We start from the raw sequence: 56,423 nt of genomic DNA on the forward strand, positions 1-56,423 counted from the left end.
TCGTTTGCACATGGCATCTGACATCAAGTTAGGGTATGCCTCAGTCTGACAGTGATGAGTCGCAGGCGTTCGGATCGGCATCGGTTTCGCTCCCGGTCTTGGCGCGCGCCTGGAAGCGCTGATAGCACTCCAGCCCGCAGAAGTGCTCGACGTATTCCGCGCCTTCCGGGGTGAAGGCGGCATCGAGCGGGATTTCCTTGCAGCACACGCAGCAACTGGTGGCAGTCGGATCATTTGCATTCATGGTGGCACCCCTCCATTGACTGACGAAGACGGCGAATGCCGCCGCCGGCATCGGCTTGGCGAACAGGAAGCCTTGTCCTGTGTCGCAGTCCGCTTGTCGCAACAAATCAAGACTCGCCGATGTTTCCACGCCTTCGGCCACTACTTCCATGCCAAGCCCATGCGCAAGCTGAATCACGGTGCGCACGATGGTCTGGTCGCGGTGGTCGTTGGCGAGTCCGGCGACAAACGATTGGTCGATCTTGAGCGTGCTGATGGGGCAGCATTTCAGGTGTTGCAGGCAGGAATAGCCGGTGCCGAAGTCGTCGGCGGCGAAGCGCACACCGATCTGTCGCAAAGCTTCCAGGGCGGGGAAGATCGCCGGATCACCGAACGCAACCGATTCGGTCAGCTCAATTTCAAGATACGCGGCGGGCAACCCGGCATCGGCCAGCACGCCCTTTACCCACTTGTCGAAATCTGGCCCCACTTGGCTCGCCGAAACATTGACGGCCAGCCGGAACGGTTGCCATGCCAGCACCCGCCAGTCGCGCATTTGACGGCAGGCTGCGCCCAGCACCCATGCGCCGATTTCCGGCATCAGGCCGGACGATTCGATCACGGGCAGGAACTGGCCCGGCGGCAACAGTCCGAGCGTCGGATGACGCCAGCGCAACAGGGCTTCCGCGCCGACAATCTGCTCACTGCGCAAATCGACAATCGGCTGGTAGTGCAGCTCAAGCTGCCCGCGCTCGACCGCCTGCGCCAGTTGCGCCACTGTCCATTCAATTGGCTGGGAAGCGCTCATGATCGACCTCTGAAGGCCCGCAGCAGCCGCGTCACAGACAGGACAAACAAGCCGGTCAGCGTGAGGGCTGCAATACCCCAGTGCTCGCCGATGAACGCGCCGGCCGTCGTGCCGGCCAGCACAATGGCGAGAATCGGCAAATGACAGGGACAGGTGAGCACCGCCAGCGCACCCCACAGGTAGCCGGTGAACGGCTTGTGTGTCTCGGCCGGCATGCGCTCGGGGCTGTTCATGGCAAACTCTCCGCATGCTGTGCCGGCGCGGTCGGCATGGCGGCCAACTGCACTTCCAGATTGGCCAACGCTTCGCGCCGGCGTTCGACGAACTGACGCAGCACAGCAAGCTGCGCGGCAGTTTCATCGCAGTTCGCCGCATCCAGCGCCCGGCACAGCCGCGCCAATGCGCCGAGGCCGATGCCCGCCTCGAAGGCGGCCCGCACGAAGCACAGTCGCTGCAAGGCGGCGTCATCGAACAGGCCGTAGCCACCCGTGGTGCAGGCGACTGGCCGCAGCAATCCGCGCAGCAGGTAGTCGCGCACGATATGCACGCTCACCCCGGCATCAAGGGCCAGCCGGGACACCGTGTAGGCGTTCATCGAACACCTCCTTTTGGTCGGTTCACGGCAATGCATATACCGTTTCGCCGAGTTCAATCCGCGCGCTGCGAATCCGATGCCGGTGCCGTAGAACATTGGGTCGATATCCGATCACGGTGTCCTAGATGACATGGTCTGCAACAGATGTCGATTAAACTCCTGGCCCAAGCCGAAAGCCTCGTGGACACTGACGATCGCCAATCCTTCCAATCCTTGATGCTTGGAGGCCCAGTCTTCCGCCGTCGGGACAGATGCAAAGAAATGTACATGGCAACAGAAGGACTGACGAACGTCGGCTGCTTCCTGCGGCAATACCAAGGACACCGCCATGCCGGCAGGTTCGACAGCCTGTATCTCGCTGGGTGAAACCGTGAGTGAAACGGGTGCTCCGGTTGCAGCGCAATGCGATGAGACGCGAGCTGTACGGCCGATCAGCGCCGGAAATATCAAGGTGTCCAGCGCGCACCAGGCATACAGACGGCGGTCGTCAATTTCAAAGACATACGAAGTCTCGCGCAAGGTGAGGCCGTAGCCGATGATGTTCCCATCTTTGTCATATTCGGTACTGGTGGCCTGTTCGAGTACGGCGGCCACTCGCTCAGCGGGCCAGTCGAGAATCCCGGCAAGTGTCGTTCGTGAAACCGGACGCCCCTTGGCGAGTTCCCGCAGTAGCGGGACCAAGAGATCCGCAGTACCATTGGTACGATTGACCGAAGTGAGACGTTCTAAAATATATGGGGCGAGCTTCATGGTTCCATCTCCTTTCATCCTGCGCAGCAGGACAATTGTTTGACATCCTTGGTGAAGGTCTGCGCCGCGAGCTTCAGCCCCTCGACCATCGTCAGGTAGGGGAACAACTGGTCGGCCAGTTCCTGCACCGTCATGCGGTTGCGAATGGCGAGAACAGCCGTCTGGATCAATTCGCCGGCTTCCGGGGCGACGACCTGCACGCCGATGAGCCGTCCGCTACCTTCCTCGATGACCAGCTTGATAAAGCCGCGTGTGTCGAAGTTGGCAAGCGCACGCGGCACGTTGTCGAGCGTGAGCGTGCGACTGTCGGTTTCGATCCCGTCGTGATGCGCTTCCGCTTCGCTGTAGCCCACGGTTGCTACTTGCGGATCGGTGAACACCACGGCCGGCATCGCGGTTAGATTGATGGCAGCATCCCCTCCGGTCATGTTGATCGCGGCACGGGTGCCGGCCGCTGCCGCCACATAGACGAATTGTGGCTGGTCCGTGCAGTCGCCGGCCGCGTAAATGTGTGGCGTGCTGGTGCGCATGCCCTTGTCGATGACGATGGCACCCTGCGCATTGACGGTGACTCCCGCCGCGTCGAGTGCCAGGCTGCGCGTGTTCGGTGTCCGTCCGGTAGCGACCAGCAGCTTGTCGGCACGTACTTCACCGTGTCCCGTGGTCAGCACGAATTCGCCGTTCACATGCGCGACCTGGCTGGCTTGCGTGTGTTCCAGTACCTTGATCCCTTCGGCACGGAAGGCCGCTGTGACGGCCTCGCCGATGGACGGGTCGTCGCGGAAGAACAGCGTGTTGCGAGCTAGGATCGTGACCTGGCTGCCCAGCCGGGCGAAGGCTTGCGCCAGTTCCAGCGCGACCACCGACGAGCCGATCACGGCTAGGCGTTCGGGAATGGTGTCGCTGACCAAGGCCTCGGTCGAAGTCCAGTAGGGTGACTCTTTCAGGCCCGGAATCGGCGGCATGGCCGGACTGGCACCCGTGGCGACCAGGCAGCGGTCGAACATCACGACGCGCTCACCACCCTCGTTCAAACTAACGATAAGGCTCTGGTCGTCCTTGAAACGCGCTTCACCGTGCAGAACGGTGATGGCTGAATTGCCGTCCAGGATGCCTTCGTACTTGGCATGACGGAGTTCTTCGACACGGGCCTGCTGCTGGGCCAGCAGCCGCTCGCGCAAGATCGTCGGCGGTGTGGGTGGCATGCCGCCGTCGAATGGGCTTTCCCGGCGCAGATGGGCGATGTGGGCGGCGCGGATCATGATCTTGGACGGCACACAACCGACGTTGACGCAGGTGCCGCCGATGGTGCCGCGCTCAATCAGCGTGACCTGCGCGCCTTGCTCGACGGCCTTCAGTGCTGCCGCCATCGCGGCTCCACCGCTGCCGATCACGGCGACTTGCAACGGGCGCTCGCCGCCGCTGCCCTTGTCGGCGGCACCCATCCAGCCGCGCACCTTGTCGAACAGCCCAGTGCGGTTGTCGGTCGGCGGGGCATCGGCGAGCATCGCTTTGTAGCCCAGGCCAGCCACGGCGGCGGTCAGTGCGTCCGGCGCTGTGCCTGGATCAAGGGCGAGCTGGGCCGCGCCCTTGGCATAGGACACTATGGCAGATTGGACGCCGGGTACTTTTTCCAGCGCTTCCTTGACGTGCGCCGCGCACGAGTCGCAGGTCATGCCGGTGATTTTTAGATGGGTCATGCGACAGATCCTTTTTCGTTTGTGGTAGCAGACAAGGGCGTCAGATGTGCTGCGCTGCCGTTTTCAGTGCCTCACTTCTTGACGCTGGACGGATAGCCCGCGTCTTCGGTGGCCTTGGTCAGCTTCTGCACGCTGGTCTTGGCATCATCGAAGGTGACAACCGCTTCGCGTGTCTCGAAGGTCACGTTAACTTTGCTGACGCCTTCGACCTTGGAAATCGCCTTCTTAACGGTGATCGGACAAGCGGAGCAGGTCATGCCCGGTACGGACAGCGTGACGGTCTGGGTGGCGGCCCACACGGGGGCAACAACGGCAGCGATGGCGAGAGAGGCAAACAGTTTTTTCATGATGAACTCCTGTGATTAATAGAAAAATGGCATGACGTAGGGAAATCCGAGCGCGACCAGAACCAGCGCGGCCACGACCCAGAAAATGAGCTTGTAAGTAGCGCGCACTTGGGGAATCGCACACACATCCCCTGGTTTGCAGGCTTGCGCCGGTCGGTAGATGCGCCGCCAGGCGAAAAACAGCGCCACCAACGCCGCGCCGATGAAGATCGGGCGATAAGGTTCCAACACCGTCAAGTTGCCGATCCAAGCGCCGCTGAACCCCAGGGCGATCAGAACCAGCGGCCCCAGGCAGCAAGCCGAGGCGAGGATGGCGGCTAGCCCGCCAGTGAAGAGCGCCCCGCGCCCGTTTTGAGGTTCAGACATACGCTTGTCCTTTCAAATCTGGATTGGATAGCTTAAGCTTACTTCCGTACCAATGTACGGAGTCAAGCGATATGGAAAAAAATTTGGAGAATCTGACTATTGGCGTTTTCGCCAAGGCGGCCGGGGTCAACGTGGAAACAATCCGGTTCTATCAGCGCAAGGGCTTGTTGCCGGAGCCGGACAAGCCCTATGGCAGCATCCGCCGCTATGGCGAGGCGGATGTGACGCGGGTGCGCTTCGTGAAATCAGCCCAGCGGCTCGGATTCAGCCTCGACGAGATCGCAGAGCTGCTGAGGCTGGATGACGGCACCCACTGCGAGGAAGCCAGCAGCCTGGCCGAGCACAAGCTTCAGGACGTGCGCGAAAAAATGACCGACCTGGCGCGCATGGAAACCGTGCTATCCGAACTTGTGTTCGCCTGCCATGCGCGGCAAGGGAACGTTTCTTGCCCGCTGATTGCTTCGCTGCAAGGGGAGAAAGAGCCGCGTGGTGCCGACGCGGTGTAGCCGAGGGTAGTTACGCCTTAGCGTGCTTTATTTTCCGTTTTCTGAGACGACCCCATGATCACAGTTTAAACTTAGGGGGGTAACATGTTAAAATCTTTGGATATTACAATTTTGTACTACGATGAAGAATTTTCACTCGTTTTGAAATCTGAGTGCCTCTCTGGTTGTAAAATTTCTGATAGTGGCAGAGTAATCATTCCGGCCAATGCTAAGGAAGGTAAGCTCATCGTGGCCGTATTAGAAGGAAGCGTTCGTGTACTCAATGCTCTTGGAGACAGAGCGTTGCCGGCTCAACAAGTAGCATAAGTGAATCGATATATGCTGCGTTCTTCATTTATATCCAGCGTTTTAAAGCAGTTTAAATCCGCATATAGAATTAAACTGGATCTAAAGCCTACGAACCTTATACCTAATAAGCATAAAAAAACATGCAAGCATGGTTATGAGGCTAAATGCCCGTTTTTAACTTCTGATTGCCTCTTCGATTTAGTGGCCACGCAAGCCGTATCTCTTCAAAAATCAGATTCAGAGTTAGTCCAAAACCCCGTAGGAAACAACATGCCAATCGTATATTGCGTAGTTAATAGTGAAGATCAAAGTCTAATGGACATCTTGGATATTGTCGAAAAGCTAGCCCGTGAATTGGCCTTTAATCTTGAAGTTGTGAAATTTTCGGAAGCGCTTATTCACCTTAATATTTGTGCCAATGATGTACTTCATTATTATGAAATCTTATCATTTTATTTTGACCGGGCTTTCAATCTGAATTTGTCTTCTGAATTGATTATTAGAATTAATGGTGCACATAAGTTCTTGAGTGATTTTTATTCTGCGAGCAGTAGAAACTTACTCATTGATAATTGTGATGTTTGGTTGGATTAGCAGCCTTAAAAATTGTATACGTAATTTTCTAAATGTTTATGGGACGTAGAAATTTATTTGAGGCACTTATATTACTAATGCAATATCTTGATCCTAAGTACTTTTAATCTAATAAAATCGGTTTCACTAATATCATAACAATGTAGTATTCACAGCGTACTTGATTCTTAGTTGCTGATATTCACTTTTCGCCAAGCAGTTGCAAAACATGCTCACCCAAAGCCTCAAATCCCTCCTGACACCACCAAAATGTTCAGAATCTCTATTATGGTGGTACCATAAATAACTCGACCCCTCCCCCGTCTACTTCCGCTCTAACTTGACATAAGTGTAATTATGTCAAGTTAGGATTGACTAAAGATGAATTCAGTATTATGGTGGAGCCATAATACTTGTTTTTCGTATTTGATCTGCCTGATTGCAGTAAGCATTAAAAAATTGACGTTTTATGGTGGAGCCATTTTACTGGGAGGGATTATGAGCGGAAAAAAATATATGGCCCCGGAGTGGCGTTATCAGTATGGCGATAAACCCAAAGGAAAGCGAATGCGATTACTTTCTGTTGAAGAGGCCCAACTTGCCAATCATTTTCTTCGCCGGCATATTCGACATACCATGAGCAATATCTCACCGACACGATATCAGCATAACTTTATTCACTTCCATGATACAGCTGAAAAATTCTGGATGTCTGCTTCAAGATTACTTCGCGCCATCAAGCGAACGCCTGTCCCTAGCATTGAGCATGAGAGTATGGATGAATTGAATGAGCTGTTGAATTCAATATTTTCGGATGAGGGGTGGCGCTGGGTCCGTAAAGAAATTAGTCAGTTGAAAAAAAGAGAGAATAAAACCCGAATTGAATTGTCTTCAGAGCTCGTTTCTAGACTAAAAGGACTTATGGAAAGAGAGGGGTTGCGTACGATTGATGAAGCTATCTTTCACTTGTTGTCGCTAGATGTAACCCTTCGCATGGAGGAACAATTGATTGTGGAAGAATAACCCTCACCTTATCGACTTGTTAGCAAGGGTAGGTTTTGATGAATGACATTATGAAAACCGAAAGTTTTTCTGTAATTTCGAACATAGATGGTGAGCTAAAGCCGCATAAAGTCAAAGACTTATTGCTCGATAGACGAACCCTTCTTCAGAATGAATTACGTTCATTGTTGGAGTGTGACATTGAATATGCTCAACCGCAGCGTATTTCTGAGCTGATTTCATTGTTGCTCAGTGATTTTGAATATAACGGCCATAATTTACGTGAAAATAGCCTAAAGTCACTCTGTCAGCATTGGGATGTTTTTCGACGGTGGTGCGGTGAACATAACATTGTGCACATCCCATGTTCTGTAGACAATTTTGAGCGATTTATCATCGAACTGGCGCCCACTGTTAAACATAATACTTTGAAGGTTTATTCCTGGGCGGTGCAAACTTATCACTTAGCTGCCGGTTTACCTTCACCTACTGAGCCATTAAAAATTAAGCATTTAATGGGCAAAATGGAAGAAGTTAAGCTTAATAATGGTGAGTTTATTGGTCAGGCCGCGGCATTCAATTTGAAACATTTGGAAGTGCTTAAACAAGCCTACTCAAAGAGCGAACGCTTAATTGAGCGGCGTGATCTCGCTTTGCTTATGACGGCTTATGAGTCCATGTTGCGTGAATCCGAGTTAGCCAGAGTTTCATTTGAGCATTTGAATGTGGCTTATGATGGACGTGGTATTTTGCTTATTCCGATCACCAAGACCCGTCATTCCGGCGAACCTGATAAAGTGATTTTGAGCCATGAATGCATGGCCGCGATCAACGATTACGTGGCCTTGGCCAATCTGGAACGCAAGGGACTCATTTTTAAGCGTGTGCATAAATCAAATAAAATTGGCGAGCAAATTAAGCCTTTGAGTGGTTATGCAATTGATAGCATTTTTTCAAATGCCTTTAAGTTTGTTAAAACTCATTCACCTCACTTATTACGTAGCGAGCAAGTGTGGAGTGGTCACTCAGCGCGTGTCGGTGCGTGTCAAGATCTCTTGGCAGCAGGCTTTTCGCCTATGCAGGTTCAAGTATCTGGGCGTTGGAGTTCACTCGTCATGGTTTATCGATATGGAAGAGATATATTGGCTGAAGATGGTGCCATGGCTAAGTTTAGACAAAAAAGTAACCCGTTGTAGAAAGGAACACAAAATTGACCGAATATTATCAGTCTCTTAAATGCGTTTGTGAAAATGCACTAATCCATCTTTACCTTGAAATTGGCTTAGTAGAAAAATATGTGACAATTGCCACCAGAACAAACATATTGCGAAAATATATAAAAGAAAGAATTAAATTACCTTATTTGAAATCTTGCAAAAAGGAGCTCAAAAAGCTCTCTCTGGTGCCTGACTCGATTAATCTCGAGCACGAGATTTGTAAGCTATTAGACAATCTTGAAGTCTATCGTGGAAAAGGTGAGGCTGAATCCTACTTATTTGACTTCCTTGGGGACCTGCATTTGGCCACTCAATTAATGGTTCAATTGAGTACTCCATCCACTGTTGCTCATCCTGGTAATATTTATCTTTGTAACGACGAAATATTTAACAAGCTAGACGGTCAAGGGAGGTATTTGGAACCAGTAACGCTTTTTGTCTATGTTCAAGTATCGAGTGAAATTGAACAGTTAATGACGTGGATAGATTTGGATGGGCGGTTCAATGTTCAGATGTTGTCACAGCATGCAAATCACGCGAAAATAGCTATAAACCCAAAATAAGGGCGAAAAAAAACCAACTAAAAAGTTGGTTTTTTTCCCGTAGGAACCCATTCCCACGTTGGAGGACACACCTTTGATAAATCAACTGTGTGAGACTTCATGATACTTAATTTGGAAACAAATGGAAGAGGAATGTGAGAAAATCAATCTGGAGAGTTCAAAATTGAGCAAAATTCACGCATAGATTAATAGCATTCCTACAATAAAAGGGTCAGTATGCGGTAATTGGTAGGGGAGATTTTATTATTCTGTCTAAAATCGACGCTGAAACGATGCCATTAGATCATATTTGCCATTAAAATCATTGAAGTGTCAGGAAGGAATTAGAATGATGAACGCAAACCCAATGAATGCATCAATCAAGCTGGTATATTCAAATGATATCTATGATATCTATATTTCAACCAATACGAGCAAACAAATACAAGCTAATCACACTAAACAAGCTTTTCTCTACTTTAAAGGAGAGTTTTATAACATGCGCCCAAATGCAGGAGTAGAAATTTGTTCTCGAACTCAGACAGAATTTTTACTTTCCATCATGACTCGGTTTGGCTCATTTTGATAATTTTCCACTAGTGCGTAACCTATCTTTGGCTTAAGTTGTTTGTTAACCTCATAGCGGATAAAGATCTGGCAATGGGGTTCTGATTTTTTACAAAATGTAATTTAAGCTGCTGACTAATATAAATAAACCATCAACTCATCCATGGCCGAAGGAAACCCGCTTCGGGCAGCAATAACCAAACTGCTTGAATTAAAATGGTTAAACGATAGTGCCCCCCAATGACCGCATGCCATATTCCCTCTCTCCAAATAGCTCCCAAGTCAGAAAATCTGCCATATTATTCAATCACAGCTATTGGAGTCCCATGCACCTCTAGGCAACTCACAACGGCCCAAACAGTTTATGTTGGAGAGGAATTCGGGCTGAACGACCAAGCCCCCCCAGCTCATACCGTTCTAGATTAACTATGACCAAAAATAAAGATTCATACTAATTGCCACAACTTAGTCCGAACCGTACCACAACCGAGTATTAAAGTATCATACTCCTTGTGGCTTACTTCGGGAAAAAAGTTACATAGCGAGGCGCGAGCGGTGCAGCTCTTGACTATCCGTGTGTATTTGCCTTATTAGACTCGGCTGATGGTGTTGCTCGACGCCAATCACTTTCACACGCTACGCCTCCGCACATATTCGTGGAGCCGCAGGTAACGGGCATCTTGCGCAAGGTTTGGCGCGACCAGCACGATTTGATCTAAGCATTGCCCCAACTCCCGAGGTATCCACTGTTGGTCGACAATCACGGCATTCAGCAAGCTCAGTGCATCAGTTGGATATTGGCTGCACAAACCCGATTCGTGAAGCCTATGTACGACAAAGTGCGGGTGTTCAATCGGTTGCAGCCAGTCCTGCACAGCGGCCAAGGCAGCCGGGAATTCACCTCGGGCGGCAATCACCAGACGAGTTAGAGACTCGGAGATTCGTCGAGTGGCCAAGTCGCGGGATTTTGGCCAGATCTGTTTCCAGAACAATTGGGTGCGGTTTTTCCAGTAGTCCTCACGCTGATCAGCGGCACCCTCAAGTGCCTGAGAGAGCGCCTGCGCGGATTCCTCCAAGCCTTCTTGTGGAAGCACACCAATCGCAGCACGGAACTCTTCTACGGTGTATCCATCGGTCGGACCCAATGCGGCGTAAGTGAGGAAGGTTGCGAATTGCTGGCGGTGCTCGCCAAGATCGACATAGTGGTTTGCACTATCCAGAAACTGTGACTTGAAGGCTGTCAGCAATGGCTGGTACAAGCGTGGTGACCAGAGGAAACCTTCCCAAGCTGCCTTGGCTTCAACGGGATTGTTCCAGCTGAACAGTGGCAGCAGGTGCTGTTCGGTCCAAGGGCGATCCACACGTAAAAATGCAATCAGCCGCGAACCCATCAGCACCCGACCATGGCGGAAGCGATCTATCTGCACGTCGCATAGTGTGGTGAAGATGGGCTTTAAATCAATAGGCAGCAGATCGTTGTCATTCGGGTTCTGCTTGAACCAAAGATTGATCAAGGCTTGAGTAACATGCCCAATAGGGTGGTTGATTGCAGAACTGACGGGATCGTATGTTTCGACACCATTACGGATGATGCGAGAACCTGAGCCAGATTCTAATGGCAGCGAAAGCACACGACGGCACAACTCCAGCAGAATGCCCTCGTGGCGATTGCTCGATTTGGATGCAGCTTCCATCCACCACGTTAAACCGTGAGCAATCTCATGAAGCACGGCATCGGGCATGATCTGAACCAGCGGTGCTGCGTATCGCCATGAGCGCAACACCTTTCCTTCTTCGGCCCAGGCCTGCAGAGCTTCGCGCCATCTGCCAGCGGGCCACACGTCATCCTGCGCCAAATCACATAATGCGGTCAGACTATGAAAAAATCGTGAGCGGCAAACGTCACGCCACGTATCTTCGTAGAAAGGTCGCCGTCCGGGCGTCGGCTTTGTGAGCCATTTTACCAGTTCCTGCCGTTTTCGAGGTGCAATGTCGACGTCCCGACTGTCCTCGTAATCCGGATCGCCAGTACCGCTCATCCAGTGTGAGAACTCGTCACGCTCATTGGTCGCCAACTGCCATTGCGGATTGGCCGTGGATATTTCCGCTAAGCGTGCCGCTGCAGGCGCACCCAAAACGAGACCCGACGTGTTCAGTTTGGCCAAGTACTGCCAGACGGAGAGAGCCACCAAGTCTTGCCACCGATCGTCCTCCAAATCGTCTGGGTACATCTCGCGCGGTGGGCCTGCCAATATGGCTGTTTCCAGACGTTCCTGTGCAGCCCCTGCCAAATGCAGCCCCTGCAGAACGAACAGTCTGAACACCTCCCGCCCTGTATCTGTGGACCACAGCCACCATGCGCTTTCCGCCAGCAACCAATCCACCCACTGTTCTGTCGCAATGCAGCCATCGTGGCTCGCGGCAAACAGCGCTAAACGTTTAAAGGTTGGATACGGCATTTCAAACCAAGCCTGAGCCATACGAATGGCACGCGCGTTGTCACTGGCGTTAATTTCCAACCACGCATCGCGCAGCAATTCGATCAGGCTTACCCAGTCGCGGAACCCCCGGTTCTGCCAGTGTGGCGTGATGGATGGCAGATCCCAATGCGAACGGTCGCTACGGTTGTCGGCCTCGCCCAACTCGCAGAACAGATCCAGTGCGTCACGAAGCAGTTGCTGGAAGTCCTCAAACAGCTGCGGCAGAGCTGATTTCCATGGCTCGTCAGCAAGGTCGCGCATAGCGGAATGCACGTGATAAGTAGTCAGCACCAGTTCCCAGTCCACCAACTGCTTGATATTTTGGGGATCATCAGTACTGCTCGAGTCGTCGCTCAAGCGAAACGGCTTCTTCAAAACCACCTTAGGTGCAAGCAGATCGCGTAACTCCAGACGCAATGTGGTGGTTAAGCCTTCACGTTTCAGACGACCTTGCCAACGATACAGATCCGAGGAATGCCATGGGGATTTCACCCGACCGCTGAGCAGTAGCCGCCACAGGGTACTCATCAAGGGGCCAGGGATCGCCTTGGGGGCATGCAAGCGAATTTCATCCAGCTCTGAGGTTTTGCCTTCACGCGCCAGTGAAGCAAAGCGATCCAGTTCGTGCTCAATCAACCACTGCCACCGGTCGTGCATTTGTCCACCGCGCTCAGCAATCCAGATGATCAATCTCGGGTCATCCAGGTGGCGTACCAGCCAGCGGGCAAGATGAAACATCACATCATCCCACTGGCTGCTGGTTAGGCCGCCAGTGGCCAGCAGCATGGATGGGGCACAGTCATAGGGTGCGGGTCGGCGAATCAGGCTGAAGCGCAGATTGGCGTCCACATCATCGTGTGGCGACACGCCAAAACGGGCCAGATCGTCGTGCCCAAAACGTTCATCCGAGAAGAGCTCCAGCAGCCAGTCCAGCGAAGGGGTAGGATTGAGGTCCGCAAAGCGCTTTGCCGGTAAACCTGATTTATCTGACAAGGCCCACAGCATACGGCCAACGAAATTGTCCTGCCGAGTGCAGTCCTGTGGACGGGCCATAGCATGTTTGACGACGATGGCTTCTTTGCCTTGCACGCCGTCACGGTAGATCTCTGACCATGCGTGCAAGGTCTGGTGCAGCGCAGAATGGTCATGGCTGCCAGCCGGTACGTTATAGAGAATAGGTGTGACACCCTTCGCTTCCCATTCGATGGTTTTCCGATACTCCTGCCCCGGCTCACAATCACCCAGTGCCCAAGCTTGCGGCGTTATTTCACCCAGCATCCGATCTGCTGCTAGCGCATCCATCATGTAGCGCAGTACCGGATCGTTGATGCTGTAGCCCACAAAGCAGACCACATAGTTGCGGAACAACTCGCTCACGAAGCGCGCTGCCCAGCGCTCCGTCAGGTAGGCGAGGCCGAAATCTCCGCTGGTGACCACCAGACGGTTAAGGGCTGTGTCATCAGCCTTTTCCGGCAGCAAGCCGTGCAGATAAACCAGTCCATCCCAACGGCTGTTCTTCGGGAGCGGAAGCATTGGGGCGCCGTAGGCTTGAAATACTTGACCCGTCCGTTTGGCGGCAACGTGAAAGATACGGTCGAAGTTGGTGGTGACCAGCCGAAGTGCACCCTCGCGGCTGCGAGCCAATCGCAACAGTGCCGCCTGCGTATCAATAGCACCCTTGCGCCGGAGTTTCGGCTTCAGGACCTGTGCCAGCGCGCGGCGGACGGCCATACGCTGCCCCGGCAAGCGCCGTTCCAGCAGGTCCAGTGTGGCGTCGAACTGCCAGCGCTCGAAGGGCTCACGCTCAATGACTGAAAGAGTTGTTCCGTTCAGCTGGTAAATCTGCTCTACCAAACCCTTGAAACCCGGTAAACCAGCAGGGTAGGAAATTCCTGCTCCGCAGAAGAACACCACGCGGCCTTCCTCGTGCGCCTGCAAAAGTGCATCCGGAATGTCAGGGCCGTGGGTGACGAATTGCATTTCTTTTCTTCCTATCCAATGTGTATGTTCATTCGAGCAAATGAGGGCTTAATGGGGATAACAGTTTATTACTGCGCATGCACGTTTAACTATCTATATGCAAAGAACTTATCAGTTTTCTACCAAATACACCATCTGGAAAAACGCGCAAAACATTTTCACAGTATTCCTGTAGGATAGGAATAAAGGGGTGAGCAAGTCACCCCAAGGATTGAGACTTTATAACTCTCCCACTGAAATTAAACTGGACTGCTTTGTTGTTTGAGAGCATTGTGGCTGCTTTCGCAGCCAAAAACACACAACACCAGTGATTGACTTAAATTATTGTTTTGAAATTTAACATTTCATGAAACGCTCTGCCAAATTAAGAGCAAGAAATATAGAAGATTGAAGTTAGCAACTTTATAGACCCAGCTCCTTAGTTTAGCTTCGGCGCTTCTTCAGAGCCTTGAAGTATTCGTCCAAAGCATTCACATCTTTCTCAAATTCACTCGCGCGAGGACAATCAACTGCCAAACCAGTTGCGTTGTCATGACCGCACATGTAAGTACTGCATTTAGACATCGCAGCATTGATAATATCATTGTCTTCAGAGGTCACGTCGTCGACGATCTCTTTCAAGCTTTGAGTTTTAACTGCGCGACCAAATCGCTCAACAACTTTTCCCAGTAGCCACTCTTCAACAAGACGCTCATAAGTTTCACGCATCAAACCGTAGGCATGCTTTACTCTCCATTCATACTCAAAATTACCTGATGCTTCCATCTTTTTGAGTTGAGGCGCCAAATTCTTCAGTTCAGCAACTCGAGCTTTAGTATTCTTGACATCCCAGGGTGGCTCTCGGAAAGGGTAACCGGCTACATTCCCTAATTTACGAATAGAAACCACTTCCAAAGGAGCCTGAGCTACCCCTGTTGATTCCTCTAACATCTTTAAGAAAGACATATCGTGAGTGAACACAATCACCTGACGCGTTAAAGCTTCTTGAGCGATGCGATCAGCGAACAAGCGACGCCATCTGTGATCGAGTGAGTTAATTGGGTCATCAAAGATAATGGCTGATTTTCTGTTATCTACAGTAAGCTCAGCCAAGAAACCAGCGAGGGCAATACACTTTTGCTCCCCTTCACTTGCAACATCAGTGATCCCGTTGGTCTTATCTGTAAGACGAATCTTGAGCATTTGCTTGCCACGATGTCCACGAGTAACGGTACCTACATCAAAGTTGTCAAAGCCCAGCTTCTCTAGTTCCGCTCTGAATGCATCCTGCAGAACACCTACGGCACCACTATTCGCGATAGCGTTGGCTTGAGTGGTGATCGACGTAGACTGACAAGAGTTACCAAGACTATTGTATAGAGTGAGAGTTTGCAGACGAGCAATTTCACTCATTACGTTTTGTTTAGCTGTAGTGAAGGCCTTTCTGTCCTCAAGCTCTTGGATCTGAGCTTCCATGTCTGCAATCTTCTTAGCTAAACCTTCATTCGTTGCAACTTCAGATTCTTTCTTCTTCCAAGAGGCGATCTGAGCAGCAATCCAGTCAACAGCCTTGAAGTCAACCTTTATAGCAGTAAAGTCCGGTTCAATCTTAACTAGGTTGTCGCGAAGAATTTCGAGGCTTGCATTCAGTGCGATGATGCTTTCCGCACACTCTGCACTGTGGTCTCGGATCTTGCTTAGTGCCAGTTCATATGGCTTTAGTTCGAAGTTGAGTGTCTTCAGGTTCGCAATGTATGTGTCAAACGTTCTTTTCGCTTGTTTGGCTTCTACCTGAGTTTGATCTTTCAAATAGTCGTCAAATGATTTCAGCTTAGTTGCAGTTTTGCCTGAAATAGGTTGGAGGCATGTTGGACATGGTGACCCTTCAGGTGGTGGAAATGCTAACTTGCTGTTATGAGTTTGAACAAATGTCTTAACGTGGGACCACATCTGCGCCCATTCTTGTGAACAGATGCCGGCAAGGTCATGACCATCAACAGCCTGACTGCGAGCTAACTCCGCAGCGCCTTGCTTTGTTTTGTAATCATCATAGGAAGCCTTGATTAAGTTGAAGTGCTCTTGATCTAACTTCTCTTTCAGTTTCTCCAAATGAGTAAGCAATGGCTGTAGACCCTTGCACTTGTCACTGTAACCTTTGCGAAGCTGCTCAGGAGTACTGGTTCTGAGTTTCGCTAGTTCTTCAATGAGAACAGGGATCGATGCTTCTGCTTCTTTATCGATGCAAAGTGCGTCAACATCTTCAGGCTTTGTGTTAGCTGACAATGCTGAAACAAAAGCAAGAACCTCACCACCAGGTTTAAAGGTCGGCAGTGGGGTAGATTGAACAAACGGTTTCTTCTCGTTATCGTTTTCAGCGCGCACAAACTCACAGGCGCGCATAAGCTGGGCCAAGAGCTTCATTCCAACAGGCTTGTACTCAATAGCATCTTCACCCGAAATATAGTGAGCAGCAGATGTGTTGTCGAAGACACGAATAGACTTTAGGTCTTCACGTGGGGCGGCAGATAGAGCCCACTCGACATCATGTTGTTCTTCGACTACGGCAATCGAGAGTTCAGCTGAAGGGTCTCCAGATCTCTCATTATAAATATTAGATAGGATTTGAGGTGTATCACCGCGAGTTAAGCAGGCGTTCTTGAGGATTTTTGCATAACTCGACTTACCAGAGCCGTTGTCACCATACACCGCAGTCAGACCTTCGGTTTTGAATTCCAACAAGGCATCAGAAACCAATGCGGATACATGGTTCACTTTGCCAATACTCTTCAGATTTACAGCCTGTCCTTCCTCACCAAAGCCAGTAAGGTCTAGTGGCGCAATGCAGTCTGAGTATGATTCGTCCTGAGCCTCTAGACCATGTTCCATTTTGGCGATAGTGAAAAGGAGTTTTAAATCATCCCACCCTAGTTCGCCTTTCTCAGCAGCTAATCTGATCGCATGACGCCACCAAAGGTTCTTTTTTAATTTGTTAGCCCAGCTAACAACGCTTTCAATCGACATATTACTCTCTACATTGCCCAAAGTTTCTTACGCTACCGCTCGGTGCCTAACGGCACATAAAGAGCTATCGCTGTCTAAATTATTAAACGTAACTGTACCATAAAGCACATAATTTAAGACTTGACTGTAGTCACATAGAAATGGCATTGGTTATCGATAAAACTCTCGGCAATTGACTGAATTTACAGGGGGAAAAGATTAGTTTTAATATTGAAAGACCCGTGTTCTGTAAGGTAGGCAAAGAATAGGAATAAATCGAAATGGGGCATAAACGTCTTAGAAATGGCAGCTTACCGATGTGATCAGTGCCATTTTAGTATGAGGCTTCATTACTCTCCCACAAACGGGCCGAAAAGCGCAGCTTTTGGACGTCTAGCTAACGAAGTGAGTGATAGTTGAGCGCCTTGTTAGCCACTCCGTTAACTAGTATTTGAGGGTATTAGAAATAAAAGTTTCGTATCTCTTTTTATGCGATTTTTTCAAGTGTCGATCTAAATGGAGACACTGAATTTTGCAGAAAGGGCAAGCAACCCAGGCTGTTGGTTTGGCTTTAGGTGCTGATTTTTTTTGCCTTGCTTTGCATTTTCGGGGCGGCCTTCTTTCTGCAAGCTCCCCAGCTCCAACTGCTCCTCGTGACTCACTTATAACGTCGATATATCCCCACCCGCCACATTTGAAGCAAGACGGGTTATTCCCTTGACAGGTACAGGGTTCTTTCATGAACTCATTTGCCATAATCAATGCTTCCTGCAGGTGTGCCTAAAGCCCTATTAAATTGTGAGCAACGCAATACCGAAGCTACTGCATTCTACCTTCAACACTAAAACCAAGGCATACTAAAAATGCCATGCTTTGCGAATCACTCTTAAACAGTTCGTTATGTGTATGACCCAAAGCTTTCCAAAATACAATTTTCTAGCTCTTTCTTCTTCATCAGAGTCTTGTGATTACGAGTTTTAAACCTGATACCAAAAGAGATAAAGTGATGAAAAATAATGAGATGACTTCTATTTTTTGACCAGATGACGCACTCATCTTCTGCGATAACCCATGATTTTGAGTTGGATTCTAAATCTTTAATTGGATTACTAGAAAATTTGCTTTCATAATTCTGAGCAAAACTTGAATGAACCTGTTTATTGAAGAAGCGAATATGCATAACGTCTCGCTTTTCGTTGAATATTCGTTGATGCTTTAGAAAATAGAGACCTTTACCAAAAAACGTTGCATAGTCGATCAGCTCTTGACCATAAATAGGCATTTTTGCTTCAACGTGTTCGCCCACCTCTACCGCACTATCATACATTTCCCAAAGGCGATTCGGCAAGCTATTACGTTTAGTGAAAGCTCGAACTAGTGCTTTCACTGCTAGCTCATTATCACTGGACTGACAGCGGGCAATCAGGCCAAATATTTCATCCAATGTACCTTTTTCTGAGTTGCACTTACGACAGGCATAGAAATCACCCTCACCGTTGTTTCTCTTTCGCGTTAGAGCTGTATTAGGAACAAGATGCTCAACAGAGCGGCTGTTGTTCAGGTTCTCGCCTTTTACCATTGCCGTTGAACAATAAGGACAAATACTGTTTGCGATCAATTTGTTAGTTCCTCTATACACATAACATTTGTATAGTGCGCACACGCGTATATTGGGGAAAACGTGCATGCATTTTCATTAAACCTATTATTTAATTATTGCAGAGGAAAAGCTATCGAATTATCAACACCCTACAAGAGTATTGCTGGATAATCGTGCACAAAAATGAACAAAGTGAGCATTAGTATTGATATTGAATCGTAAGCGATCAATGACTGATATTTATCGATTAGTAAAAGTAGGCCAACAGGATCCCCACAGTTCTTTCCTGATTATTGCCTGTAACTTATAAAGGGGGCATAAGGGATTTAGAAATGGCAGCGTTCCTATGTGAGCGCTACCATTCTAGTATGAGACTTTAATACTCGTGATTGAGACTTTATTCCTCTCCCACATAAATACCTTCCAAGCATCCTCTTAATCCGGCTTCTCACTAACTGTTGAGTCCATATTGAATGCTTTACGTATAGCAACGTCAGAGTCCACATCAGCTTGAGAAGGCTTCACTGGATATGTCATTTTCAAAGGAATGATCGCTAAACCAACACCAAAAATCGCCCCCCACAAAAGCCATGATGAATGTAGGCTTGGCTCCATAAATGAAACTAGATACATCATGCCACAACACACAATAATGCCAATAATTAACACCGTTGGCAGTTCCTGACGTAACCAGTTGCGTCTTTGCTCATTCCATGTATCTAATCGTTGCTCTAAATTTTGAATTTTCTGCGGCTTCATGAATTTCCCCTTAGAAACGATTTAACTCAGCAAATCGTTTGTCATATGAACTTGCTATCCAATGAACAACGAACGACGCAAGTAACCAATTTACTTTGCTACATATTTTCAATCCCTAACAATCACTTGAAGGCGTATAGGCTTGCCTACCGCATATAGTTTTCTTTCTCTGCCAATTACTTTCTGTGCACTCACGGACCCATGCGATAGTTCCATTCATTTCAGCAACTTCACGCAACTTTATGGCAGCATCATAATCTACAAGAACACACGAAAGATGATTGCAAGATTTATCGTAGAATTGTTTACCATATATTTTCAATTTTGGCGGTAAGAACTCAATCGGCAACCCTAATGAGGGTGATCCATTATTGGCTCTCTCTAGATCTTTTGTTGTATCTTCAAACCAAACAACATATTTCGACATCCCCCCCCACTCACAAATACTATCCAATTTATTCAGAACAAGCTTTGGCTTACGTTTTTTGTTAACCACAAAGCGGATAAAGAATCCCAGACCCACTGCTAACGAGAGCTGAATGAGTGTTTCAAAACTTAATGTAGGTAGCTCACCTAGCCCTATGATCAGCATCGTGATAAGAGCACCTAGCAACATCAAAAGTGTATCTTGTATAAATTTTTTCATAATTTTCTCGTACTCAGCTTCGTATGATAATTTTCAGTTGTTTAAATTGCCCTATTGACACTTTAAACAAATGCAATCCCTAATCTATTACAATTCTCTATGAATCTTGCACCAAAAAAATCAAGTTGCTCCTCATTTGGGACTAGAAACTTAAATCGCTCATCAAAGCCATCTCCATTCATATACATAGCTGTCATACCTTGCCCAAGTGATACTGATTTCGACTTAAACCCAACTTTTTCAAAGAACCCTTTACTGTTAGGGAATGCCTCTAGGGTTATTGGTTCGCATCCATTCGTGCTGATAACGTGTGCTATAAGCTGGCGACCCAATCCTTGTTCTCTCGATGATTTCACAACAGACATGATGTGAAGATACCGAGCAGATCTATCTGTACCGTATTTGTCCAAAATAAAACAAAAAGCATATAAATAATTCTCCTTATGCAATATATGCAGCTCACCAAATTCTTCTAAAAAACACAAAAAAATCTCTGTGAAAAATTTCTGCTGGATTTCAAGCGAAATATTCCCCATAGCGGCTACCGCCATAGTAAGTAGCTCCTCAGCATCCTCTACCCCAACTGTCCCTTTACGCACCACAGTATGCTCAAACATTAGAATTGCCTTATTAATGGTGTAAAATAATTTGATCTTCGCGGATTCTATCTTTCAAATTAATGAGTCACCGGAACACACCAACTCTCGCGGCGCCCTTTCCACTGCCGGCCTAAACCTTCACTAATTAGAGTATTAGCGAGGTCAACGCCATCAATTGTAACCTTAGCCAATACCCGATGATATGAATCGCCACTATTTCACTAGACAACTTTGAGCTTCATTAAAATACTGACGTTCATACTCTAACGGTGATAAGCCATGATTGGAACTATGCTGCCGTTTAGGGTTATAAAACATCTCAATATAATTAAAAATATCACTTTTAGCCGCTTCTCTTGTCGAATAGATCTTCCGTTTGATCCGCTCACGCTTTAACAGCTGAAAGAAGCTCTCTGCCACAGCATTATCATGACAATTACCACGTCGACTCATGCTGCCTTCCAATCCATGTGCAGTAAGAAATTCACTCCAGTCATGGCTAGTATATTGGCTTCCCTGATCTGAATGGACTAACACTTTACCTGTGGGCTTACGGCGCCATACGGCCATTAAAAGCGCGTCTAATGCCAGTTCTTTGGTTATTCTGCTGCCCATCGACCAACCAATAATACGACGAGAAAATAAGTCCATCACTGCACCAAGATATAACCAACCTTCATGTGTTTTGATGTAGGTAATATCGGTTACCCAAGCCATATTGGGGGCCGATGGATTAAATTGCCGCTCTAAACGATTTGGCGTCACTACATGCTGTTCTCCGCCACGAGCACGAGGTTTTCGATATCCAACCTGCGCTCTGAGTCCTGCTCGTTGCATGAGCCGATGTACTCGATTAATCCCGCATTGCTCGCCAATATCCCGCATATCACGGTGGATTTTACGATATCCATAAACTCCACCAGATTCGAGCCAACTCTGCTTAAGCTGCCCTGTAAGCCGTTCATTATCCTTCTGCCGCTTTGATTTAGGGCTGAGTCTCCATGCGTAATACCCGCTCGGATGAACATCAAACAGCTGACAAAGTTGTCGCACTGAATGGCTGTGGTGATGCTCTTGAATAAAGGCGTATCTTACTCGGGGTGGCTTGCGAAGTACGCCGCGGCTTTTTTTAACAAGTCACGTTCTTCAGTGACACGCTTGAGCTCTTTCTGTAGCCGTCGAATCTCGGCTGACTCTTCAGACTTTTGCAAATGTTCTTCTGAATCGGGGCCGTAGCGTTTAATCCAGGCATAAAGACTGTGGGTGGTTGTTCCTAAACGCTGAGCAACATCAGCAACAGAATGGCCAGCAACGGTAACTTGCTTAACAGCTTCGATTTTAAATTCTTCGGGATAACGTTTGTGGTTCATAGACACCTCTTTTGGGTTAGTTTATCTAACTAAAAGGTGTCTAGGAAATCGGTGGCGATTCAATATTTTTCCTCACCGACATCACTTAATTGAATTACCTTAGCATTCATCAGCAACGACTTTGTAAAATCTCTAGCACGCAAAGCAGCATCTTTCTCGTAACTGCACTGCCCCTTAATTTCAGGCGTGTCGACTCCGCGAACTCGAATTTTTTGATCTTTGGTCTCATTTGGTAGGATAGCGCGAAATGTATCTCCATCGTAAACAGAAACCACTTTCTTAACAGTGATGATGCCTGAGTCAACTGCATGGGCGCCAGTGATCATAAATAATATTGAAATAGCTAGTAATGATATATACCTCATTGCCACCCCGACTTAAGGCTATTGTGGGAAAGTATAAAATTTTGTTTAAGAGATAAACCACTCTAAACCGAATCGAATAAGCTGCAACAGGTCCATCTACAGAACTGTTTATCATTACAAATTACTCTATAAACTATTTTTATGTGACAACGGCATGTTGTAGGTGAGTAATAGATTCCGTGGTTATTGATGCGTTTTAAATTTGAGAGCACAAACATTTCGTTTGGTAACTAACAAAGCGTCAGGATCAGGTGTTATTCGCCAGACTTTATAGCTAAAAGGTGGATCGTCATTAAGATTCTCATCAGGGATAACATCTGAAAATTGTTCAGCTATACTTGGCATCCAGCATTCGTACAACTCAACTTCGATTGGCGACCACTCAGGTAAGTCCCGATTACTGCCCAGTTCGGGAGGTAATTGAGAGACTACCCACTGTTTAAACAATAACGGGCTTTCAAACCCAGCAACACCAACTGTAGATGCTATCCCCAAGGACTCAAAAATATGCATACCAGCCCAACCAAGATTATCAATGATGATCCCATTGGAAAATGCGCCTATCTGTATTCGGTTATTTAGCAGATCAAAGGTTTCCATTCCAACCCCAACATATTGTGTAATTTGGATCCAAAACGGCTACTACATATAGTGTTTGTGTTTGTGGCCGTTACCGATTTTCCGTTGTTGTTCATCGATTCATATTTACAATGCATGCCATATTTCTCAATGAATGCTCTTTCTGTAGGACAATCTCACTTTCTGTATTTTGTAGGTCTGTATAAATATTAGTAATAGATTCAGGTAAAACTCTCACTAAAACAGCAACATCAAACAAAATTTTTTCTCGATAGTCACTTTCAATAAGTTGCAAAACATATCCGTTTTTATGCAGTGCAAATCTCATAGCAGTTGGCAGATTTGTTGTCCAGCATTCATGAGATTTCTTAATGTTTTGTTTTACGGAGCAAGACCTAAGAACTGTTTCTGGCGATGTTTCCCCGCGAAAAATACTCTTACAGGTATTTGTATCGGACTGTCTTTTTAAAGATCTGTAGGCTAGTGACAAGCTACCTATATCCGATTCGTATTGAGCCTGATCAACCCACATATATTGTCCCCATCGAATTAAGGGTTCAATGAAACTAAATTCTTCCAACAAAATCTTATCCAAAATAAATCCTGCAAACTGACAATTAACACGCTCAACACCCGAAGGGCTAAAATATTGCTATGGTGTTACCACCCAACCATCGGATGCTCTGCTTTTTTTATGCGGATTGAAATCTGTTCTGCTTAGAGGTGGTTGCCCTCATGGATGGGACAATACTGACCTGTTAATCGCTTCCAGTTGTCTGGTGAGGTGCAGCGACCACCCCGAACGCTACCCCGACAATGATAACCACGCTTTGTCAGGGCCGAACAATAAACGTTATAGTCATCGGCCACGCATTGATTGTATTCGTTTAGCGTTAACCCAAAATGTTGTGCATACAACGCTTTTGGGTTTTCAAAAAAAAGGGCTAAATCAGCAGGAGTCGCTTCATGAATTTCAAGACCTGTATTGTTGGGTATCTTTATAGTGAAATCGACCCCCTGAAATGATAGTTTTTGCAACAGATTTAACTCATTTTCAGTCATGCAAATATTCCCCTTTACTCTTGAGATTACTTCCCTGGTTCAATTTTCATTGAACACTGACTACACCCGCCATGCCCTAGTGTGGTCTTTTCCACAAACTGAGCATTTGTAGCATTCCCACTCAAAACCATCGCCAGAGTGACCACCTCGTGAAACTAACTTCCACTGGTGAAATCCAAATAAACACTTTAATCTTAAGATCATCTAATCATCTTCCGAAATTATCTAAATCTGTGTTGTGGTGTCGGATAGAAAGAACAACAAGTAAGCGATCATCGCCCGATGAATAGTTACTGCAACCGAAACCAACTGGTACTACATGTCCCCCCACACGCCGGTAAGCACTTCAAGGTAATCACCTATTTTCAGGGGGGGTGGCATACTCTCACTAACCCAGGTCAATATCTTTTTCGTCCGGCATTTCAGCAGTAATTGACATAGGTAAAGAATTTAAGCGTAGCAGCATCGAGGTCACTTGTGCTCACTACAACTTTTTAGGTTTGCCAAACATGCCGATATTCCATTGCGTTCGTTAAATAGCTTCAAACTACTGAAGAGGCCATGCAGCAGAAAAAATCCGATTCACAGCTTCGTACATCGTATTTCCGTCAGCTTCTTGATAATTGAAATTATTAACAAATGTTGAGAATGTAAGTTCAAGGCCATTTTCGTCAGACCAAACACTAAATGCATAAGCAGTAGCAATTGCTTTTTTATGGAAACCTACTCGCGCTTCCTGAGCAGATTTTTCTTCACGTCGTTGCTGAATGATGGCGATTTCTTCTGGTGATAATTCAAACATCTGACTCTCCGCTCCTTGCGTAATATCTCGCTACTAGCGACAGAGGCCAAGCATAAGATTTAATTGTCAGGTCAGTTTTTCGAACAACCTCAGCTAGTTTATCAAAGCCGTTTGAGTTTGCGCACTCTTCAATAGATATAGGTGCCTTAAACTCACTATTTGTCTGTTCAATTGGCCCTCCGATAAGACAAGCTTTCGTAAATTCATCAACGCTCAGCTGGCGCTCTTTATCTCCATCAGCCCACTGTTGAAGAGCTGCCGCCCTGACATCAGTTTGAGTGTGGATCAGTTGCCCGAATTGCCCGATTCCTGCTGACAGCAACATTAATAGGCCTACCAGAACGGTAATACAGACTATTTTCGCATTTTGCATTTCGCTTTCCATTATTTTTGTTGGCTTGTCACTAATCAATGAGCAAAGTGGCTCAAAGAACATCAGTTAACTATCGTGATTGAAACATTAATCGGAATTGGCATTTTTTGTCCCAAACAGTAAGAGCGTTGTCTTTTGAATCAAATTTGAATGAAGTATAGCGAGGTTTAAATTCAGAATGTGCAAGGCCAAAGCCTCTGGCGATGTGGTCTGCCAGTGAAACACTTGGTCCAGAGTTGGCGAAGTGATTCGAATGCATCGTAACTATGACATTGCCATCGGCCTTACCCTTAATGCTCAGTGTGGCATCGAGGTTGGCATGTGGAACGGTAGCCGTGTTAATACCGTTATAATGAGCACAACGTTTCAGCTCATTGATGTTCAGGTGTTCAGCTTGCGGTTGATTCATGAGCCCCCCCTAATTAAGATGTTTATGCCATGCGTTCACGGCTTGTTTCATTTACTTACAAATTTCACTTTAGTTACTTATTCTTGCTTTAGGAGAGGAAAAAAGTTGTATCCTTGGGGTGATTTGTTCGCCTCTTATTACTCTACAACAATTCCTAATAAAGATACTAAGAACTATTTATTATCATTTTTGAGATAAAGCGAAATAAAAACAACAATCACAGAACTAACAAAAAATATACTCGGAAAAATAAGCCCAGAGAGTAAACCATCTAGAAACTTTGGGTTGAAAAATATAAAGGCAGTGAAGTAGATGATTGGTATAATGAAGTAAATAGCAACTCTGTATAGAGCAACGTTCAAAAAGCTAGTGATAAATCTTATTAAAGGATAAAGGAATAAGATTCCAGCCATCCAATATGTAAAATTTACCGATGAATTAGATATCATGTCAAAAGGTGTGCTGTTATACATACATCTCTCTGTCAAATCTGGTTAGCTTTAAGAAATTCGTTATCAACTTCCTTGCGGGGCCAAGGCTATGGAAGTCTCGCAACACTTTCACCGAAATCTAAACAAAAGAAAGTTTAGAGGCTCTTACTGTCACGAAGAGTCAAGTAACCATTCGTCAATAACACTGTACACATTACTGATAAAGCTCCAATAATTGCTTTGGAAAGTGTGTCTCCGGACAGCATGGTCAATAGATCACTCCCAACCCCAATCATACCTAAACCAAAGTAGCAAATCGGTACAATGAGAATACCGCCTGACAGTAGAGATAACATACCTGGTTGCATCAATTTTCACCTTTATTATCTAATATCTAGTTAAGACCAATTATACCGTTAATATAGAGGCGTTTCCCGTTTAAGGTTAACGCTATAAGTAACTATTTAACGAGCGCATGATTCTCTCAAACTGAGCATCGCTGATGTTAGAGCCATCACCATTGGCCAACTCTACAATTTGACTAACACAGAGGCCTGCATTACTTAAATACTCCCACTGATTCTGCACATCCTCAATAGTTATTAATCGAGCCGAGTCGTTAAACGCAGTACCACTTAAGACAGCCAGTCGTACCCTAGTGGCTCTATCTAACTTGCCATGGAGCACTACAAACGGTATAGCCATTTTATGTTACCTATCTAACAAATTACTCTTTAATTGCCTTCACTGTCGTTAACGATGGCTGCTTTCAGTTTATCCAACAGTTCCACGCCCTGGTCTACACTCCACTCACACACATGCTTATTCACATCACATGAGCGCTCAATTTCCGATTTATCATGCAACCAATTGCTTTTAAGAATATCGAGTTCCCGCAAAGCTAGAGCTCGATCATCGTTCGAAATGGCAGATCCAACCCCAACAAAATTATGCAGCATATCAGTAAGCCACATAGCAGCTCGCGGTGTATCAGGGTTATCAATCGAACTCCTGTTGTATGCTGTATTCATTCGTGCTGATACAGCCACTCGGGATATAAATACAAGTAATTCACCTAACTCTTTTTGCATCTTATTTTCCGCTTAGTTGTAGCCACATTTCTTCTCTTGACGCTCGATGTACTGATAGCGCATTTCAACCGGATCAAACTCAGTCCCGTTCTGGTGATTAAAATGCCGTACTTCACATTCCAGCATGTTGTCCCAATCAGTAATTTCACTGTGGCCGTGTTCTTCGGTGTAATCGCGGTCTGCGCTTGCCATTTGAGCGAATAGAGCATTTTCCAGCGTTATTTCTGGTTCCCCAAACGAATCACAATCCGTATCTGAATACTCAGACTCAATGAGATCTGTATCTGGCATTTTGGGCTTTTTCATGAGTGAATTTCCGCTATTCATTTTCATTTTCAATGAGCAATGCGCAGTTAATAAGCATGTTAGCAATTGCTCTGCATTCAGTCGCTGTCAGATCAACACCTTGAGAGTTCTCAATGTCATCACTATTTGGCTTCAAGCACTCGATATTGAGCCTTGCGAGTCCCTTTAATGAATCTTCAGCAGTCACTTTATAGCCAAATTCTTGGTTACGTTCTTGGCTGGTGATATCACCAACATATATAAACTGAGAAATAATACCCACAATAGCCACCATATTTTGTGTTTTATCAGCGGTAGGAACCACAACATTTTGTGATTGTGGCCGTGTCCGAAATTCCGTTAATGCTTTTCAAAAATGTGGAACACTAAAGAACCGCTGCATAAGAGAGCTGTACCGACAAAGGTCAAATTTATATCAGGTACAACGTGCCCCGTGCCAAAGCCAACGAAATCACGCTTTACTTTTTTTGCATCTGGATCTACTAACGCCCACAAACAAATTTTATCGCCCTGCTCTCTGACACTAAGCAGTTGCGCGTTCTCTGGTATTTCAATTGTGCATTCTGGCTCTAGTGTAAATTTCCAAATTGTCTTTGGCATTTTTAATTTCCGTTAATTGACTGTGTTAATTGGTTCTAGTAGTTTTCATGTGCAAGACAACGAGTAGAAGCCCTAACGTCAATTCCGCTACAATTAAAAAAAATTGAATTGGAAACGCAAGACCATCAAACTCTGAGCGAAACCTAACTAAGAAGTAGCCAGCCAGTATCGACAGTACAGTTAAAAGAATTGAGTATTTTGCATTGAATAACTTCTCTAGCATTTGGACTTTCCGTTACTGTTAAGTTACTTATTCCGACCAATAGGGAGTGACACTATAATCAGCAGCAGTACACCTGCTGGATACCATAGGGAAAATACTGCAAAGGCGTCAATTATAGGCAACTCAGGAACCGAAGGAAGTATGGAGGTCAGTATCATTAACCCAAATACAGTGCTAATTATACGCAGCACATAGGGCCTAACACGTAATGCATAACCATCATCCCTTGCAGCTTGATAGTAACTTCGCAAATCACGCCCTGAAATAGCTTGCAGTTGCCGTTCCGATAACGCATCAGTCCAACCGAACCATCGTTTAAACATCGACCAGCGCAATAATTCAGGCGTCAAAAGGATCATTGATACTACGATAACAACCCCCCATGCAATGACAGACCCAACATCTATTCTCGCGGATTTGTCGATCACAGTAGCCAAAATAACAGGAGATGTAAGCGACCAAATTAGTGCAATTTGCTGACTTAGGGTTAATTTCAAGGTCATGCCTAGATTCCGTTGTTATTTATGGTGCTATTTTAGCGCTCGTATAGCGCCGATGATCGGTGCTAACAAAATAGGTGGAACTAAAATAATTGGGTGAAAGAGATCGCCCAAGCTCATTTGTCCGTCAGTTAAGAACAACGCAAGTCCAACCATGGCTAGAAACCCGATTAATGCAGTTTGCAAGGCATTACGCCAGAAAACATGCTTATCAAACCTTAATCGTTCATCATCAATATTCAATTCTGAATTTCCGCTATTCATTTTCATTTTCAATGAGCAATGCGCAGTTAATAAGCATGTTAGCAATTGCTCTGCATTCAGTCGCTGTCAGATCAACACCTTGAGAGTTCTCAATGTCATCACTATTTGGCTTCAAGCACTCGATATTGAGCCTTGCGAGTCCCTTTAATGAATCTTCAGCAGTCACTTTATAGCCAAATTCTTGGTTACGTTCTTGGCTGGTGATATCACCAACATATATAAACTGAGAAATAATACCCACAATAGCCACCATATTTTGTGTTTTATGAGCGGTAGGAACCACAACATTTTGTGATTGTGGCCGTGTCCGATTTTCCGAGTTAAAAAAATACCGCTGGATTTACGCCGAAGCGCTGAGCCAGCTTAGAAATGTGTTCTTTGGTCAGGTTCTTTTTTCCAGCCAATACCTGCGACACCATACTTTTTTTGCCGATTTCAGCTTCAAAGTCTGTGGTATTCAGTCCGTTCTGATCCATCAGCACTTTTAACGTGGCAACTGCTGGATCAAGTTCAGCCTGTCTACTGTTGAACATATCGAACCGAAGTGATTCATCCTCATAACGCGCTATAACGTTGCTCAGGGCTTCAATAACCACGAGATTCGCGTCATAGTCATCTAACAGTTCTTCCATCAGTTCAAGTGCTTGCTGATGTTCTGCTGCGTTGCTAATGCCAGCCAGCAAAGGCACATTCGACATAATGTTACCCGCCAGTTTTGTTAATTCGGCTACAGCTAACATTGGAGCCTCCTATTTTCTATACTTCTTACAAAGCGCATCGTACTCACTGTGGGAAACGATATGCTTTACATAAATCCGATTGTGTACGAACTCGATAAACGCCAGCATTCTTAAGTTATTGCCGCCGATGTCGATAATCCACCACTTATCCTTGTACTTAAAATTGTCCAATGAACCAAAAACCGCCCTAAGCTCTTGTGGGGTTTTAAAGTCACCACGTTTTAGCACGTTGTATGTGCTTTCAATCGCTGAGGCATCGTTTGGAAACTTCTTAATTGCATCAGCAAAAGGCTTTCTTGATATTACGTGCATTTACACTCCGTTTACTATAGGTAAACCTTATCAAATATGGTCATGGTTTACAATGGGTAAACCAGTTAAGTTGAACTTTTCTAGTTAAACTCGGGTAATGTCTTCGTAAACCGTTAACCAACACTAGCTGGAATTCCATCACATATAGCAATTTAGATCCATTCGATTGAGCACATTTGCTTGATTCTGGATTGCTGGATCACAACATAATCAATAGTCGTTTCGGCGCTGGCGTGTCCAAGTATTCGCGCCACATTCTCAATTGGCACGCCGCTTAAAACAGCATTTGTACACAACGACTTACGTCCAGTGTGTGACGAGGCTGATGGTAGACCACATTTCTTATAAATCTCGCGCATAGCCTGTTCTAGCGAGTCACAAGCCCAATATTCCCGTATCTCGCCCGAGTCGAGTATTCGCGGCTTAGGTTGTAGCGAATATGGAGCACCGCGAACCGTGTAGAGAAAGCGCGATGTAGGGAGTAGCCCTTGGTAATCAGCACAGCCAGATACGCCCCACTTTTTTACTAAGCGATACTCAATCCATTCTTGGATAATGGTTCTCGATGTTTTATTGGTAAGCCAGATTGTACGGGGCTTCAAAAATTTGCAGATGTTTGCTGGCAGGTTGACTTCATCCCGAATTTTGCCATTAGCAAACAGAATATGCTCAGTTTTGAGTAGTGCCATTTCGGTAACGCGCAAAGCGGCATGAGAAAGCACAACAGCACAGCGTTTACCTTGGCAGTGCGGCATGAGTTGGCAGGTTTTCAGGACTCGTTGAATTTGTGCGGGGGTTAGTGCGTCAGCGCGGCTCATTGTCTGTATTTCCCTTGTTTGTTGGAATATGCAGACAATGCGATTAATTCACTGCCTAACCAGTGTAACACAGCACCAGAGCAGGCTTTCACGGAAAGCAATATACTTACCAGCAAGAGAGTCTTTTGCTTACCACTCTAAATATCATTTGATACATAGCAAAACCACATTAAAAAACCTAACACATTGAAAAGCCAGAGCATAAAGCTATTCATTTGTATCAATTGATACTAATCATGGCTAATTTCCTTCTCTTAACGATTTATCACTTACAAGGCCATTTAACACCATTTGGTGTTAAATGAAATTTGATATAACACTAAATGGTGTTAAATCGACCCTACTTCTGGTTATTTCAGTGTCACCGATGAATTGTATGATACGTTTTGTATTACTCGTTTCCGAGTTCAGCCAGCCTACGGCCATGCAAAACGGAAAACAATATACTTACCAGCAAGAGAGTCTTTTGCTTACCACTCTAAATATCATTTGATACATAGCAAAACCACATTAAAAAACCTAACACATTGAAAAGCCAGAGCATAAAGCTATTCATTTGTATCAATTGATACTAATCATGGCTAATTTCCTTCTCTTAACGATTTATCACTTACAAGGCCATTTAACACCATTTGGTGTTAAATGAAATTTGATATAACACTAAATGGTGTTAAATCGACCCTACTTCTGGTTATTTCAGTGTCACCGATGAATTGTATGATACGTTTTGTATTACTCGTTTCCGAGTTCAGCCAGCCTACGGCCATGCAAAACGGAAAACAAAAATATTAGCAAAGACCACTAGAAAATGAATAGGTTAATCTCCATATGAATTGTATGGCAAATTCGCCATGTAGATCTAACTTCGTTTAGGAGGCTTTATGGCTTGGAGTGATAATATTGGAGACTGTTTTGGGTTAGTCGATAAAAAATTTGGTTTGCATCCCTCAGATGCTCTTTCTGCATCCAAACTACTAACTAAAGCACAAGCTGAAGGTGTGGGCTTTGCCGAATTTGTAGAAACAATTAAGCAGTGGATGATTGATCAGGGTTGTTCTTCTGCTCATATTGCGGAACAGTTAGTTCGCATCAACGACTTAAGCACTTATTTTTTAAAGGATTAAAACATGAAACAGTGCCCACAATGCGGTTCTCATAATATAGAAAAAGAAGAATGGCGTGACGCTGTACCGGATGCAGTAAAAATAGGCGGTTCATCTGCATTCGGTAAAACAGGTGATCTGATATGTATAGATTGTCGCTACACCAGTTCCCCAAGCTCGTTTGAACCCAAAAAGCCCAAATAGCCCCCACTTAGAAAAAAACCAGCTTCGGTTGGTTTTTTCTTTTATTCATCGTTTCCGAGTTCGGCCAGCCGCCACCGAAAACAAATAAAGTTACTTATGTCTATTGAATATCTGTGAGTTAACCACCATATGAAACGTAAGGGAAACCTACCTTAGCACTCATAAATAGGACACAGCATGAAACATCATTTTTTGCTAACTTATAGCGTTCATCCAGTCGATTCGGGCGACTCGCAGGACGTAGAAAAAGCCAACAAGGTTAGAAACGATATAGCTAAAATTGAAGCGTGGGAAAAGCTTGATAATGTAGAAACTGTGTTCACTGGAGATATGTCACTGCACGGTGAAAATTTAGCCAAGCGTAGACTGGCACGGATTACAGTCGAAGAATTATTTGTTCCCATTTTAGAGAACCATCGAGCAAGCAAATATTATGTTAAGATTAGTTGCGCTCTAATGGTTGATGGTCTAGGTCAACCCATTATTTTTAATGTTGAAAATTAATACAAATTTATCGCGGTTGTTTTTTCTCAAAAAACGCGCCATTCGACCGATTTTCATTGTTTCCGAGTTTGGCCAGTATACGGCTATGCGCCACTGAAAACTGTTACGCTTTAACCGTCGGTATATCAGACCATTTAGTCGTATATTGCGGTGACAGAAACTCGCGGCGCATAGCCCGATTCTGATTACTCCCCTGCGCTGCAATAAACAACACATCACGGCCATAGCGATTATTCAAACTATCAAAGATTTTCATTAAATTTGGACCTCTCTTTGACGCAGTAAATAAGTTATATTGCGGTGACGTTTTAGGACAACGTTCAATCAGGCTCGCAGCACGACCAAACCAGGTCGAGCTAGGATGCTCAACAAGCAACTGACAAGAATAAGGGTTAATTGAACCTGATCCGCTGCAGGACTTGGAAAACTCGAAATTCCCGCACTCGCATGACATATTATGAGTTTCATACTCCCAAATTACTGTATAAATAATCAGTGATGATATCAATGTTTATAAAAAATTTGAAAATTTAGATCATGCCTTGTGAGTGAGTAATAAAAATTCTATTCTGAACAATTAAGTACCCCTGCTCGTACCCTTTTTGAAGAAACATGACCGAAATTCAAAACTGATTGATGTTCCATCTGGTGCTTGATAGAAGAAAGTAATTATGAACCTCATCCCCTTTGGTTTACGCAGTGATGGTGTATATATCGATGTGGAAATTGCAACTCGGGGTAAGTCCTGCGATTGTGTTTGCCCATCGTGCGGCATAGCTTTACTCGCCCGGCTGGGCGAGGTTAATGCCCCCCACTTTGCCCATGACTGCAAAGAAGGAAGTAAGGAAGAAATTGAGGCTTGTAAATTCTCGTTCTATATCTCAGTGCGCTACATGCTTAAGCAGCTGTTTAAGGAGCAATGCCTGTTAATGTTGCCGCCTCTTGATGTTGACCTGGGTGGCGAAAATCATGTCATTACTAAAAACACTAGAATCACCTATGAACTGAAGGATTTAACGCAAGATACCTATATTAATGATGTGAAGTTTGACATGGTTATAGCGGTATCTGAACGTAAATTATGCCTTTACATATCCCACCCGGGGCGCCCAGCGCCAATATATGATGACTTACGAAAAGACAATCAAACGGCTGTGTTAGAGCTAGAATTAATTCATTTCGCGAAGGTATTCAGCGAATCACACAGGCTAAAATCGGCTAAACAGTTGCTGCTGGATTGGGTTGAGTCATCTATCAAGGGGAAGCATTGGATCTACAATCCCAGACGCAGCGAATGGCTTGAGTATCAACGAACTAAAGAAAAACCTGCCGAATCACCCAAGTCCACATTTGACAGAATTAAAGAGCAGATTGCTAAGACGGAGACCTGCAAATATCACTGTGTATTTTGTAAATTGGATTTTGAAGGCAGTTCGTTACTCAACCGCTGCCCAAAGTGTAATGACTATTTGTGTGTTATACGAAAACATCTTAATAGCGTCACATCCACTGCTGTCAAAGGAAAGTACCGCTATCGATGATAACAATGCCGTTGTTAGAGGAGTGAAATCGTATAATTGAGAGGGTTAAACCATGATTTCCTGCCAGTGTCTAAACTTCTTACCCAAAACCAATCTTCAGACTTAAGGTGTTCTGGTAAGTTCTCAATAATTTTGTGTTGTCCATCGTCAGTAATCACTTTATCTGGTTTAGTTAATACTTCAAACTCACGACGTCGCTCTTGAAATTCAACTAGAGAACCGTCTAAATCCTCAAATGAATATGCTTCTGAAACTGCTAAATATTTTTTGCCAATTTGCATAATTTTCAACCTTTATTGATTGTTCTTACAAGAGCTGTGGGACAGTATTTTGTATCCTTGGGGGGTGATTTGTTCACCCCTTATTGCTCACTTACAAGAGCTTATAATGAAGGACTTTAACATTTGGGAGCACGATTGAGTCACTGAAGAACTCACTGTTGAAATGGCGTAGAAAGTAATTAATCGTCACGCGGTGTTTACCACCAGCCAAGTAATACTTTCCATCCAGTTTTGCTAGCCAAACTCCGGCATCTTTGGGCCAATTGTCATCACAAAAATACTTCTGTGATTCCTCGAGACGCTTTAAGTAATCCGGCATTCTTGAGTTACTATGGCCATCTAATAATTCTCCCCAACTAATAGCTGAAACCATCGTAAATTCATGGCCTACTATTAGCGAGTATGGGACCGTTTCGCGGGTAACCTCACAATTGTGCTTTTCAATTTTCCACCCCATTTCAATTTCAATGTCGAATAGATTCCGCAATACAAAGTCACTCAGCGGAGCGGGTTGAATAGCATTTAACTCTCTCAGATTCGATTTCAATTCTTTATTCCTTGCATGTGTCACCGGCGTTTATCGTCTATTAGGAATTAACAAACGCTGCCGCGGCTTTAATCTCTGGAAATACCTGACAATTATTATCGCTTTTAGTGATGCGACGAGTGTTTGGTTCATCGTAGGGTTTCATAACCTGCATTTAGGAGTTCCGCCGCAGCTCCGCGGCAATCCATGTTTTTGCTTGTCCTCCCCACTTACTTACATGATAGTTTAAGTTAAAATATTTTAGCATCGGTTATGTTGAGACTTATCATTTGGTGTTAATGTCTTCCTCAGAATTACATTTGGAAATCTTTTGCTCAGGACTAAACAATGTTACGTGAGATGTTCAACTTCAATAGTGCTAGTGAAACTGTGAAAACCTATGTATTACGCCTACGCCGTGCCAAGCACATGGAAACTTTGGAAGTGATGGTTGAGCGCCTGGAGGCAGATGCAAAAAACGCCGATGAACGCGCCGACATAGCCCATGCATATAGCATTAGGGAGATGGAGATCTCTAACAGTATTGACTAAGCTTAAGTAATCACTTATGGCAAATGAAGGCTGGTTAGCCGTAATTAGTTTAGGGGTAACCTTAACGTTATTATCGCTATTGCGCGACAGGGTATTTTCCAACATTGGGCGTGGTTTGTTGTTTCGTCTTTATGCGGCCCCGGGTGTATTTGTCCATGAACTCAGTCATGCTCTTACTGCAATTCTGGTTCGGTTTACTATTACCCAAATATCCTTTTTCTCACCACAGCCTGACGGCACACTTGGCTTTGTGCAGTACCAGTACCGACCATCGATAATTAGCCCTGTGTTACGTTTATTCGTCGGAATAGCCCCGCTTTTCGGCGGTTATGCTGTTGTGTGCATACTTAATTGGTTATTCCAGGCGCCAGCCATCATTGACTTGTCTGCACTGTATAATTTCGCCGTTGGTGAACCGATGCGGTTTGGAGCTTGGATGTATTTCACTTCTTCAGTCGTGGCTAATGCCGTACCAAGCAAGGTTGATTTGAATAACAGCTATATTGCTCTGTATTGCCTGTGTTTTGTGATTGGAACTCTACCGCTCAGTTACACCCCTCTATTTAATTTGCTAGGTCCTATCATGGCATTATGCTTGTTTGTAGTGTTACTCTTTGCTGTAGCGTTATCTGGAGTATATTTCTGGAGACAGCTTTCAAACATCAACATGTGGCCACGTTAGTAATCGTTACCGGTGATCTACAAATTTCGAAACTAGTGCCGAGTAAAACTAACTCAAATAGGAGTGTTATTCGATGCAAACCGAGCCACGTATTCATCACCTCTATGTAGCGACCGCGAGATACCTTTTTGCTCACCCCAAACACGGTATCGTTAAAATCCTTGATCCAATTACACTCAGTGACGCCAAGCGTTACCAACTAAGCCCTATTTTGCTTTACGGTCTCACAGTCGCAGGCCTACCCATTCGCTGGATGACATTTACACCATTTGACGCGCCTATAGCAATTATAGATTTCTTGACCACAGCTTGGGAGCACGCCATAGGGTTAAGGGGCGTGCCTGATATTTTGCTCGTCAACAAGTATCTGCATGAAGCTTGCCCGTTTCTCGCCGAAGCACTGCAACTACTTGGCGTAGAACTGCAAGTTACTGCGCCTAATGATAGATCACACCCAGGCTCACTAAGGTCTGCGCAAGAAAGTGCGCAATATATCTCCATGACAGCGAGTTCGGCTCCGCCCCAACCGCAAGAAACACCTTTTGATACCTTATCTCGTTATGCGAAAGATGATCATCTACTAAATGTCCGAATCGCGCCAAGTTATCACAGCGGTAAAGAGGCATTTAAAATCATGCAATGGCTACAGCAACCAATTCATCCCTTGAGCGCACCACTCAATGACACCGAACTCGATTGGCAAACTGGAGATTGGTTGTCGTCGTGGGAAAAGTCGCTACCAGAATCCGGGCCTCGCTATTTCAAGAGAGATTCAATTGACAACTTCATGTGGTTAATGAGCGGCACGAACGCTGACTATATCGAACTGAGCGATGATGACGAATATGAACACAGCGATAACACTGCAGAACTGATAAAAATGCTTCTCGCAAATTGGCCAGGCAAGATGGTTGATATTGCCAAGCTATGCAACATTACTCTAAAAGAGCTTAATTGGTATCTCGGAAGCGCTGCAACATTGCCACCAGCCTCCTTATTTCAGCTAAAGCGAATCCTTGGCATTGGGATAGAGCTTGAATACCTACTTCAAACAATCAATGGACCTTACGTCTTGATGGCCAACAAACCAAAAGCGCTCGAAGATTTCTACAACGAATATACAAACGGTGGTAATGCAAGCGCTTTCGAAATTATCCCTGACAATGCACATGCCGACCCAAGTTACCGTTATATGTTGATTTGCCCTTACAGCAAACTGCCTAGCTTACTGATGGTGCCGCGGGGTTCATCAATTGCAGACCGTATTCCTGATCTATTGTTTAACTACGAAGGCGTTAGGCGTGTTGGCGCAAAACTTTATCGAGAAGCAGTGAGTACCTGTGCGGCAGTTGCAGTAAACCCTACGAACAACATTGCTATCATGTCAGAATTCACTTCGAGATATTCCTTCGAAGAGTAATACTGAACTAACATCTAATTCTATTGCCGGCCACTTGAAAATATCAATTCTGAAGCAGGCTTAAACGCAAAGAAGAAAGCTACACTGCCTAAGGCAAACCCAACAATTGAGCCCAACAACGCATTTTCGCATCCTATTAAGTCGTGGAAGGTAAACCCGCACAGGATTGAAGCCACGATATAAAGACCTAAAAATACTGCCTTGTACATGAACACCTCAAAAGATTTATCTGAATTATTTCGCGTTGAACTATGTTCGTTTACCGATGTTGAGTGTTGCCATAATTAAACTTGCAAATACAAACCATAGTGCCGCTTGGTGTTGGTCAAATACTGTTGACAAGATTATCGCCGTTCCTAGTAATAGGATGTTTAAGAGCATAACTTTTATACTTTTCATAGGAGCTCCTTAATGCAACCATTTAAATAATTTGGCGGAATGATACTACAGCACTTAAGTCGCTCTCTTTCCAGTAGATTTTCACTAAAATAACGCCGCGAAGGGAGTTTAATAGTGTAGTAGAGGAATAAGGGGTGACTAGGATCACCCCAAGGATACAAATTACTATCCAGCATAGTTAAAGAACTTTAAAACTGTTGATCAACCTTTGCTCTCAGTTCAGATGCAATGGCTTTTACTTGCGCTTCCTTGTCCTTCGGAATAGTAGAACCATTCAGCGATGAATCCCAAAAGCTTATAACCCCTTCTTCATCTTCATCGTATTCACGGTTACTTAAAGCTTCTTGTTCTCGATGCTTAATCTCTATTGCTTGCTTAATAGCCAACTCACGAGGCACTTTCTTTAGTGCGATTAATTTAGCGGATTCTATTGTAATTGAATCGACATCTTCATCGCGAGCTTCATGCTCTGCGTTTTCAACTTCCAAATCCGAACCAATACTCATACCTTACCTCGACTTAAAAGATGAGAGACAAAATGCCCCCGATAAAGAGATATACCGCGCTGATTATTGATTAGCAACCATTTGAAAAAATTTTACCCTAAAATCCATCGTTTATAATGTAAAAACCCACCAGCCTTAAAAAACAAGCTAGTGGGTTTTAGTTGATTTGTTTGGGTTATTAATTGAAATTAATCAAAAATATAATGTTTTTCTTCACCGACCACATCTTCAACTGCCGGCAGGTCGTGCACATTAACGGCCAATTGAAGGATTCTAGCTGACTCAGCATCACCTCGATAAGCAGGTGTGAAACCAAGCGAAAGCCAAAATGGTAATGTATCACCGGAGCCAAGAGCCACGCTCTTGAGCCTTATCACTTGAACATCAGTTGACAAATTTGAAAGTAAATCTCTAACCAATGATTTACCAACACCTTTGCCCCGATGACTCGGTGGCACGTAAAGCATGTGGATCAAACAACGACCACCATCATTATCTACATCGATATACGGCACTGTAGAAAAGATGTCTTCGTACCCGATTTCATTACTATCGACTACCGGAAGATCAATTATCATAGTTTAATTCTAAAGGCAGAAACGATCCCCATAGGGTATGTTTCTGCCCTATGGGTTGCTGTTTGCGATTGAAACCAGTTAATTAGATTGGCTAGTTTGGTCCAATAAATTAAAGGCTGTCTAAGATAGCCCGAGCTTGCTCAATAGCGACTCGCATTGAATATTGCTCAGTTTCTCTCACTTCAAATGCTACACACTCTCGATTGTTTCGAATAATATGCATATATTTTTTCTGCTCACGAATACCGTAACTAACAACGTTTAGTGATGATTTCTCACCTCTCCATTGTGTGTGTATACGCGTAATTGGTGCGCCTTTAGCGAGTTGAGCTAACGCATAATGAATGCCATGCGGCAAAGTATTGATAACCATTACTTGCCTCCTTGTAATTCACTAATATTTTTTGCTTTTGCTCGTTGATATTGGTTCATGTGTGTTCTCCATTGTCACAGAGACACACTGAACCTGGCAGGGTTAGTATGTCCCTGCAGGGTAGATTTTTATGTGGATTACTGATTTATTAACTTAAACAAGCGTACACTTCGTAACCATCTCCAAAACGCGATGGAATAATACCGAAGTCTTTCACGCTTGCATTGTTAATGGCTTTAAATGTCCCACTTACCAATGTTTGATAAGCTTTCGACTTCATTGCCTTAGACTCGCTTTCGTACGCCTTACCGCTCGATGTCACACCAACATAATGAATTTTGGAATTGGGATTCTCAATGTTGTGCAGTTGCATGCGGAGCCAAGCACTAGCGGCCGATTTTGGATTGTTATATCCAGTGCCGATGATAGTTCTTGGTTTGACAGTTCCCTCAAGCAGACCTTTTAAATCAGCTAAATGAGTTTCGATTTTTGATTGCATAGTGCTCTCCAGATATTAAAGGGATCACACCTCCTAATGGAGAAGTGATCCCATTAGGATGGTTTAATTGTTCAACTATGAAAGGCGAAAACGCCCGTTATCGTTGACAAAATGGTGACTCAATAACAACTTTCGCACTAAGCCCGGCCAATCAATATTTAAACTCGTTTGAGTATAAACATTGGATATTAGCGATAAGATTTCGTGCTCACTCCATGAACTGCATTGCATCACGCGTCTAAGCGTTGCTAAGAGCTCTTGAGCTAAGTCACTCTCAATCATTGACACGTACTGTTCAAAACTGCTTACAGCATTAATCTTGGGGTCCTTCCGGAATAACAACAATTTTTCATGCATGATGCGAACAAGCGGCGTTCTACTTTGTTTATAAGTAGATGAATTGCTTACTACGTTATGCTGAATTTTGATTATTTCGTCGACCAAAGGATCAGGAGCTAGCGCTTCTGTTATCGAAGACCAGTTGATATAGACCCCTTTCCGTCGGTGATTACCCATTAATACTGCGTAATGACCACCGGCGAGGGTAGCGTCCGAGATATTATGCAACGCCAGTTTCAGCGCAGCTCTAAAATCATCATCAGACAACCGGCTCATATCATGTTTATGCTCGTTACCCCACATATGACCGCTATACTGGATCATGCTGCCGTATGGGGGATGGAAAAAGACTAAATTAGCCTTTTCACCTACGGTAGAACATAAGTCATCGACTAGCAGATTAAACCCACTATGCAGATCGGTGCCAAAGAAGCGCACACCTTTCGATGCAGCAACCTCTTGCGAGGTTCCGCCACCGACAGCAGGATCTACGATCAAGCCACCAGCAGGCAGATAATTGTCGATCAAATCAGCAACGATATGACCTGAACAATTTCCGCGATACTTGTTGTCACCAAAAGGACCACGATCAGGATATGACGCTATAGAACTCGTAAACATAACCTAGTCCCTCATAATTCGTTAAAAAATGAAACCGTTATGAAAATCTCAGCTCGGTACATCTCTTTGCTTAACGCCGTGGTCCAGATTATGTCTCCTTCACAATAGGTCACTAGCTCCAGTGTTGAATCATTCCGCCACACACAATGCAGTTCGTTTTCAAAAGCTAGTCGAGTCCAATTTTGGTCTTCTTCAATTAGCGTTTTTTCAAACTGATACAAAGTTTGCGGCGTTAATTCGCGTACCAATAAACAACCGGTACTTGTTGTTTCAACCTTGTGCAATTGGCTAGGAGCGCTAGCAAACCAATATGCATCATCAATACCATCGGTATAGATAAAACGTTCTGGAAAATTGCTATCGTTATCAAACCCGATAACTTGCTTAGGCTTTCTAATGAACACATTATAAATATTGGTTAAAGTAACAAAGTCACCGACCTTAAAATCACAAGGTATTAGTGACTCTGACGCAATCTCTGCTTTAAATTGTTCATACTTCAATTGTTTGTTGATTTGATGTTGAGATAACATGATGTGTCCTCCAAAGACATTGAAGGCACAACCTCCCAATGGGAAGTTATGCCCATTGGGGTAGTTACAAGAATTAAGCGACCAAACGCATCTTATTTAGTGTTGTGGCGTGACGCTGAACGTCCGCAATAAAATCAACCATAAGCTGATTACCGCTTTCATTAAACGATCTTTTCCACGACTCCCACGAAGCTAAGTTGGTGCTACTATTGTGAAGAGAAAACGTCTCGTTTTGAGACCAAGGCGAGCCTAACAATCGATCCATCCTATCTACCAGCATTGGTAATGACGTACACGATTTAATGTTAAACGGCGGCTCTTTAATCAAACTAAAAGCCATCGCCTTAGGGATACTATTAAGTTTGTCGTCTACAGCGTGATAAAACCGCCCTTCAGACCAGTTTTCGACATGTACCGGGTCTATTCCCTCGTAAAGAGGAATAAGGCAAGTACCGCCATCTCTAAGTATCCAAATATACTCTCTATTTGGCGTTTCAATTTCCGCCCGTTTAAGCAAAATCTCATCACTTTCAAGATCGCCTCTATGAGTTAAAGGCCAACCATGCAGTTTAGATTCTTGTTGGATTTTTGAATAGATAACATGTGCATTTATCATGTGTCGCTCCATTAAAAATTAAAGGACACACCGACCCTATAGGGTGATATGCCCTACGGGGTTAGTTGTGAATTTTAAAATGCTTATCTTCTATCAGTAAGACCGTCTTTCCATTCACATGAGAAAGAAGGGTTCTCTTACCCACATACTCATGCCTGATATCTGCCCAACATTCGAGGTCATCCCTTTCTGTCTTCCATACGCCCGTGGACGGTATTTTTTCAAACTGTTCAACAGTGAATGATGGAAGGGGGACTTCAAAGCGCATTTGCGACTTTTTGTGGACCAAAATGCCGGCTGGCGTAAGTAAGGACTCGTCGCCTTCATTATGAAAGCTGCGGTACCCAAACCCATCGCCTGTATGCGCCATTAATTGAGCATCCAATGACTGAATATGAAGTGGCTTTAGTTTGATAAGTTGATTCATAGTGTGTCGCTCCATTAAAAATTAAAGGACACACCGACCCTATAGGGTGATATGCCCTACAGGGGTTAGATTGTTATTGTTTAACTATCAATAATGTGAGTAGATTGTAATGAGTTCACACTCAGTACCTCGATTTCATTGTGGCAGGGCTAACAAGCTTATTCATTTGAACAATAACGCTATCGTGTTTTACCACTTTGGCCTTATCGATTCTGGATAGTGTGTTTCGCCCGCTCCAAACGAGAGCGGTTTCTTGCTTGACGCAATCACGTATATTTCGTTTGTTGCTTCTGCCTTGAGTAACCAGATGTTCTCGGCAATGAAAATCCTCTACTGCCAACAGGAAAGCGATGTCACCTAATGCGACATCTAACTTACTCTGTAATTTTTGTTCGTTTACCACCTTTTTACCGATGTAATACGCAGCAATTGACGGCACCGCAGCAGTTAGAATATTTCCTAACGCCTTGATCAACTCCATCATAAGGAGATTATCTATTACAATGTTTTGCATAATAGCTTCCTTAAAGTTGTTGTATGACAATCGGGGTGATGGATTTACAGCAACAAGGCAGAATTTCATCTTCATCCAACATTGCTATCGGAGATTGAATGAGACTGACTTTGCCGCTGATTAGTTTCGATTTACATTGACCACAGAAACCACTTTTGCAATCAAATTTTAATTTGTTGGTGAGGGTTCTTAGTTCAATGTTTTCTTCGATTTTTAATGCCGATTCGCTTAGTGGCGCAACAAGATAATTCTCATTATGCACCACGCCGAAAACATCAAAGTCTTCTATCGTTGCTAATCGGTATTCTGACGGGCTTACAAACAAGATTGGTGAGTCAGTAAAATGTTTGCCACCTTTTGAGATAAATCCATAAAGGATCTCAATGGCAGGTTTGCCAAACGCTTCACTTAACAAACCTAACGTGTGATTTTTGTAAACGACCGCTTGTTTGTGGTTAAACATGATATTTGTCCTCCAGAGACGTATTTGGAAGACATCATTCCCAAAGGGAATTAATTTCTCCCAATGGGTAGGTTGTATTTATGGTTTAAAATGTGTCATCTAAATGGTCGAGCCAAATTTCGAATCTTCTATCCATAATTTCTATTAATAGATAACTCATGAAATTGAACCGATAAGTGAAACTATCTGTAAAATAAAACCGAGAAAAATCGATTTCATTTTCTTCTTGATAAATCATTGTTTTGATGTCATCAAAAACTTTGTTATCTTCGATATTAAGATTGTCCAAAGCTATGAATACCAAGGTTTCTAAATCATGCTGGTACATGAATTCTTCATTATATACTTTGTCTTCATCAAATGGGTATTCACATTTATGACACTCATCTCGGTCACAACTATGAAATCCACAGTGTTCACAATCTAAAGTATAATGTTGATTGACACTTCCACTATGACAAGCCTCGAAATCACGTCTGGATGCATCTTTTCCACAATTCGGACATTTTTCTTGGCATCTATATCCATCATGGTCTACAACATGTTCCATAATGAAATAATGGTTGTATTGTGCTTTATCAAAAGGTTCAAAACCTAAATAAGTAGAGTTGCTCATAATGTGTCCTTCCAAATAAGTAGTTAAACCCATCGAAAAGACAAAGTTCCCCAAAGGGAAAAGTATCTCCCAATGGGTAGGTTGTTAGCCAAATGGCTCTCACATCATCAATATCGCTTTGATATTGATATATGCCGGTCACTATTGTCATTGCTGAAAATAGCCGCTCTCGTTTCCCATGGTGAGCTTACATGCGTTTATATAATCAAATGATCCAAAGCCAAATGAGGCTTAAAGATTAGATGAGTAGGGATAAACGTTTGAGGAACTTCACAAACCTAAATCGACTCTCGAATCGACTTGGGTTTATGAGGCGGCGATCTTGCGAGTCGCCGCCTCTCCACAGTTTCAAATTTCAGCTATTATTCCTTTATCGCTTATGAGTAATTTTTCTCTGGCCCACGTTGTCAATCGTTCAATTCTGGTATCGCTATCAAGCTGTGAAATGTCATTCCCTACTTTAAATGAGCGCGTTAAATTAGAACTGATCGTCAATATGCATGAGTTGGTGTCAAATATACCCTGCACGAATTCTGAATTTGCCATGATAATTTTCTCCACAATAAAAATTTAAGTAAGGTTATCCATCGCAAAAGGCACTGGATTAATGCCTTTTGTGATGGATAACCCTATTACCTAGCCCCTACAAAGGGACTAGGTAACAGAGATAATCATCAGGCTACATAGCCTGGGATTAGCGTAGGATCTGCATTAAACACATCCAACCAATCTTCTTTTTCTGTGTTAAGAAACTCAGGATAATAAATCTGGCATTTAATCCCTCGCCCCTTCAATTTCGCCTTCAACTTTTCTGCCGAAGACAGTCCTGCACCACTTGGCTCTCTATCTGCCCAAATACCGACATGTGTTATGTCAGAATCCGGTTCAAATAATGCAAGTACGGTGTCACTATATAACGACCAGCATGGCAATCGGTTGGCATTGTAGAGCGCGAGCGCTGTTTCAATCCCCTCGGTTACACCAATGTATTTTCCTCCACCTGTAAGCAGCATCGGCTCCCCTAAACGAAATGATCCACCACCCATGTAATCAGGAGGGCTCATTAACTTTTTAGGATTGCTGACTTCAGCTTTGCCGCTGCCATCGGGTTTCAAATAGATACGATGAATCGTTAAATTGCTGCCGTTCTTACTTTTAAAGATTCCAAGTAAGGCAGGAAATTTGCCGATAAACGCTTTAGTTTCTGTACAGTAATAATCAAGCCCCGGGTGGAAACCCAATGAGTGAGAAAAACAATGAATATCTTCAGTGGTCAAAGTTAACCCTCGACTCTTGAAGTAATTCATTGCAATTGCTGAACGATGAGCAGGTATAGCCTCGTGGTATACTTTCTGCAACGCCATTAATCGCTTGTCTTTTTCCTCTTTACTGCAATATTCAGAACGTTGTGCATTTTCTCTGGTAAGTTGAACTGATACTTCTTTCGAACTGATGCAATGGTAGTCGCCTCCCGTGATTTGCAATACTTCATCTGCAGCTTCTCGAATAGAGCAGTTAAGATAAAATGCAATAACATTCAATCCGTCAGTTAGTTTTCCAACTTGATTGTGAAATGCTTGTCCTGTTTCTTCCCAACCTTTAACCAGACGAAACACAGTGTTCCCATTGCCTGATTGTGGGCATGGCACTTGCGCAGGATATCGATCAACAGCGAATTTTAAACCACTGAAACGTTCGAATATATTGCGCCAGCCACCATGTTGTTGAACAAGTACTTTTACTTTTTTGATTTTAGATTGAGTGGGTTGATACATATTTTTCTCCTAATTTTGTCTACGGAAACCCCAAAATCCCCTCGCAAGAAGAAACTTCGGTGGTTTCCGCAAGCAAATTGATAAGCACGCCGTTAAGACGTGCTTGTTGTTACCGTTTTAGAAGAGGGATCATTATCCATGAGGCCCCTATTAGTACCTTTTTGCCGTTACGAACTTCGTAAACGGCAATACACCCACTCGCTCTTTTTTCTGTGATTAGCTTTTCCATAGTGTGCCCTCCAAGGCATTTTGTGGGAGCACACTAATCCCCAAGGGGAAAAGTAGACCCCCTTGGGTTGATAAATCTGTTTTACGCTAATTAAAAGCGTGTTTTAGTCCTTTGGTTAACGCATTAACCAGTTCGTCAGTTGAATGAATCACCTGAAAGTCTGATTCTGAAAATCCACTAACGCTGGATTTGATGCCAATTCCAAACACTTTTACACCTAACGCCAATGCGTCTGCAATCGCTTCCTCGGTCTGAGACTGACTGTTTGGATCACCATCGGTAATCACGAACAGTAGCTTTCTTGGTTCCGATCTCGTCAATAAGTACGATACTGCGGTTGTGATCGCTTCTGCGGTCGGTGTTCCCAAATCAGAATTCATATTGAATGCTGCTTGGCTTGTTTTCTCTCCAAATGGTTTTACTACTGCAACCTTATATCCACTACTCGAATTATCGAGCACTGGATAATACCCAACCATGGATTCAACCCCGTGAATACCATCTAAAGCTGTGCTTAGTGAGTAAGCAACGCTGTTGGCCATGATCATGTCGGCTTCAGTCATCGAGCCTGACTTGTCGACCATTAAAGCAATGGCCGCGTTCGGAGAACGATGGATGGTTTCACTATCAAAAACTTTGGAATTGCCTACGCCCACACTCGCTAGACGAGATGAACTTATGCTTTTACCTCTGTTTTTGTATGAATGATTGACGTAGTTTTGGTCGTGAAAAATCCGTTTTAATGGATTTTTAATCTTTGCGATTAATCCTCGACAGTTTTCACTAATGTAACGCCTGTCCGATAGATTAATTTGATGGTTTCTTTTGCTGATAGGCAACGCAAAAAATCCTCCACCATCTAGATTATCTTTGACCATTTCATCAATAGCCGCGGCTAACTTCTCATGAAAATCATCGTCAAAATCTTCAATTTCTTGAAGCATGGTTAAGACTTTCTCAGTTAATGCAGCTTCTTGAGTACCATTGAGAGTTTGTTGAGAACCTTTGCCATTTCCGTTAGCATCATCTGAATCGCTTGAGTTACCCTCGCTATCATCCGAGCCATTAGCATCGTCTGAATCGCTTGACTCACCGTCGCTATCATCAGAGCCATTAGCATCGTCTGAATCGCTTGAGTCACCGTCGCTATCATCAGAGCCATCGGCATCGTCTGAATCGCTTGAGTGACCTTCGCTATCATCCGAGCCATTAGCATCGTCTGAATCGCTTGAGTCACCGTCGCTATCATCAGAGCCATTAGCATCGTCTGAATCGCTTGAGTTACCTTCGCTATCATCGGTCTCGTCGTTCGGTTCTTGTTGTTGATCTTTTACCCATTCAATTAGCAATTCATATATTGATTCAGCGGCTTTAAAACACTGCTCAGTGCTTGTTAAGCCATCTAATATAGAGCCGTCTAAGAGTGAATGAAGATCGCTATAAAATTGCTCTCCAAACTTAGCCAACACCGCTGAATCAGCTTGAATAAACAAGTCGGTTACGGGTTGTTCTAAGTAACAACGTCCCTTCATCAATACCCATGCGTGTAATAGACTAGGTACTGGTGTATCTTCAGGTATCGGTGGAAACAAACCTTTTACTTTGCAAAGCTCTACAAGCTTACGCAATGTGGTTTTGGTGCCGCGAAAGTCTGCCATTAAACGCTTTTCTTGATGAACATCATCAAGGGCGTTAAGCAGACTTTGAAGATACGGCGATGTTTGGGACGCAAGCTCATACCAGTTTAAGTCGGTGTAGTTTTCATGCCCAAGCTCGTGATCGCAAAACCCCAGAGACATAGTGATAAAATCATCATCACTAAAATCACCCGCAGGTAAATTAATCAGACCTGGAACATAGTAAGCATGATTCCCGGAAAACTGGATAGTTAGATCGTTATTGGTTGTAAGCACTCTACTGATATTATTGTATTTCCTCAGTAGTTTTGCTTTAGTTTGTGTAGCCATCGGTGTGTCCTCCAAGAGACTTGAAAGGAGCACACCGATCCCCCAATGGGACAGATGTACTCCCATTGGGGTTTAAAATCCAAGACCAAAGCTAAAATCATCTTGCTCTTGATCTAGATTTGCTACTCCAAATGAATTATCTACTGAAATTTCAGCAGACAATGGATCTGGATTTTGTTCAGGTTCGGATTCAAACACTGTTAGATCTTCATCTAAACTGGTTGAAACTGTCTCCCCTAATACGCCAAAATCATCAACGATTACTTCAGGCTCCTCTTCTAACAGAAACTCATTAGAAGCATGATTCTTCAGCATGTCTGGATTTGACATAACCAACGTCCAACGCGCTAAGTTCGCCAAATTAGCACCTTCAATCCAGCCAGCTTTCGGCATGGAATCTAGCACTTCATTCGTTTGCGCTACCACTTTTTCGATATTGCTATCGAGAAATGATAAGCCTTGCAACTTAGAAATTAAGCGTTGAAACGAATCTTTGATCCGTCTGTTAGCTTTGGTTCGGGCAACTTTTCGACCTGATGCGTCAGCAACAAAGAATGAGCGATCATAAATATCGCTAGCCATCTTTGAGACTTCTTCATAAAGATTGCCTAGTATGTCCTCTGCAAGTTCTTCAGCTGATTCAGTGTCACCGTCAGCAATCAACGGATTAAATGCTACCGGGGGCAACATCTTCATTTTGAATCGACCGCCAAACTCATTTCTGTCTAACGTGTAACGTCGCATAATATCTGCAACATCCAAGTTAGACATTTGCCAATCACTTACGAGGCTATCGTAATTATCAAGCATGTCATCAAGCGAGAGCTTCCATTCAGCTTCGATTGCCATGATCTCGCTTTGGAGCTCAGCTAACCGCGCCAAAGGCACGATTGTCATGTCCCCCCAGCGAACACCGTAAGCATTCAAAGTACGACTGATAGCTTGTTTCGCTTTACTTACGAAATTCAGTGGTTCTTTTGGGAACCAACGGATTTTAGCTCCTTTAATAGAGTCCGAATCCTCAAGTTTGCCATCGAGCTCCACTTTTACCTTCGGAAGTGCTTTCTCACCACAAGCGGCGAGTGTAATGACGTTTACCACGCACACTCCTTCTTCTAGTTGCGTTAAACGCGAGCAGATTTCGGTTGTGGTGTTTAATGCTTGACTTGTTGATGTTGATGTTGATGTATCCATGATGTGTCCTCCTAGGACAAAAAAGGGATACATCTACCCATATGGGATAGAGTGTATCCCTTATGGGTTGGGTAATTTTAAAGTTTGATGAGAGAGCTATAAGCCAGAAGAGTACCGACTACATAGCCTTTACTTAATTTGGACTTGATTAACTTATCTCGTTTAGCGACGCCTGCTGGTACTGATAAATCAATGTCAGTTTCATACAGCGCCCATTGGTCTAGGGTTTGTTCATTTTTGAACATAACAACCACCTTGTCGCTTGCACTGCCAGTATATGAGCTTATCGCCCATTTCTTTCCGCAGAGCTGTTGATACAAAGTGAAGTTTAAATTTGTATGTTCCACTGTCAGCAATGTGGTTCTATAGTTAGCAAATTTCAATTCAATGTTGCCATCTATATTTTCGCTTACTAAGTGTCTATAACTCTTAGTGATCCCAGCCGGTGTATGGCTGTTACCATCACGAATAGATACCACTATGGGCTTACCTTCTCGCACAATACCTACAACAACAAACCCATCATCTTTAGAGCGTGCGAACCAACGTGATCCGTCGCCCCAATTCTCAGAGTTTTCATTAAACGCCTCAAACACTAAGCCAGAAGGCAAAGTGTTCAAGTCGATACTTGCTGCAGGTACTATTACTTTTTTGCAAGAATTTCTTTCAATGGTTTATTGATGTCATCGCCAAATATTTTATTCACAATCTCATTAGCAATTTCAGCGTCATCGGCAGGAACCGACTTTAAAAACACTGAATCAAGAGATTGTTTTAAAGTGCGAAACGCTCCAAAAGCTTGGATATAGTAAACCCAAGCAACCAGCACACGAGTTGAAAATATACACTGAATAGGATCACTCACATCACCATCTCGCTTTGTGCCTAAAGCGGCATCACGAAATGCATTTGCCAACTTAATGGCGTCATTGCGTAGATGAAGCGGTAATCTAGGTGCAAACTTTTCAAGGATCTTTGACTCTTGAACTATGTTTGGATAATGCGTTTCAAGCCACATAAAGCGGCTCAAAAATGCACTATCCATCTGGTTTGATGTTATATAGCGTTCATCATGACCAGACCCATAGGTGTTTGCTGTGCCAACACAAAAACATTGAGGATGTTTTTGTATCGTTTCTTTGAACATTTCCAATGGCCATGGCTTTCCTTCAACAAGCAAATGCATTGCTGAAGTTAGTTCACCACTGGCTTTATCGAATTCGTCCAACAACAAGATCCCACCATTGAGGTAAGCCTTGGCTGCTGGGCCGTATTCTTTACGTGTGACCGTTTGGCCTTTTTCCACATCAAGCACATAGCTCCCCTCCAGATCTTGTGGATTCATGCGAGCATGAATTTTTACGATATAGATAGGGAGATTAAGCTTGTCTGCTAAGTACATGACCAATTCGGTTTTACCCGTCCCGGTGTGTCCTTGCAGACCTAAACTTAGCAATTGCTGCGGTGCCATAAGCCAAACCAACGCAAGTTTTGCCGTTTCCTCATCAGGCACATACATCGAATTCGATGCTATGCAATCAGGGTGACGATGCTTGCGGCGTTTTAACATTGCGGTGCTGCCTTGCTCGAATAACTCAGGGAAAATCGCTTGTGCTGCCACCTGCTCCATTTCTGAGTAATCGACTACGTTGTTTGATGTTGTGTTTAATTGTGTTACTGACATAAGTGCGTCCTCCAGGACTAAGTAAAAAGGCGCACTTATCCCCAATGGGAAATAAATGCGCCCATTGGGTGTTGGTTAAGCTTTATTAATTGAGACAGCGAATAGACTAACCATCTCGTTACGGCCGTAGCCTGCGAGATACAAATCGTCCATGAGTTCACCAATCTGCTTTAGTAGAGTAGTGAGTTCATATTGGCCATCACAATGTTGAAGTAAAATTTTGAACAAATTTTGTTCTACCACTTTTACACCAATTTTCTCTTTGAATTCCACAGCAAAAAAATCTACCCAGTGAGTAAACTCAGCAAGTAAGTCAAATTCTACTTGCTTGCCGTACCGGGACATTATCTGCCTGATCTCATACCGAATTACGGATGGATCTAGGTGCATCAAACGACAAATCTCAGCAAATTGCGGTGTAGATTGCCATAAAAGTTCTTCTTTAAAGAGGACGTTAGATGGCTCCGCATTACGTAAAACTTCTAAAGACCGCACCAACATCCCTTCTAAGAGAGTGTTGATTTCATCTTTAGTCCATTTGATGTGATAAAGGTTTTTTTTGGGTTCAAAGTGTGGGTCCATCATCATCATCAAACTGCATTTCTCGTTACCTCTAACCATCGAGGCTACAATGTCGCTGTCTAATTGGTGGTGAATGGTTTGTGGATCAGACCAAAATGGCTGACCATTTTGAGAAGTTGATCGGCGCATGGTGTATCCTCCGGGATCGCGAGAAAACACCAATCCCATTGCGGGGGTGTTTCCCGCATGGGTGTGGTAAATATTTAGATTAGTTAACTGAATTCATGAGTTGACTCATTTCTGAGTCTGTACGCGACAATAGGCGCGAAGTTTTAGCAAACTTTGCGTCAGCTCGTTTGGTATCGTGAATTTGTTTAAGTTTTTTTAATATCTTCTGCTTGCGTCTACGCAAGTAAGCGGCCTGAGAAGATAAAGTTTTTCGATTGTTCATGTGTTTCTCTCCAAATTTAGAGGAACACAAGCCCTTGAGGGAGTGTCCCTCAAGGGTAAGTTGTTTATAACTGTGTTATTTATTAGGTTGTTTGTTTTTATTTTGCCTGATGGCGAAACAACCTACTGCTACGAGCATTAAAGTCGCAACAGAAAAACCAGCTAATGAATACAAAATAAACGTTTCAGGTGACACTATGTAGTTACTCATAAGGATGTCCTTACCTTAGATTTTAGCATTTGATTCAATTTCGAGCAATTAACAGTGTTCAAGGCGACCCACCGTTATACTTATTCAGTAACCAAATCAGACCAAAATGCAAAACAATAAGGTTTCCCGCTAACACCACCATTATTGCACTTACCATTGGTGAAAAACTTTGGTAAACACCGAGCAACGCTACTCCAATATCTAGTAAATATGTTACCAAAATTGAAGATACCGCGTTACGGATGCCTCCTAACTTCCAACCATCAATAAGCGTTAATGCAAAATGGCTAAACATTAGCGACAATCCAAGTACAACCATCGAACAGTAACCTACCGTGACAACAGTAGAACTTGCAAGATTGTTAGTACCAAGGAAGAACAAGCCAATACCTAGAGTATTGAGACTATTAGTGTATTTTTTTTTCAAATTTTTCATGATTTCTCCTGATTAAAATGGCGAAACCATGCCCTAGTGGGAAAGATTTCCCACTAGGGTTGAAGTTAATTAATGACCGAAGCCACCTCCATTTTGGAAGCCGCCTTGCTGTTGAGCAGGTCGATTTTGGTAACTACCTTGCTGCGGTGCATATTGCTGTGGAGCATTCTGCGGTGCAGGTCGATTCTGGTAACCACCTTGCTGCGGTGCATATTGTTGTGGAGCATTCTGCGGTGCAGGTCGATTCTGGTAACCACCTTGCCGCGGTGCATTCTGCTGTGGAGCATTCTGCGGTGCAGGTCGATTCTGGTAACCACCTTGCCGCGGTGCATTCTGCGGTGCAGGTCGATTTTGGTAACCACCTTGCTGCGGTGCATGTTGCTGTGGAGCATTCTGCGGTGCAGGTTGATGTTGGTAACTACCTTGCTGTGGTGCATATTGCTGTTGCGGTGCATGTTGTTGCTGAGAAGCCTGTTTAGGGGAATACTCAGTAATTTCATTCACAACAATTCTTACGCCAAACTTTTTCTTACCACCTTGCGGTTGGTAATTGTTCGATGCCATAAACCCTGAAATCGTCATTTTATCGCCAACATTCGGGATAAAATTCAGTTTTGCAGGCAGGTAGGATTCCAAGAACAACGTGTCCTTTGTTTCCCACTGTCCATTAATCATTGAACCTTCGTTATATGCCAACGAGATCGCAGCGCCACCATTTTCCAACGGTTTAACTTGAGAAACATTGCCAGTAAAAACGATTGAGTTTTGACGAGTTGCTTGATTAGAGTTGTTCATAATAATGTGTCCTTCCAAATAAGTAGTTAAACCCAAAAGGAATGACAGATATCCCCAGTGGGAAAAGTGTCTCCCAATGGGTAGGTTGTTAGCCAAATGGCTCTCACATCACCAATATCGCTTTGATATTGATTAATGCCGGTCACTATTGTCATTGCTGAAAATAGCCGCTCTCGTTTCCCATGGTGAGCTTACATGCGTTTATATATTCAAATGATCCAAAGCCAAAAGAGGCTTAAAGATTAGATGAGTAGTGATAAACGATTGAGGAACTTCACAAACCTAAATCGACTCTCGAATCGACTTGGGTTTGTAATGTTTGAGTGGTGGTTTCCCACCACTCGCGGCTTTACCGCCGAAGACTTTAATCTTCGCCACCATTTTTATTCATAGTGATTAGCGCCCAGCCATAATCCATAACAATGGACGAACTAGAACTTTGTTGATAATCAACGCTGGGATCGCCATTAAAACCACTATAATAATTTCCATAAAAACCACCCTAATATTTTAGTTTGTTGACCTCATCAAATGCCCCTACCGCAAATAGGAATATTTGAAGAGGCCAACAAAAAGGGTTACCCAAACGGGTAATCCTTGGTGTTATTTAGCCTCAAGAACATCAAAATTGTTAACGTGCAGCAAACCAAAGGATTGGTTGAACGATAACGCGATTAATGATTAATGCAGGAATGATTAAAGTAGCGATGATTGCGATTTCCATAGTGTGTCCTCCGGGACGATAAAACCAAGAGAACACAATGATCCACAAGGGATGATGTGTCCCTTGGGGGGTGAGTTGCTTAATTGGGGTTAGATTGGGTTAAACGTGGTCTGATTTCGAGGAAAACTCGCACGTTTGTCATCAAATACCTCGAAAGATATTTAATCGCTAATGTTTCCCATGTTTAGCTGACATGCGCTTATATAAAATTTAAATAACTACCTAGAGGCAGAAATAAAATAATAGGGATAAACGATTGAGGAAACTTGAAAAAATACACATGCTAAAAGCACCTGTCTATATCGCTATCTTACATTGCGATATTGAGATGTCATTAGGTTGTGTACTGGGTTGAATAACCGAACATTGTCGGCTTTACAGCGGTTTGTAAACACATCTGTTTACGCTAGGGCGTTAACCCTTATTGTTGCTAAACTCACAGCTAGCGGTTGTATGTGGGGGGCGAACCCCAATTGTCATCATCTCTGATAGTAGTGAGCAAAAGGCAAACTACAGGTAAAAAGTACATCAAGTTTTTTGCAATTTCAATAACCATTCTAAAAAATTAGACGTTCATCATCAAATCTTCTTCAGAAAAACTTTCAGTTAAAAATTTACATGGGCTACCCGCCCAAGATAGATTCAGTCTGGTTTTAGCACGCGTCATGGCTACGTAAAGCAATCTTCTCTCTTCTTCAACGTTAACGTCATTAATTTTAACATTCGGCATTCTGTGGGGAATGTTATCTGCATCTAACCCCACCAGCCAAACACAATCCCACTCAAGCCCTTTGGAGCCATGGAATGACGTTAATACGACTTCATCATTGCTCATTGTTTTTTTCTTGCGCCGGCGACACATTTCTTCTATTGCTTCAACGCGGTTAGCAAGCGAACTGCCATTCATACTTATTAAAATATCACTGAAAAGCGAACTAAAGTCCTTCACGCTTTTTGACATAATCCCGCCAAACTGATTACTTACACGCTCAACCAGTTCTCTCATTTTATCCGTATCTGTAGTGGACGCTAAGTGCCAACTCTCTTGGCATAAGTGATACAACTTTTTTGTCATCTCAAGCCACTTTGCTGTATCTACATCACAATGACCAAAACCAAGCCCCTGTAAAGTGCTGTTAATCTCTAGAATGTTATCCTGTGATTCATTCAATAAAACCAGTATGGGCGTTAGATGTTCAGCACTGTTTACTTGTAGAATTGTCCCCATGAAATGTAAATAAATCCTTAAATTATCACTTTCCCAAATTGACGAACCATTCATACGGTTACATTCGATATCGTTCGACGTTAAGTAACTCTCTATCACATCGAGCTCTTTGTTTGTTCTCGCCAACACAGCCCTAGATCTGCCTATGTTCTCCAACAAACCTTCACATAAATGAATCATTTCCTCATCTGCCTCCACAAATGCGTGCAGATACACGTCTCCATCCTCTTTGGCGCCTGACAACATATTTTTCTCAATACGTTCTTTGTTGAAACTAACTAAATTCCCCGCCGCACTTAAAATCTCATTACCACATCGAAAACAGATGCTTAACGTATGATAATTAACGTCGAAGTCAGCTTGCAGCAATCTCATCCCGTCAACGCCCAATGAACCTCTGAAGCTGAAAATAGCTTGATCATCATCCCCAACTACGGTGAGCTTTGTGCCAGCTATCCCATGACATTTAATCCACTCATACTGCACTTTGTCGGTATCCTGATACTCATCAACAATCAGGTGAGTACAGCTGATTGGCTCTATGTCCCCCATCATCAACGCGCGAGTGATCTCAACGCACATGACATCCATTGGCCAATATTTTAACTTGGCCAACTGCTCTAGGTAGTATTGGTAAAAATCATCTATGCCTCGCGGAAAAACATAGCTGTAATCCACCTCGACTTCCTCATGGTGTGGCGTGGCGATGTATTCACTTAACAACCATTTACTGACTACCCGAAAAGGCACTGCCGTAATCTTAATTTTGGGCTCGCGGAACTCTTTCCCCGTTTTACTATGTGTGACAGTTTCTACTATATTAACCTCTTCAGAAATATCGAGTGCAACCCTATACGACTCTGCAATATGTGCTGTCACCCGATCTGCAGTATTGCCATTAATCAACTTTCTCCCTGAAAAATAGGGATGTCGTTGCGTCTGCTTCAAGATGAGAGAGTGAAATGTCGATATGTGTACCTGTTTACGCTGTAATCCCATCACTTTTTTCCCTATCCGGGATTTCATTTCCTCAGCCGCCGCTTTAGTGAATGTTAAAGCTAAGATTTTGTTCTCTGGTATTTGCACCAAATTTTCAATAAAGGAAATCATGGTAAAAGTTTTTCCCGCGCCAGGCAGCGC

At 44.2% G+C, this 56,423-nt stretch carries 69 protein-coding genes (1 of these 69 running past the window's edge); 14 read left to right on the forward strand and 55 right to left on the reverse strand.

What is annotated here, in order from left to right:
* Positions 1-40: 40 nt before the first annotated feature.
* The 7 genes from KXJ80_RS22515 to KXJ80_RS00040 all read right to left on the reverse strand — a co-directional run bounded on the left by KXJ80_RS22515 (position 41) and on the right by KXJ80_RS00040 (position 4,788).
* Positions 41-1,030 (reverse strand): DUF3330 domain-containing protein, encoded by a 990-nt coding sequence (locus KXJ80_RS22515; RefSeq protein WP_001276635.1) that lies wholly within the window; start codon positions 1,028-1,030, stop codon positions 41-43.
* On the reverse strand, positions 1,027-1,263 hold the full coding sequence (gene merE, locus KXJ80_RS00015; RefSeq protein WP_001087810.1) for a broad-spectrum mercury transporter MerE: 237 nt from the start codon (positions 1,261-1,263) through the stop codon (positions 1,027-1,029). The genes KXJ80_RS22515 and merE overlap by 4 nt, the downstream gene beginning before the upstream one ends.
* A complete protein-coding gene (merD, locus tag KXJ80_RS00020; RefSeq protein WP_000995361.1) occupies positions 1,260-1,625 on the reverse strand; it encodes a mercury resistance co-regulator MerD in 366 nt (121 codons plus the stop codon). The genes merE and merD overlap by 4 nt, the downstream gene beginning before the upstream one ends.
* Before the next feature lie 111 nt (positions 1,626-1,736).
* Complete coding sequence (gene merB / locus KXJ80_RS00025) at positions 1,737-2,375, reverse strand: organomercurial lyase MerB (protein ID WP_000761850.1); 639 nt, start codon at positions 2,373-2,375, stop codon at positions 1,737-1,739.
* Between the two features lie 14 nt (positions 2,376-2,389).
* Positions 2,390-4,075 (reverse strand): mercury(II) reductase, encoded by a 1,686-nt coding sequence (gene merA / locus KXJ80_RS00030; protein ID WP_000149288.1) that lies wholly within the window; start codon positions 4,073-4,075, stop codon positions 2,390-2,392.
* Between the two features lie 71 nt (positions 4,076-4,146).
* Complete coding sequence (merP, locus tag KXJ80_RS00035) at positions 4,147-4,422, reverse strand: mercury resistance system periplasmic binding protein MerP (RefSeq protein ID WP_000732290.1); 276 nt, start codon at positions 4,420-4,422, stop codon at positions 4,147-4,149.
* Between the two features lie 15 nt (positions 4,423-4,437).
* A complete protein-coding gene (locus tag KXJ80_RS00040; protein WP_001294666.1) occupies positions 4,438-4,788 on the reverse strand; it encodes a mercuric transport protein MerT in 351 nt (116 codons plus the stop codon).
* Between the two features lie 71 nt (positions 4,789-4,859).
* Between KXJ80_RS00040 and merR the strand changes: the two genes are divergently transcribed.
* From merR to KXJ80_RS00075, 7 genes are all read left to right on the forward strand, one after another.
* On the forward strand, positions 4,860-5,294 hold the full coding sequence (gene merR / locus KXJ80_RS00045; RefSeq protein WP_000414383.1) for a mercury resistance transcriptional regulator MerR: 435 nt from the start codon (positions 4,860-4,862) through the stop codon (positions 5,292-5,294).
* A gap of 84 nt (positions 5,295-5,378) precedes the next feature.
* Entirely contained in the window at positions 5,379-5,600 is a 222-nt protein-coding gene (locus KXJ80_RS00050; RefSeq protein ID WP_069455560.1) for a TIGR02922 family protein, read from the forward strand.
* Positions 5,601-5,612: 12 nt separating this feature from the next.
* Positions 5,613-6,176, forward strand: coding sequence for a hypothetical protein (locus KXJ80_RS00055; protein ID WP_069455561.1), 564 nt, complete (start codon positions 5,613-5,615; stop codon positions 6,174-6,176).
* A 360-nt stretch (positions 6,177-6,536) separates the two neighbouring features.
* Positions 6,537-7,178 carry a hypothetical protein gene (locus KXJ80_RS00060; protein WP_259474350.1) on the forward strand — a complete coding sequence of 214 codons (642 nt, stop codon included), beginning with the start codon at positions 6,537-6,539 and terminating at the stop codon, positions 7,176-7,178.
* Positions 7,179-7,216: 38 nt separating this feature from the next.
* Positions 7,217-8,353, forward strand: coding sequence for a tyrosine-type recombinase/integrase (locus KXJ80_RS00065; RefSeq protein WP_259474351.1), 1,137 nt, complete (start codon positions 7,217-7,219; stop codon positions 8,351-8,353).
* A gap of 14 nt (positions 8,354-8,367) precedes the next feature.
* Entirely contained in the window at positions 8,368-8,937 is a 570-nt protein-coding gene (locus KXJ80_RS00070) for a DUF2913 family protein (protein ID WP_259474352.1), read from the forward strand.
* Positions 8,938-9,265: 328 nt separating this feature from the next.
* Entirely contained in the window at positions 9,266-9,502 is a 237-nt protein-coding gene (locus KXJ80_RS00075; protein ID WP_259474353.1) for a hypothetical protein, read from the forward strand.
* 610 nt (positions 9,503-10,112) lie between these two features.
* Here the strand turns inward: KXJ80_RS00075 and dsr1 are convergent.
* The 25 genes from dsr1 to KXJ80_RS00205 all read right to left on the reverse strand — a co-directional run bounded on the left by dsr1 (position 10,113) and on the right by KXJ80_RS00205 (position 30,771).
* Positions 10,113-13,943 carry an anti-phage defense-associated sirtuin Dsr1 gene (gene dsr1, locus KXJ80_RS00080; RefSeq protein ID WP_259474354.1) on the reverse strand — a complete coding sequence of 1,277 codons (3,831 nt, stop codon included), beginning with the start codon at positions 13,941-13,943 and terminating at the stop codon, positions 10,113-10,115.
* A gap of 423 nt (positions 13,944-14,366) precedes the next feature.
* Positions 14,367-16,943: an AAA family ATPase gene (locus tag KXJ80_RS00085; RefSeq protein ID WP_259474355.1), complete on the reverse strand. Its 2,577-nt coding sequence runs from the start codon at positions 16,941-16,943 to the stop codon at positions 14,367-14,369.
* 877 nt (positions 16,944-17,820) lie between these two features.
* The gene (locus tag KXJ80_RS00095) at positions 17,821-18,540 is read right to left on the reverse strand and encodes a hypothetical protein (protein ID WP_259474356.1); all 720 of its coding nucleotides are present in this window, start codon (positions 18,538-18,540) and stop codon (positions 17,821-17,823) included.
* A 417-nt stretch (positions 18,541-18,957) separates the two neighbouring features.
* Positions 18,958-19,281: a hypothetical protein gene (locus KXJ80_RS00100; protein WP_259474357.1), complete on the reverse strand. Its 324-nt coding sequence runs from the start codon at positions 19,279-19,281 to the stop codon at positions 18,958-18,960.
* Between the two features lie 115 nt (positions 19,282-19,396).
* Positions 19,397-19,927 carry a hypothetical protein gene (locus tag KXJ80_RS00105; RefSeq protein ID WP_259474358.1) on the reverse strand — a complete coding sequence of 177 codons (531 nt, stop codon included), beginning with the start codon at positions 19,925-19,927 and terminating at the stop codon, positions 19,397-19,399.
* A gap of 62 nt (positions 19,928-19,989) precedes the next feature.
* The gene (locus tag KXJ80_RS00110) at positions 19,990-20,544 is read right to left on the reverse strand and encodes a GNAT family N-acetyltransferase (RefSeq protein ID WP_259474359.1); all 555 of its coding nucleotides are present in this window, start codon (positions 20,542-20,544) and stop codon (positions 19,990-19,992) included.
* 195 nt (positions 20,545-20,739) lie between these two features.
* Positions 20,740-21,896 (reverse strand): IS3 family transposase gene (locus KXJ80_RS00115; RefSeq protein ID WP_208658999.1). Its coding sequence is split into 2 segments (ribosomal slippage): positions 20,740-21,659 and positions 21,659-21,896, totalling 1,158 coding nucleotides; the frame shifts between segments, so codons are not numbered across the junction.
* 59 nt (positions 21,897-21,955) lie between these two features.
* Complete coding sequence (locus tag KXJ80_RS00120; protein WP_259474360.1) at positions 21,956-22,261, reverse strand: thermonuclease family protein; 306 nt, start codon at positions 22,259-22,261, stop codon at positions 21,956-21,958.
* A gap of 183 nt (positions 22,262-22,444) precedes the next feature.
* Complete coding sequence (locus tag KXJ80_RS00125; protein ID WP_259474361.1) at positions 22,445-22,861, reverse strand: hypothetical protein; 417 nt, start codon at positions 22,859-22,861, stop codon at positions 22,445-22,447.
* 91 nt (positions 22,862-22,952) lie between these two features.
* A complete protein-coding gene (locus KXJ80_RS00130) occupies positions 22,953-23,435 on the reverse strand; it encodes a hypothetical protein (protein ID WP_259474362.1) in 483 nt (160 codons plus the stop codon).
* 122 nt (positions 23,436-23,557) lie between these two features.
* Complete coding sequence (locus tag KXJ80_RS00135) at positions 23,558-23,902, reverse strand: hypothetical protein (RefSeq protein WP_069455592.1); 345 nt, start codon at positions 23,900-23,902, stop codon at positions 23,558-23,560.
* A gap of 547 nt (positions 23,903-24,449) precedes the next feature.
* A complete protein-coding gene (locus tag KXJ80_RS00140; protein WP_069455593.1) occupies positions 24,450-24,704 on the reverse strand; it encodes a hypothetical protein in 255 nt (84 codons plus the stop codon).
* Positions 24,697-25,077: a hypothetical protein gene (locus KXJ80_RS00145; RefSeq protein WP_069455594.1), complete on the reverse strand. Its 381-nt coding sequence runs from the start codon at positions 25,075-25,077 to the stop codon at positions 24,697-24,699. Before KXJ80_RS00145 ends, KXJ80_RS00140 begins: the two co-directional genes overlap by 8 nt.
* 70 nt (positions 25,078-25,147) lie before the next feature.
* Positions 25,148-25,486, reverse strand: a complete 339-nt coding sequence (locus KXJ80_RS00150) for a hypothetical protein (protein ID WP_259474363.1) — start codon at positions 25,484-25,486, stop codon at positions 25,148-25,150.
* An 881-nt stretch (positions 25,487-26,367) separates the two neighbouring features.
* Positions 26,368-26,622, reverse strand: coding sequence for a hypothetical protein (locus KXJ80_RS00155; RefSeq protein WP_069455598.1), 255 nt, complete (start codon positions 26,620-26,622; stop codon positions 26,368-26,370).
* Between the two features lie 29 nt (positions 26,623-26,651).
* A complete protein-coding gene (locus tag KXJ80_RS00160; RefSeq protein ID WP_259474364.1) occupies positions 26,652-27,008 on the reverse strand; it encodes a hypothetical protein in 357 nt (118 codons plus the stop codon).
* A gap of 12 nt (positions 27,009-27,020) precedes the next feature.
* On the reverse strand, positions 27,021-27,314 hold the full coding sequence (locus tag KXJ80_RS00165) for a hypothetical protein (RefSeq protein ID WP_219640048.1): 294 nt from the start codon (positions 27,312-27,314) through the stop codon (positions 27,021-27,023).
* A 13-nt stretch (positions 27,315-27,327) separates the two neighbouring features.
* Positions 27,328-27,576 carry a hypothetical protein gene (locus KXJ80_RS00170; protein WP_139122718.1) on the reverse strand — a complete coding sequence of 83 codons (249 nt, stop codon included), beginning with the start codon at positions 27,574-27,576 and terminating at the stop codon, positions 27,328-27,330.
* 77 nt (positions 27,577-27,653) lie between these two features.
* Entirely contained in the window at positions 27,654-27,914 is a 261-nt protein-coding gene (locus tag KXJ80_RS00175) for a DUF7352 domain-containing protein (protein WP_259474365.1), read from the reverse strand.
* A 246-nt stretch (positions 27,915-28,160) separates the two neighbouring features.
* A complete protein-coding gene (locus tag KXJ80_RS00180) occupies positions 28,161-28,640 on the reverse strand; it encodes a transposase (protein WP_259474366.1) in 480 nt (159 codons plus the stop codon).
* 27 nt (positions 28,641-28,667) lie between these two features.
* Positions 28,668-28,901, reverse strand: a complete 234-nt coding sequence (locus KXJ80_RS00185) for a hypothetical protein (protein ID WP_259474367.1) — start codon at positions 28,899-28,901, stop codon at positions 28,668-28,670.
* The gene (locus tag KXJ80_RS00190; protein WP_139122718.1) at positions 28,894-29,142 is read right to left on the reverse strand and encodes a hypothetical protein; all 249 of its coding nucleotides are present in this window, start codon (positions 29,140-29,142) and stop codon (positions 28,894-28,896) included. Before KXJ80_RS00190 ends, KXJ80_RS00185 begins: the two co-directional genes overlap by 8 nt.
* Positions 29,143-29,221: 79 nt before the next feature.
* Positions 29,222-29,641, reverse strand: a complete 420-nt coding sequence (locus tag KXJ80_RS00195) for a helix-turn-helix domain-containing protein (RefSeq protein WP_259474368.1) — start codon at positions 29,639-29,641, stop codon at positions 29,222-29,224.
* Between the two features lie 9 nt (positions 29,642-29,650).
* On the reverse strand, positions 29,651-29,953 hold the full coding sequence (locus tag KXJ80_RS00200; protein WP_259474369.1) for a type II toxin-antitoxin system HigB family toxin: 303 nt from the start codon (positions 29,951-29,953) through the stop codon (positions 29,651-29,653).
* Positions 29,954-30,105: 152 nt separating this feature from the next.
* On the reverse strand, positions 30,106-30,771 hold the full coding sequence (locus tag KXJ80_RS00205) for a tyrosine-type recombinase/integrase (protein WP_259474370.1): 666 nt from the start codon (positions 30,769-30,771) through the stop codon (positions 30,106-30,108).
* Positions 30,772-31,652: 881 nt separating this feature from the next.
* Here KXJ80_RS00205 and KXJ80_RS00210 point away from each other — a divergent pair.
* The 3 genes from KXJ80_RS00210 to KXJ80_RS00220 all read left to right on the forward strand — a co-directional run bounded on the left by KXJ80_RS00210 (position 31,653) and on the right by KXJ80_RS00220 (position 32,582).
* Positions 31,653-31,895 carry a hypothetical protein gene (locus KXJ80_RS00210; RefSeq protein WP_259474371.1) on the forward strand — a complete coding sequence of 81 codons (243 nt, stop codon included), beginning with the start codon at positions 31,653-31,655 and terminating at the stop codon, positions 31,893-31,895.
* 3 nt (positions 31,896-31,898) lie between these two features.
* Positions 31,899-32,078, forward strand: a complete 180-nt coding sequence (locus tag KXJ80_RS00215; RefSeq protein ID WP_259474372.1) for a hypothetical protein — start codon at positions 31,899-31,901, stop codon at positions 32,076-32,078.
* A 177-nt stretch (positions 32,079-32,255) separates the two neighbouring features.
* Positions 32,256-32,582 carry a hypothetical protein gene (locus KXJ80_RS00220; protein WP_259474373.1) on the forward strand — a complete coding sequence of 109 codons (327 nt, stop codon included), beginning with the start codon at positions 32,256-32,258 and terminating at the stop codon, positions 32,580-32,582.
* A gap of 103 nt (positions 32,583-32,685) precedes the next feature.
* On the opposite strand, the gene KXJ80_RS00225 is transcribed toward KXJ80_RS00220, so the two are convergent.
* Positions 32,686-32,838 carry a DUF4113 domain-containing protein gene (locus KXJ80_RS00225; protein ID WP_259474374.1) on the reverse strand — a complete coding sequence of 51 codons (153 nt, stop codon included), beginning with the start codon at positions 32,836-32,838 and terminating at the stop codon, positions 32,686-32,688.
* A 415-nt stretch (positions 32,839-33,253) separates the two neighbouring features.
* On the opposite strand from KXJ80_RS00225, the gene KXJ80_RS00230 reads away from it, so the two are divergent.
* Complete coding sequence (locus tag KXJ80_RS00230; protein WP_259474375.1) at positions 33,254-34,123, forward strand: competence protein CoiA family protein; 870 nt, start codon at positions 33,254-33,256, stop codon at positions 34,121-34,123.
* Positions 34,124-34,137: 14 nt separating this feature from the next.
* Here the strand turns inward: KXJ80_RS00230 and KXJ80_RS00235 are convergent, their stop codons facing one another.
* The gene (locus tag KXJ80_RS00235) at positions 34,138-34,404 is read right to left on the reverse strand and encodes a hypothetical protein (protein ID WP_259474376.1); all 267 of its coding nucleotides are present in this window, start codon (positions 34,402-34,404) and stop codon (positions 34,138-34,140) included.
* A 91-nt stretch (positions 34,405-34,495) separates the two neighbouring features.
* Complete coding sequence (locus KXJ80_RS00240; RefSeq protein WP_259474377.1) at positions 34,496-34,951, reverse strand: hypothetical protein; 456 nt, start codon at positions 34,949-34,951, stop codon at positions 34,496-34,498.
* A 327-nt stretch (positions 34,952-35,278) separates the two neighbouring features.
* Here KXJ80_RS00240 and KXJ80_RS00245 point away from each other — a divergent pair, with 327 nt between their 5' ends.
* The 3 genes from KXJ80_RS00245 (at position 35,279) to KXJ80_RS00255 (ending at position 37,584) form a co-directional block, all read left to right on the forward strand.
* Positions 35,279-35,482, forward strand: a complete 204-nt coding sequence (locus KXJ80_RS00245) for a hypothetical protein (RefSeq protein WP_259474378.1) — start codon at positions 35,279-35,281, stop codon at positions 35,480-35,482.
* Between the two features lie 16 nt (positions 35,483-35,498).
* Complete coding sequence (locus KXJ80_RS00250) at positions 35,499-36,164, forward strand: hypothetical protein (protein ID WP_259474379.1); 666 nt, start codon at positions 35,499-35,501, stop codon at positions 36,162-36,164.
* Positions 36,165-36,237: 73 nt separating this feature from the next.
* Entirely contained in the window at positions 36,238-37,584 is a 1,347-nt protein-coding gene (locus tag KXJ80_RS00255) for a hypothetical protein (protein WP_259474380.1), read from the forward strand.
* A 587-nt stretch (positions 37,585-38,171) separates the two neighbouring features.
* Here the strand turns inward: KXJ80_RS00255 and KXJ80_RS00260 are convergent.
* The 20 genes from KXJ80_RS00260 to KXJ80_RS00355 form a co-directional block, all read right to left on the reverse strand.
* Positions 38,172-38,489, reverse strand: a complete 318-nt coding sequence (locus tag KXJ80_RS00260) for a hypothetical protein (protein ID WP_259474381.1) — start codon at positions 38,487-38,489, stop codon at positions 38,172-38,174.
* Positions 38,490-38,677: 188 nt separating this feature from the next.
* Positions 38,678-39,067, reverse strand: a complete 390-nt coding sequence (locus KXJ80_RS00265) for a GNAT family N-acetyltransferase (protein ID WP_259474382.1) — start codon at positions 39,065-39,067, stop codon at positions 38,678-38,680.
* 109 nt (positions 39,068-39,176) lie between these two features.
* Positions 39,177-39,440, reverse strand: coding sequence for a hypothetical protein (locus KXJ80_RS00270; RefSeq protein ID WP_259474383.1), 264 nt, complete (start codon positions 39,438-39,440; stop codon positions 39,177-39,179).
* A 148-nt stretch (positions 39,441-39,588) separates the two neighbouring features.
* The gene (locus KXJ80_RS00275; protein WP_259474384.1) at positions 39,589-39,939 is read right to left on the reverse strand and encodes a hypothetical protein; all 351 of its coding nucleotides are present in this window, start codon (positions 39,937-39,939) and stop codon (positions 39,589-39,591) included.
* A gap of 75 nt (positions 39,940-40,014) precedes the next feature.
* Positions 40,015-40,899: a DNA adenine modification methylase gene (locus KXJ80_RS00280; protein ID WP_259474385.1), complete on the reverse strand. Its 885-nt coding sequence runs from the start codon at positions 40,897-40,899 to the stop codon at positions 40,015-40,017.
* 11 nt (positions 40,900-40,910) lie between these two features.
* A complete protein-coding gene (locus tag KXJ80_RS00285) occupies positions 40,911-41,432 on the reverse strand; it encodes a hypothetical protein (RefSeq protein WP_259474386.1) in 522 nt (173 codons plus the stop codon).
* A 73-nt stretch (positions 41,433-41,505) separates the two neighbouring features.
* A complete protein-coding gene (locus KXJ80_RS00290) occupies positions 41,506-42,048 on the reverse strand; it encodes a hypothetical protein (protein WP_259474387.1) in 543 nt (180 codons plus the stop codon).
* A gap of 61 nt (positions 42,049-42,109) precedes the next feature.
* Entirely contained in the window at positions 42,110-42,475 is a 366-nt protein-coding gene (locus tag KXJ80_RS00295) for a hypothetical protein (protein ID WP_069455630.1), read from the reverse strand.
* Positions 42,476-42,596: 121 nt separating this feature from the next.
* Positions 42,597-42,989, reverse strand: a complete 393-nt coding sequence (locus KXJ80_RS00300; protein WP_069455631.1) for a hypothetical protein — start codon at positions 42,987-42,989, stop codon at positions 42,597-42,599.
* A 10-nt stretch (positions 42,990-42,999) separates the two neighbouring features.
* The gene (locus KXJ80_RS00305) at positions 43,000-43,452 is read right to left on the reverse strand and encodes a 2Fe-2S iron-sulfur cluster-binding protein (RefSeq protein ID WP_259474388.1); all 453 of its coding nucleotides are present in this window, start codon (positions 43,450-43,452) and stop codon (positions 43,000-43,002) included.
* An 85-nt stretch (positions 43,453-43,537) separates the two neighbouring features.
* Entirely contained in the window at positions 43,538-44,068 is a 531-nt protein-coding gene (locus tag KXJ80_RS00310; RefSeq protein ID WP_259474389.1) for a hypothetical protein, read from the reverse strand.
* A gap of 674 nt (positions 44,069-44,742) precedes the next feature.
* A complete protein-coding gene (locus KXJ80_RS00315) occupies positions 44,743-45,843 on the reverse strand; it encodes a DUF7146 domain-containing protein (RefSeq protein WP_259474390.1) in 1,101 nt (366 codons plus the stop codon).
* A 315-nt stretch (positions 45,844-46,158) separates the two neighbouring features.
* On the reverse strand, positions 46,159-48,039 hold the full coding sequence (locus tag KXJ80_RS00320; protein WP_259474391.1) for a VWA domain-containing protein: 1,881 nt from the start codon (positions 48,037-48,039) through the stop codon (positions 46,159-46,161).
* Between the two features lie 72 nt (positions 48,040-48,111).
* The gene (locus tag KXJ80_RS00325) at positions 48,112-49,233 is read right to left on the reverse strand and encodes a DUF3150 domain-containing protein (protein ID WP_259474392.1); all 1,122 of its coding nucleotides are present in this window, start codon (positions 49,231-49,233) and stop codon (positions 48,112-48,114) included.
* A 77-nt stretch (positions 49,234-49,310) separates the two neighbouring features.
* Positions 49,311-49,853: a hypothetical protein gene (locus KXJ80_RS00330; protein WP_069455638.1), complete on the reverse strand. Its 543-nt coding sequence runs from the start codon at positions 49,851-49,853 to the stop codon at positions 49,311-49,313.
* Positions 49,854-49,876: 23 nt separating this feature from the next.
* Positions 49,877-50,917, reverse strand: a complete 1,041-nt coding sequence (locus tag KXJ80_RS00335; protein ID WP_069455639.1) for an AAA family ATPase — start codon at positions 50,915-50,917, stop codon at positions 49,877-49,879.
* Between the two features lie 75 nt (positions 50,918-50,992).
* On the reverse strand, positions 50,993-51,628 hold the full coding sequence (locus tag KXJ80_RS00340; RefSeq protein WP_259474393.1) for a hypothetical protein: 636 nt from the start codon (positions 51,626-51,628) through the stop codon (positions 50,993-50,995).
* Positions 51,629-52,158: 530 nt separating this feature from the next.
* Entirely contained in the window at positions 52,159-52,536 is a 378-nt protein-coding gene (locus KXJ80_RS00345) for a hypothetical protein (RefSeq protein ID WP_259474394.1), read from the reverse strand.
* A gap of 69 nt (positions 52,537-52,605) precedes the next feature.
* Positions 52,606-53,331 carry a hypothetical protein gene (locus KXJ80_RS00350; protein WP_259474395.1) on the reverse strand — a complete coding sequence of 242 codons (726 nt, stop codon included), beginning with the start codon at positions 53,329-53,331 and terminating at the stop codon, positions 52,606-52,608.
* 1,289 nt (positions 53,332-54,620) lie between these two features.
* On the reverse strand, positions 54,621-56,423 hold the 3' portion of the coding sequence (locus KXJ80_RS00355; protein WP_259474396.1) for an ATP-dependent helicase. It continues 63 nt past the right edge of the window; the window shows 1,803 of its 1,866 coding nt (coding positions 64-1,866); the start codon falls outside the window, past its right edge; it ends in the stop codon at positions 54,621-54,623.

Origin of the sequence: Shewanella xiamenensis (assembly GCF_024971755.1) — a bacterium.
GTDB lineage: Bacteria > Pseudomonadota > Gammaproteobacteria > Enterobacterales > Shewanellaceae > Shewanella > Shewanella xiamenensis.

Bases quoted from the DNA above. Each gene is read 5' to 3' on its own strand.
- KXJ80_RS00040 (WP_001294666.1), bottom strand. From the start codon at position 4,788: ATGTCTGAACCTCAAAACGGGCGCGGGGCGCTCTTCACTGGCGGGCTA.
- KXJ80_RS00305 (WP_259474388.1), bottom strand. From the start codon at position 43,452: ATGTTTAACCACAAACAAGCGGTCGTTTACAAAAATCACACGTTAGGT.
- KXJ80_RS00125 (WP_259474361.1), bottom strand. From the start codon at position 22,861: ATGGAAACCTTTGATCTGCTAAATAACCGAATACAGATAGGCGCATTT.
- KXJ80_RS00235 (WP_259474376.1), bottom strand. From the start codon at position 34,404: ATGCAAATTGGCAAAAAATATTTAGCAGTTTCAGAAGCATATTCATTT.
- KXJ80_RS00075 (WP_259474353.1), top strand. From the start codon at position 9,266: ATGATGAACGCAAACCCAATGAATGCATCAATCAAGCTGGTATATTCA.
- KXJ80_RS00185 (WP_259474367.1), bottom strand. From the start codon at position 28,901: ATGAATAGCGGAAATTCAGAATTGAATATTGATGATGAACGATTAAGG.
- KXJ80_RS00160 (WP_259474364.1), bottom strand. From the start codon at position 27,008: ATGCAAAAAGAGTTAGGTGAATTACTTGTATTTATATCCCGAGTGGCT.
- KXJ80_RS00245 (WP_259474378.1), top strand. From the start codon at position 35,279: ATGTTACGTGAGATGTTCAACTTCAATAGTGCTAGTGAAACTGTGAAA.
- merD (WP_000995361.1), bottom strand. From the start codon at position 1,625: ATGAACGCCTACACGGTGTCCCGGCTGGCCCTTGATGCCGGGGTGAGC.
- KXJ80_RS00165 (WP_219640048.1), bottom strand. From the start codon at position 27,314: ATGAAAAAGCCCAAAATGCCAGATACAGATCTCATTGAGTCTGAGTAT.
- KXJ80_RS00315 (WP_259474390.1), bottom strand. From the start codon at position 45,843: ATGTATCAACCCACTCAATCTAAAATCAAAAAAGTAAAAGTACTTGTT.
- KXJ80_RS00290 (WP_259474387.1), bottom strand. From the start codon at position 42,048: ATGATAAATGCACATGTTATCTATTCAAAAATCCAACAAGAATCTAAA.
- KXJ80_RS00085 (WP_259474355.1), bottom strand. From the start codon at position 16,943: ATGTCGATTGAAAGCGTTGTTAGCTGGGCTAACAAATTAAAAAAGAAC.
- merB (WP_000761850.1), bottom strand. From the start codon at position 2,375: ATGAAGCTCGCCCCATATATTTTAGAACGTCTCACTTCGGTCAATCGT.
- KXJ80_RS22515 (WP_001276635.1), bottom strand. From the start codon at position 1,030: ATGAGCGCTTCCCAGCCAATTGAATGGACAGTGGCGCAACTGGCGCAG.
- KXJ80_RS00150 (WP_259474363.1), bottom strand. From the start codon at position 25,486: ATGAATCAACCGCAAGCTGAACACCTGAACATCAATGAGCTGAAACGT.
- merE (WP_001087810.1), bottom strand. From the start codon at position 1,263: ATGAACAGCCCCGAGCGCATGCCGGCCGAGACACACAAGCCGTTCACC.
- KXJ80_RS00220 (WP_259474373.1), top strand. From the start codon at position 32,256: ATGAAACATCATTTTTTGCTAACTTATAGCGTTCATCCAGTCGATTCG.
- dsr1 (WP_259474354.1), bottom strand. From the start codon at position 13,943: ATGCAATTCGTCACCCACGGCCCTGACATTCCGGATGCACTTTTGCAG.
- KXJ80_RS00135 (WP_069455592.1), bottom strand. From the start codon at position 23,902: ATGACTGAAAATGAGTTAAATCTGTTGCAAAAACTATCATTTCAGGGG.
- KXJ80_RS00050 (WP_069455560.1), top strand. From the start codon at position 5,379: ATGTTAAAATCTTTGGATATTACAATTTTGTACTACGATGAAGAATTT.
- KXJ80_RS00325 (WP_259474392.1), bottom strand. From the start codon at position 49,233: ATGGATACATCAACATCAACATCAACAAGTCAAGCATTAAACACCACA.
- merP (WP_000732290.1), bottom strand. From the start codon at position 4,422: ATGAAAAAACTGTTTGCCTCTCTCGCCATCGCTGCCGTTGTTGCCCCC.
- KXJ80_RS00300 (WP_069455631.1), bottom strand. From the start codon at position 42,989: ATGCAAAACATTGTAATAGATAATCTCCTTATGATGGAGTTGATCAAG.
- KXJ80_RS00205 (WP_259474370.1), bottom strand. From the start codon at position 30,771: ATGAGCCGCGCTGACGCACTAACCCCCGCACAAATTCAACGAGTCCTG.
- KXJ80_RS00230 (WP_259474375.1), top strand. From the start codon at position 33,254: ATGAACCTCATCCCCTTTGGTTTACGCAGTGATGGTGTATATATCGAT.
- KXJ80_RS00145 (WP_069455594.1), bottom strand. From the start codon at position 25,077: ATGCAAAATGCGAAAATAGTCTGTATTACCGTTCTGGTAGGCCTATTA.
- KXJ80_RS00255 (WP_259474380.1), top strand. From the start codon at position 36,238: ATGCAAACCGAGCCACGTATTCATCACCTCTATGTAGCGACCGCGAGA.
- KXJ80_RS00200 (WP_259474369.1), bottom strand. From the start codon at position 29,953: ATGCACGTAATATCAAGAAAGCCTTTTGCTGATGCAATTAAGAAGTTT.
- KXJ80_RS00265 (WP_259474382.1), bottom strand. From the start codon at position 39,067: ATGATAATTGATCTTCCGGTAGTCGATAGTAATGAAATCGGGTACGAA.
- KXJ80_RS00285 (WP_259474386.1), bottom strand. From the start codon at position 41,432: ATGTTATCTCAACATCAAATCAACAAACAATTGAAGTATGAACAATTT.
- KXJ80_RS00280 (WP_259474385.1), bottom strand. From the start codon at position 40,899: ATGTTTACGAGTTCTATAGCGTCATATCCTGATCGTGGTCCTTTTGGT.
- merA (WP_000149288.1), bottom strand. From the start codon at position 4,075: ATGACCCATCTAAAAATCACCGGCATGACCTGCGACTCGTGCGCGGCG.
- KXJ80_RS00120 (WP_259474360.1), bottom strand. From the start codon at position 22,261: ATGAGGTATATATCATTACTAGCTATTTCAATATTATTTATGATCACT.
- KXJ80_RS00345 (WP_259474394.1), bottom strand. From the start codon at position 52,536: ATGAAAAATTTGAAAAAAAAATACACTAATAGTCTCAATACTCTAGGT.
- KXJ80_RS00155 (WP_069455598.1), bottom strand. From the start codon at position 26,622: ATGGCTATACCGTTTGTAGTGCTCCATGGCAAGTTAGATAGAGCCACT.
- KXJ80_RS00350 (WP_259474395.1), bottom strand. From the start codon at position 53,331: ATGAACAACTCTAATCAAGCAACTCGTCAAAACTCAATCGTTTTTACT.
- KXJ80_RS00195 (WP_259474368.1), bottom strand. From the start codon at position 29,641: ATGTTAGCTGTAGCCGAATTAACAAAACTGGCGGGTAACATTATGTCG.
- KXJ80_RS00140 (WP_069455593.1), bottom strand. From the start codon at position 24,704: ATGTTTGAATTATCACCAGAAGAAATCGCCATCATTCAGCAACGACGT.
- KXJ80_RS00110 (WP_259474359.1), bottom strand. From the start codon at position 20,544: ATGTTTGAGCATACTGTGGTGCGTAAAGGGACAGTTGGGGTAGAGGAT.
- KXJ80_RS00250 (WP_259474379.1), top strand. From the start codon at position 35,499: ATGGCAAATGAAGGCTGGTTAGCCGTAATTAGTTTAGGGGTAACCTTA.
- KXJ80_RS00310 (WP_259474389.1), bottom strand. From the start codon at position 44,068: ATGAGCAACTCTACTTATTTAGGTTTTGAACCTTTTGATAAAGCACAA.
- merR (WP_000414383.1), top strand. From the start codon at position 4,860: ATGGAAAAAAATTTGGAGAATCTGACTATTGGCGTTTTCGCCAAGGCG.
- KXJ80_RS00335 (WP_069455639.1), bottom strand. From the start codon at position 50,917: ATGTCAGTAACACAATTAAACACAACATCAAACAACGTAGTCGATTAC.
- KXJ80_RS00295 (WP_069455630.1), bottom strand. From the start codon at position 42,475: ATGAATCAACTTATCAAACTAAAGCCACTTCATATTCAGTCATTGGAT.
- KXJ80_RS00320 (WP_259474391.1), bottom strand. From the start codon at position 48,039: ATGGCTACACAAACTAAAGCAAAACTACTGAGGAAATACAATAATATC.
- KXJ80_RS00180 (WP_259474366.1), bottom strand. From the start codon at position 28,640: ATGACCTTGAAATTAACCCTAAGTCAGCAAATTGCACTAATTTGGTCG.
- KXJ80_RS00210 (WP_259474371.1), top strand. From the start codon at position 31,653: ATGGCTTGGAGTGATAATATTGGAGACTGTTTTGGGTTAGTCGATAAA.
- KXJ80_RS00105 (WP_259474358.1), bottom strand. From the start codon at position 19,927: ATGAAAAAATTTATACAAGATACACTTTTGATGTTGCTAGGTGCTCTT.
- KXJ80_RS00275 (WP_259474384.1), bottom strand. From the start codon at position 39,939: ATGCAATCAAAAATCGAAACTCATTTAGCTGATTTAAAAGGTCTGCTT.
- KXJ80_RS00065 (WP_259474351.1), top strand. From the start codon at position 7,217: ATGAATGACATTATGAAAACCGAAAGTTTTTCTGTAATTTCGAACATA.
- KXJ80_RS00225 (WP_259474374.1), bottom strand. From the start codon at position 32,838: ATGAAAATCTTTGATAGTTTGAATAATCGCTATGGCCGTGATGTGTTG.
- KXJ80_RS00340 (WP_259474393.1), bottom strand. From the start codon at position 51,628: ATGCGCCGATCAACTTCTCAAAATGGTCAGCCATTTTGGTCTGATCCA.
- KXJ80_RS00055 (WP_069455561.1), top strand. From the start codon at position 5,613: ATGCTGCGTTCTTCATTTATATCCAGCGTTTTAAAGCAGTTTAAATCC.
- KXJ80_RS00100 (WP_259474357.1), bottom strand. From the start codon at position 19,281: ATGAAGCCGCAGAAAATTCAAAATTTAGAGCAACGATTAGATACATGG.
- KXJ80_RS00060 (WP_259474350.1), top strand. From the start codon at position 6,537: ATGAATTCAGTATTATGGTGGAGCCATAATACTTGTTTTTCGTATTTG.
- KXJ80_RS00260 (WP_259474381.1), bottom strand. From the start codon at position 38,489: ATGAGTATTGGTTCGGATTTGGAAGTTGAAAACGCAGAGCATGAAGCT.
- KXJ80_RS00215 (WP_259474372.1), top strand. From the start codon at position 31,899: ATGAAACAGTGCCCACAATGCGGTTCTCATAATATAGAAAAAGAAGAA.
- KXJ80_RS00270 (WP_259474383.1), bottom strand. From the start codon at position 39,440: ATGGTTATCAATACTTTGCCGCATGGCATTCATTATGCGTTAGCTCAA.
- KXJ80_RS00175 (WP_259474365.1), bottom strand. From the start codon at position 27,914: ATGCCAAAGACAATTTGGAAATTTACACTAGAGCCAGAATGCACAATT.